The following is a 57,391-nucleotide window of genomic DNA, read 5'->3' on the forward strand; positions in this document are numbered from 1 at the left end:
CGCGAGCAGCGGCGCGACGTCGTCGGCCGCCACCCCCGCGCCCGTGACGGGGTACCAGATGCGCGTCGTCGGGTCGAGCAGGAACGCCTTGTCGGCGGTCGCCGCGTCGAGGTAGAGCGCGGTCCTCGCCGACCGGCCCAGGTTGAGGTCGTCCACGACCTGCGGGGCCGCGGAGTACGGGTTGTGCTGCCAGTAGTCGTCGGTCGGGTCGACGGCCTCGAACGTCCCCGTCAGCCGGACGGACGTCAGCGCGTCGAGCGCGTGCGCGTCGCCGACCGACCAGCCCAGCACGTCGGCAGCCTCGGCCGACACGACGACGTCGAGCACCTGCGGGCCGATGACGCTCACGGTCCCGTCCGCGTCGACGACGGCCGTGCCGTCCTCCGGTCGTGCGGGCGCGGGCGCCTCGACCGGCCCCGGCCACTCCCCCTCCACGAGCGTCACGTGGTCGGGGAGGTGCGGGTCGATCTTCAGCGCTCCCGACGGGAAGCGCACGTCGTTGCCCGGGATCTCCGGGAGGTCGCGCGCCTCGTCCTCGATGGTGAAGGCGGGGTCGCCCAGCGCCGTGCGCAGCGGCTCGGGCTGGTCGTCGCGCAGCGTCGTGAGCCCCTGGGTGAACGCGCCCCAGACCTGCTCCACCTCCGCGTCGAGCCCGGTGCTCCCGGGTGGGTCGGCCGGGCCGAGGTCCGGCCGCGACTGGCTCACGGTGATGACGTCGCGCTGCAACGGCGTGGACGTCGAGAGGACGTGCTCGACCTGCGCGGTGTTCGTCGCGGCCACCGCGCGCGGCCACGCCGTGACGACGAACGCGACGAGCAGCACCACGACGGCGAGGGCGACCGAGACGGCACGGTGGGCCGCGAACTGGCGCCACGTCAGGCGCGCGAGCCTCATCGGATCTCCTCCCGGTACTCGGCGTCGAGCGCCTGGGCGCGCACGCGCCCCGCGACGACGGCGGCGACCCCGGCGAGCCCGACGACCAGCACGCCCACGAGCAGGGCCGTGGGCGCGAGGGACGCCTCGAGCGGGACGGGCAGGACGTCCGCCGCGTCGCCGAGCGTGGCGCGCGCGAGCGGCGCGACGGTGAGGGTCGCGACGAGCCGTCCGGCAAGCACGCCCAGGACCACGGACGTCCCCGTGACGGCGACCAGCTCGAGGGCGCGTCCCCGGGACTGCGCGCCGGACGGCATGCCGAGCGCCCGCAGGACCATGACCTCCGCGCGGCGCGACCTCAGGAGCGCCAGCGCGACCGCCAGCACCCCGGCCAGGGCGAGCACCACGGCACCGGCGGCCGCGAGCCAGAAGGCGACGCGCACGGGCGCCGACACGTCCGGCCCCGCGTCGGCGCCGGCCACGGCGACGGTCGCGTCCGCCCCGCCGTCGTCGCGCGCGAGCGCCAGGGCCGCCGCGGCCAGGTCGTCGCGCTCCGCCGCGTCGCCGGACGCGCCGAGCCACACCTCGTCCGCGCGGGGCACCGCCTGCAGCACGCGCAGGAGGTGCTGCAGGAGCCCACCCTGGTCGGCGACGACGGCGGTCCGCTCCACCGCGCCGGGGATCACGTCGACGACGTGCGCGACGCGCACCGGGACGTCGACGCCGGACACCGTCAGGACGGACTCGTCTCCGGGCGCCAGCCCGTACCGTCCCGCGAGCGGCGCGGGCACGGTCACGGGGACGGGGACCGGGGCGTCGTCGCCGCCGGGCAGGAGCCGCAGCGTGAGCGGGAGCCCGTTCGTCGTGAGGGCGGCCGAGAAGCCCGCGGGCTGCGCCGGCTCGATCTCCGCGAGCCCGTCGCGCACGAGCGAGGTCACCGGTGCCCAGCCGCCGTCGAGCGCGACGTCCTGCTCGCCCGCGGGCGTGAGGGCGCGCGCGGCGTCGAGCGTGACCGAGGCCTCGCCGGCCATGCCCGGCGTCCCGAGGACGAGGTCGACCGCCGCGAGGCGCCAGGTCCCGGGGCCCGGCAGGTCCCCCGTGAGGGTGTGCGCCGCGGGCGTCGACGTCACGTCGGCCGCGACGTCGGGCGCGTAGGTGACGCTCAGCTCGCCGAGCGGCACCTGGTTGAGCGCGCCGGACCCGTCGACCACCCAGGCCACGGCGCGCAGCCCCCGGGCCTGGTGGACGTCGTACCAGTAGTAGGGCTGGTCGGGGGTGATCTCGACGGTGGGCGCGACCGATGCCGTGACGTCGAGCGCGAGGCGTTCCGTCCCGTCCGGGAGCGCGACGCCGAGGTCGGCGGACGGGTCGCGCAGACCCGCGGTGAGCGCCGCGGGGTCGACGGACGTGACCACGTCCCCCGCCGCGTCCGCGTCGAGCGCGAGGAGCGCGAGCGGGTCCTCCCCCAGCACGCCGGGCAGGTCGAGGACGCTCGACGCGCCCGAGGCGCCGTCGAGGGCCGCATAGTCCGCGACCAGCGGCGGGTTGCTCGTCCCGGCGACCGTCACGGCGCCCTCGGTGACCACGCGCACGTCGGCCCCGGTGCGCAGCTCCGCCACGGAGGTGCGCAGGGACCCGGTCGTGCCCGCGTACGCGCCCGCGAGGGTCCCCGACCCGGCGGCGAGGACGACGAGGACGACCGGGACCGCGACGACGACGAGCCGGCGCGCGAGCTGACGTGCCGCGAGGGGCACGGTGAGCCCGTCGCCCCGGGCGGCGAGACGCTCGGCCAGCGACCCGACCGGGCCGAGCACACCGGTGGCCACGATCGCGAGCGCGACGAGCACGGCGGCGGGGGCGAGGACCGCGAGGAGGTCCACCTGGGTCGACGCACCCGTCACGACGAGTGGCGAGCCGTAGCGCAGGAGCTGCCACAGGCAGAGCCCGGCGACGGCGAGCGAGAGCACGAGCGTGCCGGCGGCCGCCGCGACGCGCACGCGGCCCGAACGGTCGACCTGGCGCAGCCGTGCGACGGCACGCGCGTGCCACCACGCGACGCCCGTCACGAGCGCGGTCCCCACCACCGCGCCCGCAGCCGCCACGGCCCACGGGCCGGCGGTCCCCCGCCCTGCGGCCACGCTCGCGGTGAGGACGAGCTGGGCCGCTCCCCCGCCCAGGAGCCCGCCGAGGCCGACGACGACCGCCGCCTCCACCGCGGCCACGACCGTGAGCTGCCGCGTGGACGCGCCGCGCGCGACGAGCAGCCCGGTCTCGCCGGCTCGGGTCTGCGCGAGCAGCCGGGCGACCTGGACGAGGGCGACGACGCTCACCACCAGCAGGAGGAGGACCGGCACGAGGGTGACGGCGCTCGCCGCACGCAGCGCGCCCTGCGCCTCCGCGGCGGTCGCCCCGAGCTCCCCCGCGACCGTCAGGCCGCGCACGGCGACGGCGTCGTCGTCGCGCAGGCCTCCGCGCAGCGCGGTCGCCCCCGTGGCGATCTCCGCGAGGTCCGCGGGCTCGACGCGGGTGGCGTCCGGCACGACGGTCCAGCGGACGAAGGGGGTCGTGTCGAGCGCGTCGAGCGCCTCCGGCGTCACGACGAGCGGTCCGAGCACGGAGCCGTCCGCGCCCGCGACGGAGAGGGGGTCGTCGAACCAGCGGGGGTCGCCCGCGTCCGCGGGACGCCACGTGCCGACGACGGTCAGCTCCGTGCCGGGGTCTGCACCCGGGTCCGTCTCGGAGCGGTCCACGACGACGACGTCGCCGGTGACGACGCCGAGGGCGGCCGCGGCGTCGGCGTGCATCGCGGTCTCGTCCGGCGCGGTCGGCCAGGCACCGTCGAGCTCCGCGACATCGGGGAGCACGGGGTCGACCTCGAGGACGGTCCGCACGGGCTCCTCGACCGCGGCAGTCGCACCGTCCGGCGACGGCACGGCGAGCGGCAGTGGCTCCGTGCGCACGGTCCGGTCGACCTCGACGGGGACCCCGCGGAGGTCCTGCGCGACCACGTCGCGGACCCGGGCGTCCTGCGCCTGCTCGTCGGCCGCCACCCGGGTCTGGACCTGGACGGCGCGGGCCGTCGGCGTGGCGCCGGCGAGCGCATCCCGTGCGCCCGCCGTGGCCGACGCCTGGACGTAGCCGACCGTCGTCCCGACGGTCGCGACGATGATCGCCGCGAGCAACAGGATCGTCGTGAGCAGGCCCGTCTGCGCGCGGGAGCGTCGGCGCGCGAGCGCTCGTACTCTCACCTGCGGCACCCCTCCTCGGGTGGCGTCGTGCGGCGGGCCGGGCCGGCGCACGCGATGCGCCGGCCCGGGTCGTTCGTCAGCCGGGGAAGCCGCCCATGCCGCCGCCGCGGAGGGACGCGTTGCCCTCGGGGTTCGCCGTGGGCGTCAGCGGCTCGAACGGGGTCACCGGGTCCTGCAGCTCCGTCGCCCGCTCTCCGAGCGACACGAGGAGCGCGTGGCGCGCCTCACGACGACGCCGCTGCTCGCCCGGCTCGGGCACCGGTGCGGCCGCGAGAAGCCGCTTGGTGTACTCCTCGCGCGGGTCGTGCAGCACGTCGGCGCGCAGCCCCTGCTCGACGATCCTGCCGTCCTGCAGCACCACGACGCGGTGCGCGAGCAGGTCGATCACCGCGAGGTCGTGGCTCACGAACAGGCACGCGAACTGGTAGCGCTCCTGCAGGGTGGTGAACATCTGCAGGACGCTCGCCTGCACGGACACGTCGAGCGCCGACGTCGGCTCGTCCGCGACGAGCAGCTCGGGGTCGAGCGTCAGCGCGCGGGCGATGCTCACGCGCTGTCGCTGTCCGCCCGACAGCTCGTGCGGGTAGCGGTTGAACGCGCTGCGGGGCAGCTCGACGGCGTCGAGCAGCTCGTAGACGCGCGCCTGCTGCGCCTTCGCGTCGCCGACCTGGTGGACGACGAGCGGCTCCGCGATGCAGTCGCCGACCGGCATGCGCGGGTTGAGCGACGCGGCCGGGTCCTGGAACACCACGCCGATCCGCTTGCGCATGGCCTTGAGCTGCGCCTTGCTCATGCGACCGAAGTCGTCGCCGAAGATCGACACCGACCCGCTCGCCGCCGGGATGAGACCGAGCGCGCACCGCCCGATGGTCGACTTGCCCGAGCCGGACTCACCGACCAGACCGACGATCTCGCCCTGGCGCACCTGGAACGACACGTCGTCGACGGCGCGGAACGGCGGCTTGCCGAGGCGCTGGTACTCGATGACGAGGTTGCGCAGGTCCAGCGCGGGGGCCTCGGACGCGTCCGTGACGTGGTCGATGACGTCCTCGGTCGCGGTGCCGAACTGCCCCGGCCCCGAGCCCAGGTGCGGGACGGAGCCCAGCAGCCGCTTCGTGTACTCGTGCTGCGGGTGGTTGAGCACCTGCTCCGCGGTGCCCATCTCCACGAGGTCACCCTTGAGCATCACGGCGACGCGGTCGGCCATGTCGGCCACGACGCCCATGTTGTGCGTGATGAGGAGGATTCCCGTGTTGAGCTTGTCCTTGAGCGAGCGCAGCAGGTCGAGGATCTCGGCCTGGACCGTGACGTCGAGCGCCGTGGTCGGCTCGTCCGCGATGATCACCTTCGGGTCGCAGCTGATCGCGAGGGCGATGACCACGCGCTGGCGCTGACCGCCCGAGAGCTCGTGCGGGTACTGCTTGAGCCGGCGCTCGGGCTCGGGGATGCCGACCATGCGCAGCAGCTCGGCCGCGCGGGCGTCGGCCTGCTTGCCGAACGCGATCCCGTGGAGCTGGAGGGCCTCCGCGAGCTGGTCGCCGATCGTGAGCACCGGGTTGAGCGCCGTCATGGGCTCCTGGAACACCATGGCCACGTCGTTGCCGCGCATGCGCCGCAGGCCGCGCAGGTCGAGGTCGTTCACGACCTTGTCCCCGACACGGATGGTGCCAGCCACCGTGGCGTTCTTGGGCAGCAGGCCGAGAGCCGTCATGGACGTGACGGACTTGCCCGAGCCGGACTCGCCCACGAGGGCGACGACCTCCCCCGGCCGCACGTCGAGCGTGATGCCCTTGACCGCGTGGACCGTGCCGAACTCGGTGCCGAACCGGACGTCGAGGTCCTCGAAGGACAGCACGGCGTCCGGACGGAAGCCCGCAGTCTCCTCGGCGGAGATGTCGATGGTCGTCATCAGGCCTTGCTCCTGTTCTGGCGAGGGTCGAACGCGTCGCGCAGGCCGTCGCCGAGGAAGTTCACCGCGAGGGCGATCGCGAGGATCATGATGCCCGGCCACCAGAAGAGCCACGGACGGGTGGTGAAGGCCGTGTCGAACTCGTTGATCAGCAGACCGAGCGACGTGTCGGGAGCCTGCACGCCGAAGCCCAGGTAGGACAGCGACGTCTCGAGGAGGATCGCCGAGGCGATCGCCAGGGTCGCCGAGACGATGATGACGCCGATCGCGTTCGGGAGGATGTGCTTGGTGATGATCCGCGAGGGACCCGTGCCGATGGCGCGGGCCGCGGTGACGAACTCGCGCTCGCGCAACGAGAGCACCTCGCCGCGCACGAGCCGTGCGAGCCCGGTCCAGGTCACCGCACCGAGCACGAGCGCCAGTCCCCAGATCCCCCACGTGCTCGCCATCTTGCCGAGCACCGCAGCGAAGACGAGGAGCGGGATGATGATGAACAGGTCGGTGAGGCGCATGAGCAGCGCCTCGATCCAGCCGCGGTAGTAGCCGGCGAGAGCACCGATGAGCGTGCCGAGGAACGTGGAGATGATCCCGACGCCGAGCGCGATGATCAGCGACTGCTGCGTGCCGCGCATGACGAGCGCGAAGTAGTCACGACCGGTCTGGTCCTGACCGAACGGATGCAGCCACGACGGCCGCCCCCCGTCGATCGGCGTGCCGGTCGAGCTGTAGTCGAACTGCCACCAGCCGGGGATCGGGCCGATGCCGATCGACGTGAAGGAGACCACGACGATCACCACGAGCACGACGAGGGACGCCATCGCGCCCTTGTGCCGGAAGAACCGGCGGCGCACGAGCTGGCCCTGGCTGTAGGACTTGTCGTCCTGGGGGTCCGACCCGACGGCGATCGCCGTCGACTTCGACCCCTCGGCGTCGATCCCCTGCACCGTGGGGATCACCTCGAAGGACTGGTCGCCCCTCTGGGCGCGGTCGTCGTTACTCATCCCGGCCTCCGGGTGTCGCTGCGCGGGGCGTGCAGGTCGTGCGCCCGCTCGTCGGTGTCTGCGTGCCGGCCATGGTCGCCGGCCGATGCGTGGTTCGTGCCGTCGTCATCCCGCTCACCGCCGGATCCGCGGGTCGAGGTACGCGTAGGCGATGTCCGCGAGCATGTTCATGAAGATCGCCGCGATCGCGGTCAGGAGGAAGAACGCCATGACCGGGTTGGGGTCGACGTTGTCGAGTCCCGTCCTGAACAGCTCGCCCATGCCCTTCCACCCGAACACCGTCTCGGTGATGACCGCGCCACCGATGAGGCCGGCGAAGTCGAACGCGACGATCGTCGTGATGGGGATGAGCGCGTTGCGGAACGCGTGCTTCGTGATCACGGCACGCTCGGACAGGCCCTTGGAACGGGCCGTCCGCACGTAGTCCTGGCCCATGACCTCGAGCATCGACGAGCGCGTGTAGCGGCTGTACGACGCGACCGAGATCAGGGTGAGCAGGATCGTGGGGAGCAGGAGCTGCGCGCCCTTGTCGAGGAACGACTCCCAGAACCCACCGGTGAAGTTGGGCGTCTCGGAACCGATCGTCGAGATCGGGCGGGACTTGAGGCCGAGGAAGCTCGAGAAGTGCGCCATCGCGACGTCCGCGACGATGAGGACGCTCATGATGACGCCCGTGATCGTGGACGCGAACATCGCCTGGCGGCGGGAGTAGCCGCCCCACAGGTAGCCGACGAGCATCGACAGACCGATCGCGAGCACGAAGAGCCCGACGAGGACCAGCCAGCCGCTCGGCTCGACGAGGATCCCGGCGAAGGCGAAGTACGAGGCCACCCCGACGACGACGGTCGTGAGCGTCGCGTAGAGCACGCGCCGGTTGGCGAGTCCCGTCACGAGCGACGTGACGAGCACGGCCGCGCCTGCACCGAAGAGGGTGACGACGACCGGGCCCATGAACGGGTTGCGGTACCAGTCGATCGCGTTGAAGACGAACATCACGACGGTCGCGAAGACGAACGTCGCACCGGCGGTGAGCAACCGTCGTCTCGCGTCGCCGCCGAGGACCGCCTGCGCGACGAAGCCGAGCAGCGCCGCGATCAGGAGGATGACGGGTGGACTGACCAGTCCTTCGGCGATCCAGTCGTTGTAGCGGATCGCGCCGTACTCCTTGAGCAGCACGGCCGCCCAGAAGACGGGGAGCGAGAAGAAGAGGAAGGCGCCGAACGTCACGGAGTAGTCGAACCCGGAGTACTGGCGGATCGCCGTGAGGATGCCGAGCGCGACGCCGACGATGATCGCGAGGATCGTCGCGAGGACCACGAGGCGCAGCGTCGAGCTCGCGGCCTGGCCGAGCAGGACGCCGACGTCCCGGCCGGTTCGGTCGAGACCGAAGTCGCAGTTGAGCGTCACGCACTTGCTGACCCCGGTGAGCCAGTTCCAGTAGCGGACGAGATCGGGGTCGTCGAGGCCCATGAAGGCGCTTCGAGCGTCCATCTGTTGTTGAGCGTTGTCGGCGTTCGACTCGCGGAGATCCTTCAGGGGGTCGCCCGAGTTGATCACCATGATGTACAGGAGGAACGACGCGCTGAGGAGCACCAGGAACGAGATCCCGATGCGCCGCAGGATGAATCTGAGCACGGGTTTACCCTTCAAGCCTGGCGCCGGTCGGGCGCCTGCTCCGTGTGGGACAGCAGATCACTGTATGCCACCGGTGGACGTGTTCCGTCATCGCTCCGCCCGAGCACCCCTGTGGGGCAGGAGGAGGACCTCCTGCCCCACAGGGTGCTCGGTCGGAGCGAGCTCACGGAGCGTGTGCTACCGGGAGCGGGTCACGCTCAGCTGGCGCGGGCCCACTGCTCCGCGTTCCACACGACCGTGCTCTGCGTCGCGGTGTCGCGGACGTTCTGCAGGTTCGAGTTGAACGCCACGACGCCCGGGTGGGCGAACACGGGGATGCCGAACAGGGTGTCCCAGAGCTGCTTCTCGATGATCTTGGTCTGCTCGAGGTGAACCTCGGGGTCGACCGACGACGCGAGCGTGTCCCAGGCCTCGTCGACGACGGGGTCGCTGTACTCGCCGTAGTTCTGCGGCTGCCCCGTCGCGTAGATGTTCTGACCCGAGGCGATCTGGCCCGAGCCGGCCCACGCGAAGAGCGCGACCTCGTAGTCACCGTTCGGGAGCGTGTTGTCGAAGAAGTCGGCAGCGCCGACGTCCTGGACCTCGAAGCCGGCCTGGTCGCAGCTGGCCTTGATGAGGGCGACCTGGTCGGCGCGGCGCGGGTTCGGCGCCGAGTAGCCGATACGGACCGTGACGGGCGCCTGGACACCGGCCTCCGCGATCTTGGCCTTCGCCCCGTCGATGTCGACCTCGTCGAAGCGACCGTCGTACGCCGCCTCGACGACCTCGTCGTAGTTCTCCTGGAACGGGAAGACCTCGCGGAGGTTCATGACGGTCGCGTCCGGGTTGATCGGCGCGATGAGGTTGTCGATGATCTGCTGGCGCGGCACGCAGAGCGCGAACGCCTCGCGCAGGGGCAGGCTGTCGGCGAAGACGTTGCCCTCGCGGAAGTTGAAGTCGAGGTGCTCCCACGTGAGCGACGAGCCCGTGAGGACCGTGACGGAGTCGCCGATCGCCTCGAGCTGGCCGAGCGTGTCGACCGTCGCCTGCGGCTCGATGACGTCGAGGTCACCGTTCTGCAGCGCCTGGACGTGCGTGTCCGCGGCGGTGAAGCGGAACGTCAGCTCCTCGGTCGCGGGCGGCGTGCCCCAGTACTCGGGGTTCGCCGTGAGCGTCAGGGACTGGCCGGCGGTCCAGCCGTTCTCCTTGAACATGTACGGGCCGGACGACGGCACGAGGGCCGGGTCGGGCAGCTCGCCGGAGGCGGAGAGCCAGCCGGTGTTCCAGAACTCGGCGACGGGCGCGAGCGCCGCGTAGTCGCGGTCACGGACGGCGGAGACGAGCTCCTCCGTCGTCATGCCGGTCTGCTCGGCGGCGACGTGCGCCGGGAGCGGAGCGGCGACGAGGATCTCCCAGTCGGCGTAGACGGTCGGGTAGTCGAGCACGAACTCCTTGCCGTCCGCGTCGCCCTGCGGGCCCTCGGGCACGTACTCGCCGTACGTCAGGCCGGAGACGTGGTTGAACAGCGGGGCCTCGGGGTCGGCCTCGGTCGGGATCGCCTGCGCGGCCCAGTCGAGGACGAAGTCGGCCACGGTGATCGGCGTGCCGTCGGACCACGTCGCGTCGTCGGCGATGGTGTACGTGACCTGCAGCGGGTCCTCGTTCGTGACCTCGAACGTGCCGAACTCCTCGTCGTGGCAGATCGTGCCGTCGACGCCGAAGTAGAAGAACTGGCCCTGGATCCGCTCGGTGACGACGGAGTTGTACGTCGAGTACGTCTCCGGGGTCCACGAGTTGTAGCCCAGGAACTCGTCCTCGCCGACCGAGAACGAGACGTTGCCGTCAGCAGTCTCCGTGACGCCGGTGTCCTGCTTGCAGGGGTCGTCCGGGTCCACCTCGGCGGCCGCGGTGGTCTCCGTCGACTCCGCGTCGTCCTCGTTGCCTGCCGGGCTCGAGCACGCTGAGAACAGCAGTGCTCCCGTGGCTGCCACCGCGATGGCAGCGCTCGTGCGCCTGATCTTCAATGTTCCTCCTCCAAGGGATGGTGAGCACGGCCTCGGTCGTCATGTCGCCCTCGGCCGCCCCGCCGTCGCGCTGCCCGGATGTGTGCCGGTGCGCGCGGTCGGGTGACGCCCACCACGGTTTCGGGCAACGCTACCTACCAAGTTGCGCCAGTTCTCCCATGTGCCCGGTTGCGGAGGGCGATCGTTACCGAGTTGATACTGGGCGGTACGACGCCGCTGCACGGGGGAAATCGCAGGGAAACCGCCGCGAAACACCCGCCGACGTGCCGTGACGCGCATCACGTGTTCTCACGATGTGGCCGGGGGGCAAGACCGGTGCGCGACGCCCGCGGGCACTCAGTTCCCGAGCTCCGCGCCGCGACGCCGACGCGCGGCCTCGAGCTCCCCGACGTCCGAGATCCAGGGGCCGTGCGGCTCGAGGGCCGCGCAGCCGCCGCGCACGAACGTGCTCACGAGAGCCCGGTATCCGTCGAGCCCGTCGACCAGGCAGTACTCGACGCGATACTCCGGGTCCGCGCCGCCCGCACCCTCCGGCACGGTCGTGATTGGCGACGAACTCCCAGAACTCGACGGCCGGCACGCCGTCCTCGCCGAACGAGATTCCGTCTGCCTCGAGTCGTCGTCGCGTCTCTGCGTGCACGACGCCGCGCCGGCGCACGTCACGCTCCAGGAGGCGGAGAAGGGTCTCCCGCGACGTGTTCGGGTGCTTCGCCACCTCGACCCTGACGCCCCAGAACGTGTCCTGTGCCGACCGATCGAGAACTGCGGCGCTGGGGTGCCGACTCATCGCGGCCCTGCACGTTCCGCGGATGCCGTGGCCTGCTAGACGTCGATGACGTGGAGGCGTTCGCCCTGCACGCCGTAGAGGGCGATGACCTCGGCGGGCCGATCCTCGCGAGCGTTCGCGATCCAGTGCGGGGTCATCGTGTCGAACTCGGCAGCTTCACCGGCTTCGAGGACGGTGCGCTGATCGGACAGCGCAAGGACGACCGCGCCCTCGAGAACGTAGAACCACTCACGCCCGGGATGCGTGTGATATTTCAGGGGGCCTGCCTTGCCGCTCGGCGGGTAGATCACCTTGAAGCCCTGCAGCCCCCCTGCGTGGACGCCGAGGGGGACGAAGGTCAGGCCGTGCCTGCGGACGGGCTTGAGGTGGACTCTCGGGTCGCCGACCCGAGGAGCCGCGACGAGCTCGTCCAGGGGCAGTCCATAGACCCGCGCAAGAGGCAGGAGCTGTTCCAGGCTGGGGCGCACGAGACCCCGTTCCAGCCGGGAGATGGTGCTGGCCGAGATCCCGCTGCGCTCGGCGAGCTCGGCCAGGTTGAGCCCGAGCGTCTGACGGAACCCCCGCAGCCTCGGGCCGACCGCGCTGAGCACGTCGTCGTCGTCGTCCATGCGCCCCTCCTCTTCCTGACAGCTCTTCCTCACAACCACCGCCGTTGCACTTCTGCAAGATCGCTGGCGTTCTTGCAACCAGTGGTGCGAGTGTAGATCAGGTGACCCGGCGACGACAGGAGAAGTCATGACCACCGCTACACCCGCCCGCCCGGTGCCAGGTAGGCGCCCCGCACCGAACACTCGTCTCGTCGAGCTGACCTCCGAGCTCGCCCCGGGCGAGGCCCTGGACCTGGGGTGCGGCAACGGCGGCGATGCTCTCTGGCTCGCTCGGCGCGGCTGGACGGTGACCGCGCTCGACCTCTCCGCGACATCGGTGGACGGGTTGACGCGACGCGCCCAGGAGGCCGGCCTCGAGGATCGGATCACCGCGACCCGGACGGACCTCAACCAGTGGTCGCCTGCCGGCACGTTCGACCTCGTCAACGCCCACTACCTGCATGCCGTGTCCGCCCTGGACCGCACCGGGGTCTTCAGGAGCGCGGCCCACGCCCTGCGGCCAGGAGGACGTCTCCTGATCGTCGACCATGGCTCGACCGCTCCGTGGTCGTGGAATCGCGGCCCTGATGTCCGCTACCCGAGCCCGCGAGAGGTCAGCGCCGACATCGATCTCGACCCCTCGACCTGGCAGGTCCTCAGAGCCGACGCCCAGCAGCGCACGGCGACCGGCCCGGACGGGCGCACCGCCGAGGTCACCGACCACATCCTGATGATCCAGCGCGCCGAGCACTGACGCCGGAAGAAACGGACCCGCGAGGAGAGCCTCATGACCACAGCCCGACGGCGCTCACGACGTCGTGATGTTCCTCCGCCGAGAACCGGAAACACCGAAGCCGAAGTGCTCCGTGGATTCCTCGACTACCTCCGCGAATCCATCGCGACCAAGGTGGAGACCACCCCCGAGCCGGACGTGAGAACCGCCCAGGTGGTGTCGGGGACAAATCTCCTGGGGCTGATCAACCACCTCACCCACGTCGAGGAGTCCGTCTTCCTCGGCCGCAGGACCACCGACTGGCCGGCGACGTTCCGGTGCGCCGAGACGGACACGCTCGACGACGTGGTCGCCCGCTACCGCTCCGTGGCGGAGGAGGCCAACGCGGTGCTGGACACCTGTGACGACCTCTCCGGGCCCGTTCCCCACGCTGGTAGTGATCGTGCGGGCCGCAGCGCACGCTGGGCGCTGACGCACATGATCGAAGAGACCGGCCGCCACGCCGGGCACGTAGACATCCTCCGCGAGCTCATCGACGGGACCACCGGCAGATGAGGAGGAGCGGGGAAGAGATCGGCACATCACCGCTCACGTCGCAGACCAGTGACCATCGTCCGGTCAGCAGGTTGCCGCGCGATCTCCGAGGGGAAGCAACCATCCGCGCAGCGCACGGATCCACTCGTCGAAGGCATCGAGGTGCGCGTCGTGGCTGCCGGCTGCGAGATCGATCCGCTCCGTCGAAGGGCGTCGCCGGATCAGCTCCTCCTTGTCGGCGTCGCTGAAGGTTCCGCCCTTCGCGAAGATCGCGAGCGTCGGAACCTTCAACGCCTCCCACTCGTCCCAGCGCGGCTCGTGCACGGCCTCGATCGTGCGCTGCCTGACGTCGGCGTCGAAGCGCGGTCGCAGCCCGTCGTGGACCGCCTCGAGGTCGGCGCCCCACGCATCGCCGATCGCCTCCGATCCGAGGAAGGCGCGTGCCTCCTCCACGTCGGTGAACGGCAGCGGCCACGACGCGAAGAACTCGCCCAGCCCGACGGCCTCACCCGGGTCGTCACTGCCGACGACGTGCCCCTCGAGCATGACGAGACGCTCGACGAGATCCGGGCGCGCCGCAGCGGTGAGGAAGGCCGTGTGCGCCCCCGTCGACTGACCGACAAGAACGCACCGCTCCCCCGGCGCGTGCTGCTCCAGGACGTGTGCGACGTCGTCGACAAAGGCCTCGCGCGACAGGTCCGCCGGTCGCCGAGTGCTGAGACCGTGACCTCGCTGGTCCAGGAGAAAAACGGGGAAGGAGTCGGTGAGCGCATCTGCGGTGGGCAAGAGCTCCCGTGAGCTGCCGGCGAGCCCGTGCAGGAGAAGAAGGGGCGGCCCGTCACCACCACGATCGATGACGGAGAGCGCCACATCATCTCGGCGGACCGTCAGATGGAAGGCATCGGTCATGCAGTCACTTCCTTCGCCGCACGGACCAGCCCGGCCTTGCGCATCATCGATCAACGTCAGAAGTCCGAGTCGGCCAGGCCTATCTCTCGCCACCTTGCCGTCGCCTCGACTCTCGGCAGCCAGGCGAACTCGAAGACCCACCGGGGACCAGTCCGGGTGTAGCGGACCCGCCTGCCGAAGAGGCCTCGGCGCTCCCGTCGGATGCTTGGCCCGAAGTGGTCGAGCACGCCGGCTTCCAGCTCGCGAACGGTGTACCAGCCAGGTCCGTAGTCCTCGAAGGAGCGTTCCTTGGTTCCGTCGGTCCAGACAATGACGAACCACAACCATGGTGAAGTAGACGGGAACTTGATCTCGCCGACAACGCTGGCGAGATGACCTTTCACGACGCCGTCGATCGTCAGCGTGCCGACTCCATGGTCGTAGGCACGAAGCTGCGGATCGGGCAGGACGTACTCGGCGTCACCCGGCCACAGCCGGTCTCCACGGGCTCCACCCATGCCGGCGATTATGCACGTTCTCCGCGGCTGAGGCTGATCTGGAGCTAGACATTGAACCTGAACTCCACGACGTCGCCGTCGGCCATGACGTAGTCCTTGCCCTCGATGCGCGCCTTGCCCGCCGCGCGCGCCGCCTGGACCGACCCGGCCTCGACGAGGTCGTGGAACGAGACGACCTCGGCCTTGATGAAGCCGCGCTCGAAGTCCGTGTGGATGACTCCCGCCGCCTGCGGGGCGGTCCAGCCCGTGCGGATGGTCCACGCGCGCGACTCCTTGGGCCCGGCGGTGAGGTACGTCTGCAGCCCGAGGGTGCCGAAGCCGACGCGCGCGAGCTGGTCCAGCCCGGGCTCGTCCACGCCCGACTCCGCGAGCATCTCCTTCGCCTCGTCGGGCTCGAGCTCGACGAGCTCGGACTCGAACTTCGCGTCGAGGAAGATCGCCTGCGCGGGGGCGACGAGGGCGCGGAGCCGGTCCTGCATCGCGGTGTCGGCGAGGCCGGCGTCGTCCGTGTTGAAGACGAAGATGAACGGCTTCGCGGTGAGGAGCTGGAAGCTCGCGACGTCGGCGAGGTCGAGTCCCGCGTCCGCGGCGCCCTGGTACAGGGTGCGGCCGGCCTCGAGGATCTGCTGGGCCTTCTTCCCGGCGTCGACGAGCGCCGGGTCGCCCTTCTTGATCTTGGCCTCCTTCTCGAGGCGCGGGAGCGACTTCTCGAGCGTCTGGAGGTCGGCGAGGATCAGCTCGGTGCTGATGGTCTCCATGTCACCCTCGGCGTCGACGGACCCGTCCACGCGCACGACGTCCGGGTCGGAGAACACGCGGGTCACCTGGCAGATCGCGTCCGCCTCGCGGATGTTCGCGAGGAACTTGTTGCCGAGGCCCTCGCCCTCGCTCGCGCCCTTGACGATCCCCGCGATGTCGACGAACGACACGGTCGCCGGAAGGATCTTCTGGCTGCCGAAGATCTCCGCGAGCGTGTCGAGCCGCGGGTCCGGGAGCGGGACGACGCCGACGTTCGGGTCGATCGTCGCGAACGGGTAGTTCGCCGCGAGGACCTGGTTGCGCGTCAGGGCGTTGAAGAGGGTGGACTTGCCGACGTTGGGCAGGCCGACGATGCCGATAGTGAGAGCCACGGGCCACCATCCTACGGGTGAGGTGCCGCGGCACCCTCAGGGAGGAGCCGAGGCACCGGGCCGTCAGGCGTACGACAGGACGCGCTGGAGCAGCTCGGGCGCTCGCCGGTCGTAGACCTTCGCGCCCCACCGCACGCCGAGCACGAGCACGAGCACCCCGACCGCGAGCCCGACCACGAGCGTCACCCAGCCGAGCACCGCCTGGGGCAGGAGGACGGCGATGACCCCGGGAACGAGGAACGGCAGCGTCAGCGCCAGGGTGACCACCATGGCGACCGTCTGCGCGACGAGGGTCGCCATCGCGGCCCCCTGCGGGGACTTGAACGGACTGTCCCCCGGCTTCGGCACGGGGTAGAGCAGCCGCGCCGACGACGCGCTCGACACCCCGGCCGAGACGAGCAGGGTCCCGAGCGTCAGGCCGAGCAGGGCCGGGAGCGCGTCCCACCGGCCGGCGACCCACACCGAGACGAGGACGAACAGCACGGTCACCGGGGTACCGCCCACGAGGACCGGGATCGCGCGGCCCCACCGGTCCGCGCGGCCGCTCACCCCGGTCGACACGTGCAGCGCGAACGCGGTGTGGTCGTAGGCGATGTCCGCGGAGATCGCGAACCCGAGGATCCACGCGGTGATCGGGCCCAGGATGAGGAAGACGTCCGAGCCCGAGCCCCCGCCGAGGACGAGGAGCACGACCGGGATGAGCGGGACGACCGCGATCGAGCCCGAGTAGCGCGGGTCGCGCAGCCAGTACGTGGTCGTGCGCGCGGCCACCGCGCCGGTCGGCGTCGCCGGGAACCGCGAGAAGAAGCCGAGCCCCTTGGCCTTCCCGCCGGCGCCCGACGTCGGCGGGGTGACGAGGGCCCGCGCGAGCGAGCGGTCCCACACGACCCACGCGACCGCGAGGGTCGCCACGGTCACGGCGAGGCGGGCGAGCGCGAGGCCCCACGCGCCGTCGTGCACCGCCGCGGCCAGTCCCCACGGGGCGCCGAACGGCGTCCAGGCCGCGACGTCGGCGAGACGGGCGACGAGGTCGCGCACGGCGTCGCCGTCGACCGGACCCTCGCCCATCTGCGAGGCGAACCAGCCGAACGCCGGACCGACGAGCACGAGCGGCACGAAGGCCGCGATCGTCACGACCTCGCGGTACCGGCGGGACTCGAGCAGCGGCGCGAGGGCCGTCGTCGTGGCCCGGGAGCCGACGACGCACAGCGCGACCGCGAGCACCGCACCGACGAGCGCGGCCAGCAGCGCGAGCGGCGAGCGCCACCACGCGAGCGAGACGCCGAGGGCGGAGAGCGTCGTCGCGATGCCGGGGATCGACACGACGCCCGCGACCGCGAGACCGGCGAGCAGCCGGCGCTGCGGGATGCCGAACAGGACGAACCGCTGGGGGTCGAGCGTCGCGTCGACGCCGAACGCGAAGAGCGGCACGATCCACCACCCGAGCACGACCAGCGTGCCCAGGAGGATCGCCACCGCGCCCGCGAGCTCCGGGTCGTTCGTGCCGAGCGCGACCATCCCGACGACGACCATCCCCACGACGAACAGCCCGTAGAGCGACCCCAGCACGAACCCGATCGTCTGCCACGTGCTCCGCCGGAAGGCGTTGGCCAACAGCGTGAGCTTGAGCCTTACGAACTGCGCAACCATGCGAGCCCCTCCGAGGTCTGACGGCCGCCGACGAGCTCGACGAAGCGGTCCTCGAGGCTCTGCTCGCCACGCACCTCGTCGACGGTCCCGGCCGCGAGCACGTGCCCGCCCGCGACGACGGCGACGTGGTCGCACATGCGCTGCACGAGGTCCATCACGTGCGACGACACGACGACCGTGCCGCCGCTCGCGACGTAGCCCGCGAGGATGTCGCGGATGTTCGCCGCGGACACGGGGTCGACCGCCTCGAACGGCTCGTCGAGGACGAGCACACGCGGCGCGTGGATGAGGGCCGTCGCGAGCGCGACCTTCTTCGTCATGCCGGCCGAGTAGTCGACGACGAACGTGTTCGCGTCCTGCGCGAGGTCGAGCGTCGCGAGGAGGTCGGTCGTGCGCTCGGCCACGGTGTCGCGGTCCATGCCGCGCAGCAGGCCCGCGTAGGTGATGAGCTGGGCGCCCGTGAGGCGGTCGAAGAGCCGCACGCCGTCGGGCAGGATGCCGAGCTGGCGCTTGCCCGCGACGGGGTCGGCCCAGATGTCGGTGCCGTGGACGTGCGCGCTGCCGAAGTCCGGGCGCAGCAGTCCCGTGCCCATGGACAGCGTGGTCGTCTTGCCCGCGCCGTTCGGCCCGACGAGCCCGTAGAACGAGCCCGCAGGGACGTCGAGGTCGATGCCCGCGACGGCGATCTTCTCGCCGAACCGCTTCCACAGCCCGCGCAGGGAGAGCGCCGCGGACGGGTCCGGGGGCACGGCGGGCGCCTGGCCCGGCGCGTGGCCGGGGACCTGCGCCGCGGGCGGCTCGACCGGGCCGGCGGGCGGGGCGACCGGGCGCGCAGTCGGAGCCGGTGCGCCGGGGGCGGCAGGTGGTTCATGCATCGGATCGACCATGCCCGTCAACCTAGCCGAGACCGGTGCCTCGACTCCGTGCGCTTTGTCACGAGATGCCCGTCGGCTCGCCGAGCACGGCGAGCACCGCCCGTGTCGGTGCCGCGTGGGAGGGTGCGGCCATGGACTCGCCCACGCTCCTGTTCGCCGTCGGCCTCGTGCTCGGGCTCGTCGTCGGTGCGGTGCTCGTGCTCGTCGTGCGCCGCACGTCGCCCGACGGCGCCGCCGCCGAGGTCCGTCGTCTCACCGCGCTCCTCGGTCAGGCGCAGCAGGAGGCGGCGCGCGGGGCCGGACTCGCGGAGCGCCTGGACGCGGAGCGCTCGGGGTTCGAGCGCCAGGTCGCCGCGGAGCGCGAGGCGTTCGTGCGCCAGCTCGCGGCGGCCCAGCGCAGCGCGGACGAGCGCCTCGATCTCGCGCAGGCGTCGCACGAGCAGCAGGTCACGGAGCTCCAGCGCGCGGCGGAGCGCCGCGTGAACGAGGTCCAGGGCGATCACCGGCGGCTCGAGGCGCAGTTCGAGTCGCTGTCGCGGCGCGCGCTCGCCGCGACGTCGGAGCAGTTCCTCGTCCACGCGGAGGAGCGGCTGCGCCGCAGCCACGAGTCGGGGGTCGCCGAGCTCGCCAAGCGGGAGGAGGCGGTCCGCACGCTCGTCGAGCCGCTCGCGCGCTCCCTCGAGCGGATGCGCACCGAGGTCGCCACGGCGGAGCAGGCGCGGGCCGCGGGCCACGCAGCCCTGACGGAGCACCTGCGCCAGCTCTCCCAGGCGAGCGCGGACCTGCGCAGCGGGACCCAGGACCTCGTCACCGCGCTGCGCTCGTCCCAGACGCGCGGTGCCTGGGGGGAGCTCCAGCTGCGGCGCGTCGTCGAGGCGGCGGGGATGCTGTCGCGCGTCGACTTCACCGAGCAGGCGCACGTCGAGACGGAGGACGGCGCGCTGCGGCCCGACATGGTGGTGCATCTCGCCGGCGGGAAGAACGTCGTCGTCGACTCGAAGGTCGCGTTCCTCGGCTACCTCGAGGCGCAGCAGGCCACGGACCCCGCGGTGCGCGAGACACGGCTCGACGCGCACGTGCGGCACATGGTCAAGCACGTCGACGACCTCGCGTCGAAGCGCTACTGGTCGCAGTTCAGCCCGGCACCGGAGTTCGTCGTGATGTTCGTCCCGGCGGAGCCGTTCCTGGCCGCCGCCGTCGAGCGGCGCGGCGACCTCCTCGAGTACGCCATGCGGCGCAACGTCATCGTCGCGACGCCCATGACGCTCATGGCGCTCCTGCGGACGGTCGCGTACGCGTGGCAGCAGGACGCCGTGACCGACAACGCGCACGAGGTGCTGCGCGCGGGGAAGGAGCTGCACTCACGGCTCGTCACCACGGCGCGGCACGTGACCAAGCTGGGCCGATCGCTGAGCGCCGCGACGAAGGACTTCAACGTGTTCGTCGGGTCGCTCGAGACGCGCGTGCTCCCCCAGGCCCGGCGCCTGGTCGACCTGAACGTGGTCGACGAGTCGGAGCGGATCGGTCAGGTGCGCGTGGTGGACGACGTGCCGCGGCCGGTGACCCAGCCCGAGCTCGTGGCGGCGGCGTCCGACGCGGTGGTCGCGATCGACGACCGCCCAAGCGACGACGACGAGGACGGCGCGCGTCAGGCGTTCGCCTGAGCCGTCGGCGCCGGAACCTCAGACCGGCTGGACGGACAGCGAGCGTCGCCCGCCGCGGCCCGGACGGGCGCCGGGACCGGTGGCACCGAGGTCGGACCGCAGCTCGCGCGGCAGCGAGAACATGAGGTCCTCGGTCGCCGTCCGGACCTCCTGGACCTCGCCGAACCCGCGCTCGGCGAGGAACGCGAGCACGTCGTCGACCAGGATCTCGGGGACCGAGGCGCCGGACGTCACGCCGACGGAGGTCGCCCCCTCGAGCCAGGCCTCGTCGATCTCCCGGGCGCGGTCCACGCGGTAGGAGGCACGAGCGCCCGCCTGGAGCGCGACCTCGACCAGCCGCACGGAGTTCGACGAGTTCGCCGAGCCGACGACGATGACGACGTCCGCGTCCGGCGCGAGCTTCTTCACGGCGACCTGGCGGTTCTGCGTCGCGTAGCAGATGTCGTCGCTCGGCGGGTCCTGGAGCGTCGGGAACTTCTCTCGCAGGCGCCGCACCGTCTCCATCGTCTCGTCGACCGAGAGCGTGGTCTGCGAGATCCACACGACCTTGGACGGGTCGCGGACGACGACGTCGTCCACGGCGTCGGGCGAGTTGACGACCTGGACGTGGTCGGGGGCCTCGCCGGCGGTCCCCTCGACCTCCTCGTGGCCGTCGTGCCCGATGAGGAGGATGTCGTAGTCGTCCTTCGCGAACCGCACGGCCTCCTTGTGCACCTTCGTCACGAGGGGGCACGTCGCGTCGATCGTGTCGAGGTTGCGGGCCGCCGCGGCCTCCTTGACGGCGGGCGAGACGCCGTGCGCGGAGAACACGACGCGCGCGCCCTCGGGCACCTCGTCGGTCTCGTCCACGAAGACCGCGCCGCGCTCGCTCAGCGTCTCGACCACGAACTTGTTGTGGACGATCTCCTTGCGCACGTACACCGGCGCGCCGTAGTGCTCGAGCGCCTTCTCCACCGCGACGACGGCGCGGTCGACGCCCGCGCAGTAGCCGCGGGGCGCGGCCAGCAGCACGCGCTTCCCCGGAGCGGACGCGGCGCTGGCCGGCATCGCGGGGGCAGGGGCGGTCGCGGAGGCGGACGGCGTACTGGACGCCGTGGTGCGCGAGGTGGACGGGGTGGTGCTCACGCCCGCCAGTCTAGGTGACCACCCGGTGTCCGCCCGGGGCTGTGGCGGGCGGTGCGCCGAGGCTGCCCCTGCCCTGCACAGGACCGCCACACGCCGCCCTCCCGTGCCCCGACCGCGCACCGCACGAAGCACCGCGTCGGTGGCATGCGGCAGGCTGGACCCATGGTCGCCTCGCTCCCGCTCTCCGACGACGCCCCGTCGCCGGGTGCGCCCCGCGCCGCGGCGTGGCACGAGCTCCCCGCCCGGGCGCTCGACACGAGCGCGGAGCGCCCGTGGCCGGTCCGCCTCCTCGCGCGCAAGATCGAGCAGTACGTCGACCGCATGGCCCCCGTGTGGGTCGAGGGCCAGGTCGTCCAGCTCAACCGGCGTCCCGGCACCTCGACGGCGTTCCTCACGCTGCGCGACACGGACCAGGACATGTCGCTGCCCGTCTCGGCGGCCGTGCGCGTCCTCGACGGGAAGCCCGTCGAGGAGGGGGCGCACGTCGTCGTGCACGCGAAGCCGGTGTTCTGGTCGCGGCGCGGGACGCTGCAGCTCCAGGCGCGCGAGATCCGGCCCGTGGGCGTGGGCGAGCTGCTCGCGCGGATCGAGCACCTGCGGCGCGTCCTCGCGGCGGAGGGCCTGTTCGACGCCGCGCGCAAGGTCCCGCTCCCGTTCCTGCCCGGCGTGGTGGGCCTCGTGTGCGGGCGCGAGTCGAAGGCCGAGCACGACGTCGTCGTCAACGCGCGCGAGCGCTGGCCGCAGGTACGGTTCGAGATCCGCGAGGTCGCGGTCCAGGGCGCCCACGCCGTGCAGCAGGTCGGCGACGCGATCCGCGAGCTCGACGCACGGCCGGAGGTCGACGTGATCGTCGTCGCGCGCGGCGGTGGGTCGGTCGAGGACCTGCTCCCGTTCTCCAACGAGACGCTCGTCCGCACGGCGGCGGCCTGCCGGACGCCCCTGGTCAGCGCGATCGGCCACGAGACCGACGCCCCGCTGCTCGACCTCGTCGCCGACTACCGGGCCTCCACGCCGACCGACGCCGCGAAGCGCATCGTCCCGGACGTGTCCGAGGAGCGCGCGCGGGTCGGACAGGCACGGGCACGGATCCACGCCGCGATCGAGGGTCGCGTCGCGCGCGAGCAGGCGGGGCTCGACGCCGTGCGCTCGCGCCCCGTGCTCGCGTCGCCCGAGGTCATGCTCGTCGACCGGTCGGAGAGGGTCGCCGCCCTTCGCGAGCGCGGGCGCCGCGCGCTGGACACCCGGCTCGTGCGCGCCGCGGGAGAGGTCGGCCGGCTCGAGGGCCAGGTGCGCGCGCTCTCGCCCGCGTCGACGCTCGAGCGGGGGTACGCCGTCGTTCAGCGGGGCGACGGCCACGTGGTGCGCTCCCCCACCGACACCGCGGTCGGGGACGAGCTGCGCGTGCGGCTCGCCCACGGCGAGCTCGCCTCGCAGGTGCTGCGGACCGGCCGCGAGGCCGCGACATGAGACGCGCCAGGTCGTCCGGCCGGACACGGACGCCGTCCAGCCGGGCATGCCGCGCCCGATCCACGCTTCAACCACCGCCCACCGGGCGGACCAGGACCACGACACCGCACAGATGGGGTTCACTAGCGCCGTGACCGATTCCGACAACGCTGTCAGTCAGGACGTCTCCGGGCTCACGTACGAGGAGGCGCGGGACGAGCTCGTCCAGGTCGTCTCGCGCCTCGAGGCCGGGGGCGAGCCGCTCGAGGACTCGCTCGCGCTCTGGGAGCGCGGCGAGGCCCTCGCCGCCCGGTGCCAGCAGTGGCTCGACGGCGCGCGCGCCCGGCTCGACGCCGCGCGCGCCCGCGACGACGCGCCGACCGACGCCCCCGACGACGCGTCCGGCGTCGTCACCGACCGCACCTCCGGAGGAGACCGATGAGCGCGACGCCGGAGCACACCTCGCCGGGCAGCCCGACCTCCACCAACCCGCCCGGGGCGGGCGCGACCACGTCCGGCGTGACCGGCGTGACCGGCGCGACCGTCCAGCACGGCGGGCACGTGCTCGCCGTGGGCGAGGCGCTCATCGACGTGGTGCACCGTGCGGACGGCAGCGTCGACGAGCTGCCGGGCGGCAGCCTGGCCAACGTCGCGCTCACGCTCGGACGCCTGGGCCGCGAGGCGCGCCTCGTCACGTGGATCGGCGACGATGCGCACGGCACGGCGGTGCAGGACTGGCTCGGCGAGTCCGGCGTGACCCTCGCGCCGGGCAGCGCGGCTGCGGAGCGGACCAGCGTCGCGACGGCCTACCTCGACGCGCACGGGGCGGCGACCTACGACTTCGACCTCGAGTGGCAGGTGCCGCCGGGCACGACCGTCGACGCGGGCACGCTCGCCGTGCACACCGGCTCGATCGCCGCGGTGCTCGAGCCCGGCGCGACCGCGGTCCGCGAGCTCGTCGCCTCGGCGCGCTCGACGGCCACCGTCACGTACGACCCGAATGCCCGGCCCGCCCTCATGGGAGACCCGGCCGAGGCGCGGCTACGCATCGAGGCGCTCGTCGCGCTCGCCGACGTCGTCAAGGTCAGCGACGAGGACCTCGCCTGGCTCGCTCCCGGCACGGATCCCCTCACCGTCGCCCGGGACTGGCTCGCCCTCGGCCCGGCGGTGGTGGTCGTGACGCTCGGCGGCGAGGGCGCGGTCGCGGTCTCGGCGGCGGGCGAGCAGCGGGTCACGGCACCGCGGGTCGACGTCGTGGACACCGTCGGGGCCGGCGACTCCTTCATGGGGGCCCTGATCGACGGTCTCTGGGACGCGGACCTGCTCGGCGCGGACCGCCGAGAGGCGTTGCGCGCGATCGACAGCACCACCCTGGCCGGGCTGCTCGAGCGCTGCGTCGCGGTCGCCGCGATCACGGTCTCGCGCGCAGGCGCGAACCCGCCGCGGCGCGCGGAACTGTCCCCCGCCTGACCCTGCGGGCCGAGCGAGGCGCGTGGCGCGAGGCGCGGGTCAGACCTGCGCCTCCTGCTTCTGCGCGCGCTCGAGCGACCGCTTGCGGTCCTCGGCGTTCTCCTGCTCGATGCGCTCGGCCTCGGAGTCGTCGCGGGTGAGGTTCTCGCCCGTCTCGGGGTCGAAGACCATCATCTTCGTCGGGTCGAACCACAGGTCGGTCGTGTCGCCGTCGCGCACGCGCGACGCCGAGTCCAGCGCGACGACGAACTGCGAGCGCTGGCCCTCGCCGTCGAGCTCGCGGTCGAGCTCGTCGAGCTGGCCCTTGACCGACTCGTGCATCTCGAACGGGACGTACGCGTAGAGCTCGGCCCCGAGCCACTCGGTGACGTCGATCTGCGCCTCGAAGGTGTGGCCGCGGTCCTTCTTGGACGGGTCGACGAGCCGTGCGTCCTCGAAGTGCTCCGGGCGCAGGCCGACGATCACCAGCTCGCGGTCCCCCGCGGCGTCGCGCACGCTGTCGGGCAGGTCGAACTCACCGAACGGCAGCCGGATCCTGCCGTCCGAGACCTCGCCCGGCATGAAGTTCATCGGCGGCGTCCCGATGAAGCCGGCGACGAACAGGTTGACCGGCTGCTCGTACAGGCCGCGCGGGCTCGCCACCTGCTGCAGCACCCCGCGACGCAGCACCGCGACGCGGTCGCCGAGCGTCATGGCCTCGGTCTGGTCGTGCGTCACGTAGACGGTGGTCGTCCCGAGGCGCCGCTGCAGGCGCGCGATCTCCGTCCGCGTCTGGCCGCGGAGCTTCGCGTCGAGGTTGGACAGCGGCTCGTCGAAGAGGAACGCCTTCGCGTCGCGCACGATCGCGCGGCCCATCGCGACGCGCTGGCGCTGGCCGCCGGAGAGGTTGGCCGGCTTGCGGTCGAGGTGCTCGCGCAGGTCGAGCATGTCCGCCGCCCGCTCGACCTTGCCGCGGATCTCCTCCTCGGAGTGCTTGCCCTTGGCGAGCCGCAGCGGGAACGCGATGTTCTCGGCGACGGTGAGGTGCGGGTACAGCGCGTAGTTCTGGAAGACCATCGCGAGGTCGCGCTCGCGGGGGGCCTTCTCGTTGACCCGGACGCCGTCGATCTCGAGGTCGCCCGCCGTGATGTCCTCGAGGCCCACGATCATGCGGAGCACCGTGGACTTCCCGGACCCGGACGGCCCGACGAGGATGACGAACTCGCCGTCGGCGATGTCGAGGTCCACCTTGTCCACGGCGAGGAACCCGTCGCCGTAGCGCTTGACGATGTCCTTGAGGGTGATCGACGCCATCAGCTCTCCTCGGTGTGGGCGGGGTTGGTTGTCGTGAGCATGCTCATCCCTTCACAGCCCCCTGCGTCAGGCCGGAGACGATCTGCCGCTGGAACAGGATCACCAGGGCGACGACCGGGATCGTCACGACGACGGCGGCCGCGGAGATCGCGCCCGTCGGCTCCTCGAAGTACGACGCGCCCGTGAAGAACGCGAGCGCCGCGGGCACCGGCCGGGCCGCGCTCGTGGAGGTGAGCGAGATGCCGTACACGAAGTCGTTCCACGCGATGAAGAACGCGATGAGTGCCGTCGTGAAGACACCGGGGGCGGCGAGCGGGACGATCGCCTTGCGGAACGCCTGCCACTGCGTCGCACCGTCGACCTGCGCGGCCTGCTCGAGCTCCCACGGGATCTGGCGGAAGAAGGCGGCCAGGGTCCAGATGGAGATCGGGAGCGTGAGCGACAGGTACGGGATGATCAGGCCGATCCACGTGTCGTAGAGCCCGATGTTGCGCCACAGGTTGAACAGGGGCGTGACGATCGAGACGACGGGGAAGATCGACACGCCGAGCGCCGTCGTGAGGATGAGGCGCTTGCCCGGGAAGTCCAGGCGCGCGATCGCGTACGCACAAAGCGTCGCGAGCACGACCGCGATCACCGTCGCGATGAGCGAGATGCCGATGGAGTTGCGCAGCGCGGACAGGAAGAGTTCCTGCGCGGAGCCGTCGGGAGCGAGGATCTGCTCGTAGTTCTCCGTGCTCCAGGTCGGCGGCAGGAACGTGCCGGAGTTGATCTCCGCCGACGACTTGAAGCTCGTCATGAAGATCGACACGACCGGGAACAGGGCCCCGACGAGGACGACCACGGTGATGACGGCCCACCAGACGCGGGCCCGGGTGCTCAGCACGCTGCCCATCACTTCTCCCCTCTCGCGCCGGCGAGGTCGACCTTGAAGAGCTTGATCGCGACGAAGCAGATCCCGACCACGCACAGGAAGAGCAGCACCGAGATGGCCGAGCCCATGCCGATCTGGAGCTGACCGATCGACGTCCGGTAGGCCAGCAGCGAGAGCACCTCGGTGTTGTTCGCGCCGTTCGTCATGATGAACACGTTGTCGAAGATGCGGAACGCGTCGAGCGCGCGGAACAGCACGGCGACCATGATCGCCGCCTTCATGTTCGGCACGATGACGCGTGTGAAGCGCTGCCACGACGTGGCGCCGTCGACCTTCGCCGCTTCCTCGAGGTCCCCCGGCACCTGAGCAAGGCCGGCGAGGAGCAGCAGGGAGATGAAGGGTGTCGTCTTCCACACCTCGGACGCGATGATGACGAACAGGCTCGTGCCTGTGTTCGCGAACCAGTTGAGGTCGCTGTCGATGCCCGGTACCCACGAGAACCAGCTGTTCACGTAGCCCGAGGTGATGTCGAAGGCGTAGAACCAGGCGAAGGCCGAGACGACGGTGATGATGCCGTACGGCACGAGGATCGCCGTGCGCAGCAGGCCGCGCAGGCGCTTGATCGCACGGTGCATGACGAGCGCGAGGGCGAAGCCGAGGACGAGCTCGACGACCACGGAGACGACCATGATGAGGAACGTGACCAGGAAGTCGCGCCACCACACCCAGTCGGACAGGATGACCCCGTAGTTGGCCAGCCCGACGAACGTCCGGTCGTCGGGTGCCGTGAGCTTGTAGTTGAACAGGGAGTCGTAGACGGCCTGGAGGATCGGGTAGAGCGTGACCGCCAGCATGACGACGAACGCCGGCCCGGCGAGGTACCAGCCGAGGCGCGCCTCGGCCCGGCTGCGGTCGCTGCGCGCCGCCTTCGCCGCGCGTTCTCCGCCGGTCCCGTCGTCGATCTCGACGTCCCTCGCGCTTCCCGGGATGGTGGTGCTCACAGCAGTCGCTCCCCTCGCAGGACGGCGGTGATGAACTCGGAGGACTGCTGCGGCGTCGTCTCGGGGTCGACGTCGGACGGCGGATACCAGGTCTGCTGCAGCCCGGTCGACACCTCGTTGTAGAACGGCGTCTGCGGCCGCGGGGCCGCCTGGTCGAGCGAGTCCCGGATGACGTCGTACATGGGGAACGCCTCCTGCACCTCGGGATCCTCGTAGGCTTCGATGCTCGCGGCAGGGTTGCCGTTCGTGACGAAGTACTCCGCCTGGTTCTCGGGACTCACGATGCACTCCGTCGCCTGGTACGCGAGGTCGGGGTGCGCGCCGAACGCGCCGACGCCGAGGCTGATCCCGCCGTACGGCGGCCGGGCGTCCTCGCCCTCGACCGTCTGCGGGTACAGCGCCCAGCCGATGTCGTCGAGCAGCTCCTGGTCGAGCGATCCGCCCTCGACGGCGCCCTGGGTCGACGACCAGACGAACGGCCAGTTCACCATGAACGACCCGCGGTCCCCCTGGAAGAGCGTCAGCGACGCCGGCTCGTCCGCGCTCGGCAGGCCCGGCCCGCCCACGCCCGACGTCCCGATGTCGCCCATGATCCGGGCCGCCTCCGTCCCCGCCTCCGACTCGAGCCCGAGCTGGAGCTCCTCCGGCGGCGCCTCCGGGTTCTCGAGGATCTCGCCGCCCGCCCCGGCGACGAGGGCGTTGATCCACACCGTGAGCGACTCGGTCTTCGCGCCCTGCACGGCGAGCAGCGCGTCCTGGTCCTGCGCCGCCTCGATGATCTGGTCCCAGGTCACCGGCCCGCCCATGTCGAGCCCCGCCGCCTCCGCGACGGACTTGCGGTACCAGAGCAGCTGGGTGTTCGCCCAGAACGGGACCGCGACGAGCTCGTCCTTCCACGTGGACGCGTCGACTGCGCCCTGCACCACGTCCTGGGTCGTGGCGTCGGCGACGTCGTCGGGGACCGGGGCGAGGAAATCGGCCTCCGCGAACTCGGCGATGAACACCGGGTCGAGGCTCATGAGATCGATGGAGGAGTCCTTCGCGGCGAGGCGACGGGCCAGCTGCTCGCGCTGCGCCGGCGCGTCACGCGGCAGCAGCTCCGTCTCGATCCGGTAGGCGCCGTCGGCCTCCTCCGTGCACGACGCCGCGATCTCGGCCTGGCCCCCGGCGTCCGGGTTGATGTACCACGTGAGGACCGGTGGCCCGTCGTCGCCGGGCCCGCACGCCGCCAGCGGCGCGAGCACCGCCAGGGCGGTGAGGGCGGCGAGCGGTCGGGTGCGTCGGCGCACGTGGGGGTCCCTTCGTCGCAAGGTCGGGCTGTGGTCCGGCTCCACCTCATGGCTACACCCGAGCATCGCTGCTCGCCACGTGAACGCCCCCGACCTGCGTCGTCGTCGTGCGCCATCATGGGCGCATGAGCACCTCCGTGGACCAGCGATCCCTCACCCCCGCCGAGGCGTGGGCGACGCTGCGGGCCGGCAACGACCGGTTCGTCGCCGACGCGCCGTTGCACCCCTCGCAGGGTGCCGACCGACGCCGCGAGACGTCCGCGGCGCAGCACCCCCACACCGTCCTGTTCGGGTGCTCCGACTCCCGTGTCGCCGCGGAGATCGTCTTCGACCAGGGGCTCGGGGACATGTTCGTCGTGCGGACGGCGGGGCACGTCGTGGACACCACGGTGCTCGGCTCGATCGAGTACGGCGTGGACATCCTGTCCGCGCCGCTCGTCGTGGTCCTCGGACACGACTCGTGCGGCGCGGTGGCCGCCGCGGTGAACACCCTCACGACGGGAGCGCAGGCCGACGGCTTCGTCCGTGCCGTCGTCGACCGGGTCATCCCGTCGATCGCCAAGATCACGAGCGCGGGCGGCGGCTCCCTGGAGAGCATCGACCCCGACGTCCTGCGCCGCGAGCACGTGCGCAACACGGTCGACATGCTGCACTCCTACTCGGCCGGGCTGGCTGCCGCCGTCGCCGAGGGCCGCTGCGCGATCGTCGGCGTGGAGTACGACTTCACGGAGGGTCGCGCGCGCCTCGTGGACGTCGTGGGCGACGTCGGCGAGGTGCCGCACCCCGACGCCTGACCGCCGTCGGCCCGGTCCGCGCGGTGCGGCAGGATGGTCCCATGACTGCATCCCCCGAGGCCCTCGGCGGCGTCGCCGGCGACGCCACGACCGCGTACCGCATCGAGCACGACACGATGGGCGAGGTGCGCGTCCCCGCGCGCGCCCTCTACCGCGCGCAGACCCAGCGCGCGGTGGAGAACTTCCCCATCTCCGGGACCCCCCTCGAGCGAGGGCACATCGAGGCGCTCGCCCGCGTCAAGAAGGCCGCGGCGCGTGCGAACGCCGAGCTCGGCGTCCTCGACGAGGACGTCGCCGCCGCGATCGTCGCCGCCGCCGACGAGGTGGCCTCCGGCGCCCACGACGAGCACTTCCCCGTCGACGTCTTCCAGACCGGCTCCGGGACGTCGTCGAACATGAACACCAACGAGGTCCTCGCGACGCTCGCGACGCGCTCGCTCGGGCGCGACGTCCACCCGAACGACCACGTCAACGCGTCGCAGTCGTCCAACGACGTCTTCCCGACGTCGGTGCACGTCGCCGCGACGGCGGGCGTCGTGCGCGACCTCGTCCCCGCGCTCGAGCACCTCGCGGGCGAGCTCGGGGCGAAGGCCACCGAGTTCGCGACGGTGGTCAAGTCGGGCCGCACGCACCTCATGGACGCGACGCCCGTGACGCTCGGCCAGGAGTTCGGCGGGTACGCCGCGGCGGTCCGGTACGGGATCGAGCGGCTCCAGGCGGCGCTCCCCCGCGCCGCGGAGGTCCCGCTCGGCGGCACCGCCGTCGGCACGGGCATCAACACGCCGGCCGGGTTCCCGCAGCGCGTCATCGCCCTGCTCGTCGAGGACACCGGCCTGCCGCTCACCGAGGCGCGCGACCACTTCGAGGCCCAGTCCGCGCGCGACGGGCTCGTCGAGCTGTCGGGCGCGCTGCGCACGATCGCCGTGTCGCTCACGAAGATCTGCAACGACCTGCGCTGGATGGGCTCCGGCCCCAACACAGGCCTCGGCGAGATCTTCATCCCCGACCTGCAGCCGGGCAGCTCGATCATGCCGGGCAAGGTCAACCCCGTCGTCCCCGAGGCCGTGCTCATGGTCGCGGCGCGCGTGATCGGCAACGACGCGACCGTCGCGTGGGCCGGGGCGTCGGGCAGCTTCGAGCTCAACGTGCAGATCCCCGTCATCGCGCAGGGCGTCCTCGAGTCGGTCCGTCTCCTCGCGAACGCGTCCCGGGTCCTCGCTGACCGGACCGTCGTGGGCATCACCGCCAACGTCGAGAAGGCGCGCGCGTTCGCCGAGTCGTCGCCCTCGATCGTCACGCCGCTCAACCGCGTCATCGGGTACGAGGCCGCGGCGAAGGTCGCGAAGCACTCCGTGAAGGAGGGCCTCACCGTGCGTCAGGCCGTCGTCGACCTCGGCTTCGTCGAGCGCGGCGAGGTCACCGAGGCGCAGCTCGACGAGGCGCTGGACGTGCTGTCGATGACGCGTCCGCCGCAGGGCTGACCTTCCGTCGAGAACGTCTCTGCCTGACCCTGGGTGGCCGGGTGGGGTGGGGGCGCCGGTCTACCATCCGCGGGCTCGTTCCTCGCCCGCTCCCGCCAGACCCGCCACGACCGGCGCCCCCACCCCACCCGACCTTTTGCACGTCACCACGTGTCGAGGGTCGGGTGGGCGGACCTCAGCCGGTGGCTCAGCCGAGGTGTGCGGGCTGGTGGTCGCCGGTCGGGAGGAGGCGGTCCTTCGGGCCGCGAACCAGGGCAAACGCGAGGACCGCGCCGAGCGCCATCGTGATCGCTGCGGCGACGAAGACCGCCGAGTAGCCGTCGACGAGGTCCGCCGGGGTGGGGGCGCCCGCCGTCGGCAGGGCGCTCGCGTAGATCGTCGTGAAGACCGAGAGGCCGATCGAGCCGCCGATCTGCATCGCCGCGTTGACGGTCGCGCTCGCGGCGCCGGCGTCGTGCGGGGCGACGCCCGCGAGCGCGACGTTCTGGAGCGGGACGAGGACGAGCGCGAGGCCGACGCCGAGCACGAGCTGCGACGGCAGGATCTCCGCGGCGTAGGAGCCGTCGACGGTGACCCGGCTGAGCAGGAGCAGACCTGCCGCGGCGACGAGCGGGCCGGCGATCATGAGCGGTCGCGGGCCGACGCGAGGCAGCAGGACCGCGGTGACGACCGGCGCGAGGACCAGGATGACGAGCGTCATCGGCACGGAGCCCAGGCCCGCGCGCAGCGGCGGGAGACCCATGACGACCTGCAGGTGGAACGACAGGTAGAGCAGGGCGCCGATCATGAGCGTGCCCACGATCGCCTGGAGGAGGAAGGCCCCCGCCCGGACGCGGTCGCGCACGATGCGCAGCGGGAGCAGCGGCTGGGCCACGCGCGACTCGACCAGGACGAAGAGGGCGAGCAGCGCGACACCGCCGACGAGGCACGCGACGGTTTCCGGCGCGGTCCAGCTGTGCTCCGCGAGCGTGAGGCCGTAGACGAGCGCGCCGAGCCCGAGCACGACGACGATCGTCCCGAGCACGTCGTAGCGGTTGTCTCCCTCTGCCCGGCTCTCCGCCACCAGGAGCTTGCCGGCCACGAAGGCGACGACCACGACGGGGACGTTGACCCACAGGCACCAGCGCCAGTCCGCGAGCTCGGTGAGCGCACCCCCGAGCACGAGCCCGACGGCGGCGCCGACACCCGCGATCGCGCCGAAGACGGCGAACGCCGTGTTGCGCTCCTTGCCGCTCGGGAAGGAGACGGTGAGCAGCGCGAGCGCGGCCGGGGCGAGCAGCGCCGCGAACGCGCCCTGGAGCCCGCGCGCGGCGATCAGCTCGACGCCGTCGCGTGCGAAGCCGGCCAGCAGCGACGCGACGCCGAACCCGACCATGCCGAGCAGGAAGGTGCGCTTGCGGCCCCAGTAGTCGGCGATCCGGCCGCCGAGCAGGAGGAGCGCGCCGAACGCGAGCGCGTACGCCGTGACGACCCACTGGCGCTGGGAGTCGGAGAGGCCGAGCTCGGCCTGCGCCTGCGGGAGCGCGATGCTGACGATCGTCCCGTCGAGGACGACGAGGAGCTGCGTCGCGGCGAGGACGACGAGGACCCACCACCGCCTGGCCGAACGGTCGGGCGGGCCGTCGGCGGGCGGCATCGTCGGAGTGGTCGCGACAGCGGGCGCGTGCGTCCGTCCGGAGTCGGAGGCGGGCTCGTCGAGGCGTGCCGGGGCAGGGCGTGAGGACATGGGGCGACCTTCTGCGGCGGGAGGGGAGATCATGGGGTTTCCAGCCCGGACCCGGTCGTCACGCGCTCTGCGCGGAGACCCGGCCGCTCCAACCGCGGGGTCGGACAGACGGACAACTCTAGCCCGCCGTGCGCTTCCCTCGCCCGTCCCTGCCCGGGTGACGTCGCTCACGACTACCCGTCGCTCCCGGAGTCGCGTTCTCGGAGTGCCGTGAGGTAGAGCCCTGGTCGACGACCAGGGCTCTACCTCACGAGGTCAGACCTCGATGGACTCGAGCATCTCCGTGACGAGAGCGGCCACGGGCGAGCGCTCGGAGCGCGTGAGCGTCACGTGCGCGAACAGCGGGTGGCCCTTGAGCGCCTCGATGACCGCGGCGACGCCGTCGTGCCGCCCGACCCGCAGGTTGTCGCGCTGCGCGACGTCGTGGGTGAGCACGACGCGCGACGACTGCCCGATGCGCGAGAGCACGGTCAGGAGCACGTTGCGCTCGAGCGACTGGGCCTCGTCGACGATGACGAACGCGTCGTGCAGGGACCTGCCGCGGATGTGCGTGAGCGGCAGGACCTCGAGCATGTCGCGCTCGATCACCTCGTCGAGGACCTGCGGGGAGACGAGCGCGCCGAGGGTGTCGTACACCGCCTGCGCCCAGGGGTTCATCTTCTCGGCCTCGGATCCCGGCAGGTACCCGAGCTCTTGGCCGCCCACGGCGTAGAGGGGTCGGAACACCATGACCTTGCGGTGCTTGCGGCGCTCCATGACGGCCTCGAGCCCGGCGCACAGCGCGAGCGCCGACTTGCCCGTCCCCGCGCGACCGCCGAGGGAGAGGATCCCGACGCTGTCGTCGAGGAGCAGGTCGATCGCGACCCGCTGCTCCGCGGAACGTCCGTGCAGCCCGAACAGGTCCCGGTCGCCGCGCACGAGCTGCACGTGCTTGTCGGCCGTGACCCGGCCGAGCGCGGACCCGCGCGGCGAGTGCACCACGAGCCCCGTGTGGCAGTGCAGGGCTCCGGCCGCCTCCACCACAGCGGGATCCAGGCTCGCGATCTCGACGGACTCGTGCTCCCACAGGGTGGCCGTCTCCTCGTCCGTGAACGAGATCTCGCTCATGCCGGTCCACCCCGAGTCGACCGCGAGCTCGTGCCGGTACTCCTCCGCGCGCAGCCCGACGGCCGACGCCTTGACGCGCATCGGCAGGTCCTTCGACACGACCGTCACGTCGTGACCCTCGGCCGCGAGGTTCGCCGCGACGGACAGGATGCGCGTGTCGTTGTCGCCCAGGCGGAACCCGGCCGGCAGGACCGTGGGGTCCGTGTGGTTGAGCTCGACGCGCAACGTGCCGCCCACGTCGCCGACCGGGATCGGCGCGTCGAGGCGACCGTGCTTCACGCGCAGCTCGTCGAGCATGCGCAGCGCGCTGCGCGCGAAGTACCCGAGCTCGGCGTGGTGCCGCTTGGCCTCGAGCTCCGTGATGACGACGACCGGGAGGACGACGTCGTGCTCGGCGAACCGCCCGATGGCGCGCGGGTCGCTCAGGAGGACCGAGGTGTCGACGACGAACGTCCGTAGTCCGTCGCCGTCCGGGGCAGGACCGGGGGTGGGTGAGGTGTGGACCACGAGGGCTCCCCTCCGGCGCACGTGCGCCGTTCTCTCTCTGGGCGAGGCAGGCGACCGGCCGATGTGCTGACGTGCCAGGAGTGGCACAGCTCAGCAGCGCCGGTGCCGGCCCTCCTGAGCGGAGCATGAACCCCATCGGCTGGCCTCCCGGAGGACGGCGATGGTGCCGTCCGTCCCTCGCGAAACTACGCCCGTGTGATTCCGATCACCAGCCCTGCGCCCTCGTGTCGCCGAGGTTTAACCCGGCGTTCACGTCGAGCACGTCCGGTGCCGAGAGGACCGTCCCGGTAGCGTCGGGCGCATGGGCCTCCCCGACCTGCACGATCTCGACGCGACCGCGCTCGCGCGGGCGCTCCGGGCCGGCGACGTCTCGCCGACCGAGGTGCTCGCCGCCACCCTCGAGGCCGCCGAGCGGACGGGCGCGGCGCTCGGCGCCTTCGCGGCGCTGGCGCCCGAGCTCTCGCGCACGCAGGCCGAGGCGGCCGAGGCCGCGCTCGTCGCGGCACGCCGTGACGGGACCGCCGACGACCCCGACGCGCTCCCCCCGTTCCTCGGGGTCCCGTGCCCGGTGAAGGACCTCACGATGGTCGCCGGGGTGCCGATGCGCGCCGGGTCGGCGGCCCTCGACCCGTTCACGCCCGCGGTCGACGACGGCGTCGTGACGCTCCTGCGTGCGGCGGGCACCGTGCTGGTCGGCAAGACCTCGACGCCCGAGCTCGGGCTGCCCTGCTACACCGAGCCCGACGTCGGCCCGCCCGCCCGTACGCCGTGGGACCTCGCCCGGTCGGCCGGCGGGTCGAGCGGCGGTGCCGCCGCGGCGGTCGCGGGGCGCGTCGTGGCCGTCGCGCACGGCAGCGACGGCGGCGGTTCGTTGCGCATCCCCGCGAGCGCGTGCGGCCTCGTCGGGCTCAAGCCCTCGCGCGGCCGGGTGAGCCCCGGCCCGTCCGGGGTCGACGGCGCGGGGCTCGCCACGCACGGGGTCCTCACCCGGTCCGTCCGGGACACGGCGGCGTTCCTCGACGTGCTCGCGCGCCCGTGGCCGGGCGACACGTTCACCGGTGGCGACGTCGCGCCGTCGGGCACGCGCTCGCGCGAGCTCCTTGCCGGCGCGGACGGCCCGCCGCGGTCGTTCGCCGCGGCGCTCGCCGTGCCCGTCCGGCACGGGTCGCACGGAAGGCCTCTGCGCGTCGGCCTGCTCCTCGACCCCGTGATCGCCGCCGACGCCGCGGTGCACCCGGCGTGCGCAGGTGCGGCCCGCTCGGCCGCGGCGACGCTTGCCGCCGCCGGGCACGAGGTGGTCGAGGTCGCTCCCCCGTTCCCCGCCGAGCGCTGGGACGCGTTCGCGGCCCTGTGGTCCGTCGGCGCGCTCCAGGCGCCCGTGCCGCCGGACCGCGAGGACCGCCTCGTGCCGCTCACGCGGTGGCTGCGCGAGCGCGGACGCGCGGTCACGGGGCTGGAGCACGCGACGGCGCTCGCCGGGGTGCAGGCCCTCGCGCGCGAGGTCGCCGCGGCGTGGGCCGACGTCGACGTCGTCGTGTCGCCGACGCTCGCCCAGCCGCCGGCGCTCGTGGGCTCCCAGCGGCTCGACGACGACCCGGCCGCCGACTTCGCCGCGCAGACCGCGTTCACGCCGTGGACGAGCGTCTTCAACCTCACGGGCCGCCCGGCGATCTCGCTGCCGATCGGCGAGGCCCGCGTCTCGGACCCCGACGGCGCGACGCGCGCCGTCCCCGTCGGCGTCATGCTCGGCGCCGCCCACGGCGACGACGCGCTGCTGCTGTGCCTCGCCGCGCTGCTGGAGCAGGCGGCGCCCTGGTCCGACCGCCGTCCCCCGGAGGTGCCATGAGCTACGCCGCGCTGCTGTTCGCCGTGAACGTCGGCGGACGCAAGGTCCCGTCGACGCGCCTGCGCGCCCTGGCCGGCGAGCTCGGGTTCGCGTCGCCCCGCACGATCGTCAACAGCGGCAACCTCGTGGTCGCGCCCGGCAGTTCCGGTGTGCGGTCGGCCGACGACGTCGCGCGCCTCGTCCACGACGGCGTGGCCGAGGAGTTCGGCGCCGACGCGGCCGTCGTCGTGCTGACCACCGCACAGCTCGAACGGATCGTCGCGGACGTCCCGTGGCCGAAGGCCGCGCGCGAGGACCCGTCGCACCTGCTCGTGCTCGTCGGGCAGGAGCCGGTGGACGCCGCGGGGGTCGCGCGGCTGGACCTGTCGCACGCGGGGCGTGAGAGCCTCGCCGTCGCGCACGGCGTCCTCTACGCACGGTTTCCCGACGGCATCGGCCGCTCGCCGCTCACGACGACCGTGCTCTCGCGCGCCGCCGGCACACCGGTGACGGGCCGGAACTGGAACACCGTCACGCGGCTGCTCGAGCTCGCGCGCGAGGTCGACGACGACGGGGCACCCCGTCACGAAGGCACGTAGGATCGGACGCGGTGTGCCGGGAAGTCTGGTCGGCGACGGCCGGGGACCCCTCCGGCCGTTCTCGTGCTAGCCGACCCCTGGAGCACCATGATCTCTCCCGCCCCGACCACCCCGACCCGCGGTACCCGCGTGCGCCGCTGGGCCAGCCGCGAGACGACGGGGGGCGCGCTCCTCATCGGCGCCGCCCTCGTCGCGCTGATCTGGGCGAACTCGCCGTGGAGAGAGGCCTACCAGACGCTGTCCGACACCGTGGTCGGACCCTCCTCCCCGCTGCACCTCGACCTCACGCTCGAGACCTGGGCGGCCGACGGTCTGCTCGCGATCTTCTTCTTCGTCGTCGGCGTCGAGCTCAAGCAGGAGTTCGTGGCCGGGAGCCTGCGCAACCCGAAGCAGGCCGGGGTGCCGATGCTCGCCGCCGTCGGCGGCATGGCGGTGCCGGCACTGATCTTCGTCGTCGTGCTGCTCGTGACCGGCGACCGGAGCGCGCTGCACGGGTGGGCCATCCCGACGGCGACCGACATCGCCTTCGCGCTCGGCGTGCTCGCCGTGTTCGGCCGCGGCCTGCCCGTCGCGATCCGCACGTTCCTCCTCACGCTCGCCGTCGTGGACGACCTGCTCGCGATCGTCATCATCGCGATCTTCTACACCGAGGAGCTGAAGTGGGGCTATCTCGGCCTCGCGCTGCTCGCCGTCGCGGTGTTCGCGGTCCTCGTGCGCGCCCGGCGCACGCACTGGTGGCTCCTGCTCCCCGTCGCCGCGGTCGCCTGGGCGTTCATGCACGAGTCGGGCGTCCACGCGACGATCGCCGGCGTGCTCCTCGGCTTCACGGTGCCGGCGCTCGTCGTGCACGGGGAGACGCAGTCGCGCACCCACCGGTTCGAGCACACGATGCGGCCGATCTCCCAGGGCATCGCCCTGCCCGTGTTCGCGTTCTTCGCCGCGGGCGTCTCGATCGTCGGCGGCGAGACTCCGGTCGGTGAGGTCCTCACGCAGCCCGTCGTGCTCGCCATCGTCCTCGGGCTCGTGGTCGGCAAGGTCGTCGGCGTCCTCGGGGTCACGGCGCTCGTCACGCGCTTCACACCGCTGCGGCTCGCGGCCGGGATCGGCGTGCGCGACCTGCTGCCCGTCGGTCTCCTCGCCGGCATCGGGTTCACGGTGTCGCTCCTCGTCGCCGAGCTCTCGTTCCCCGACGCCGAGCACACCGACGGTGCGAAGATCGCGATCCTCGCGGCGTCGACCATCGCCGCCGTGCTCGCCGCGTTCTCGCTGCGGTGGGACGCACGCAAGGCGCGCTCCGACGACATGAACCGCGACGACCTGCCCGACGAGGTCACCGAGCTCATCGGCGACGAGAAGGACCGGCTCGAGCACTGACGGCCCGGCGCGCGACGAGCGCGCGGCGCACCGGTCGCCCGGACACCGTCCGGCGCGGGATGATCGACCCACGAAGATCCCGCGCGGCGCGGTCGCCGCGCGGCCGGTGCGCCGTCGTCCACCACCCCCGGGCGGCGGCCGTGACGAGGAGGTCGCGCCATGAGCCTGACGAGCCCACCCGTTCCCCCGCCCGCTCCGGGCCGCACCCACCCGGACCGGCGACCCGGGCTCGACAAGGTCGTCGCGTCGGCGGCCGAGGCGGTGGCCGACGTGCCCGACGGCGCGTCGCTCGCCGTCGGCGGGTTCGGCCTGTGCGGCAACCCGATCGCGCTCATCGAGGCGCTGCTCGCGCAGGGCACGCGCGACCTGTGGGTCGTGAGCAACAACTGCGGCGTCGACGACTGGGGGCTCGGCGTGCTGCTCGGCGCGGGCCGCATCCGGAGGATGACGAGCTCGTACGTCGGCGAGAACAAGGAGTTCGAGCGCCAGTTCCTCTCGGGCGAGCTCGAGCTCGAGCTCACGCCGCAGGGCACGCTGGCCGAGAAGCTGCGGGCCGGCGGCGCAGGGATCGCCGGGTTCTGGACCCGCACGGGCGTCGGCACCCAGGTCGCCGAGGGCGGCCTGCCCCAGCGGTACGACGGCGCGGGCGGCGTCGCGCAGGCGAGCGCGCCCAAGGAGGTGCGGACGTTCGGTGTGGGCCCGCGCGGCCGGGACGGCTCGTTCGCCGACGAGGCGGAGTTCGTGCTCGAGGACGCGATCACCACCGACTTCGCGCTGGTCCACGCGCTGCGCGGGGACCGGCACGGCAACCTCGTGTTCCACCGCTCGGCGCGCAACTTCTCCCCGCTCGCCGCGATGGCCGGCCGCGTGTGCGTCGCGCAGGTCGAGGAGCTCGTCGAGCCCGGCGAGATCGACCCCGACGCCGTGCACCTGCCCGGCGTGTTCGTGCACCGGGTCGTCGAGGTCGGGCCCGACGCACCCAAGCGCATCGAGCGCCGCACGGTCCGCACCGCCGCGCAGACCGACCGGCCCGCGCCCGCGGCGTCGGGCACCACTCCCGCCGTCCCCACAGCGAAGGAGGGCTGAGACATGCCGCTCACCCGTGACGAGATGGCCGCGCGCGCCGCGCGCGAGCTCCAGGACGGCTGGTACGTCAATCTCGGCATCGGTCTGCCGACCCTCGTGCCGAGCTACGTCCCGGCCGACAAGCACCTCGTGCTGCAGTCCGAGAACGGGATCCTCGGCGTGGGGCCCTACCCGACCGAGGACGCGGTCGACCCCGACCTCATCAACGCCGGCAAGGAGACCGTCACCGTCCTGCCGGGCGCGGCGTTCTTCGACTCCGCGCTGAGCTTCGGCATGATCCGCGGCGGCAAGATCGACGCGGCGATCCTCGGCGGCATGCAGGTCTCCGAGGGCGGCGATCTCGCGAACTGGATGATCCCGGGGAAGATGGTCAAGGGTCCGGGCGGCGCGATGGACCTCGTGCACGGCGCCGCCCGCGTCATCGTGCTCATGGAGCACGTCGCGCGCGACGGGTCGCCCAAGATCCTGCGGTCGTGCTCCCTCCCGCTGACCGGGCGGGGCGTCGTGCACCGGGTCGTCACCGACCTGGCCGTGCTCGACGTGACGCCGGACGGTCTCGTGCTGCGCGAGACCGCACCCGGCGTGAGCGTCGACGACGTGCGCGCGGCGACCGAGCCGGAGCTCGTCGTAGCGCTCGACGACGCACCGCTCGCCACGTCGTGACCGCACGCGCCCGGGGTAGCGTGGGAAGCAGCGGCGCCACACCCCCGGCGCCCGCGCAGACAGCGCCGTCCGCACCCCAGGAGGTCCAGCAGTGAGCACCACGTCCCGCTCCCACGACGTCACCCCCGCCGCCCGGCCCGATGTCACCCCCGCCGCCCGCCCGGACGACGTCGTCATCGTCTCCGCCGCCCGCACGCCCCAGGGGCGGCTCAAGGGCTCGCTCGCGGCGCTGACCGCCGTCGAGCTCGGCGCCGTCGCCGCGCGCGCCGCGATCGAGCGCTGTGGGCTCGGCGCGGAGGCCGTCGACGCCGTGGTCTTCGGGCAGGTGCTCCAGGCGGGCGCCGGCCAGAACCCGGCGCGGCAGACCGCGGCCGCCGCGGGCGTCGGCTGGGAGGTCCCCGCGGTGACCGTCAACAAGGTGTGCCTGTCCGGGCTCACGGCGGTGATCGACGGGACGCGGCTGATCCGGTCCGGCGAGGCCGAGGTCGTGCTCGTCGGCGGCCAGGAGTCCATGACGAACACGCCGCACCTCCTGCCGGGCTCCCGGGCCGGGTTCGCGTTCGGCGACGCGACGCTCGTCGACGCCGTCGCGCGCGACGGCCTGACCGACGCGTTCGACCGCGCGTCGATGGGCGTCTCGACCGAGCGCACCAACACCGGGGACGTGTTCGTCTCCCGGGAGGAGCAGGACGCCGTCGCCGCCGCCTCGCACCAGCGGGCGGCCGCCGCGGCCAAGGACGGCCTGCTCGACGCCGAGCTCGCCCCCGTGAGCGTCCCGCAGCGCCGGGGCGAGCCCGTCGAGGTCCGCGACGACGAGGGCGTGCGCCCCGACACGACCGTCGAGGGCCTCGCGCGACTCCGCCCGGCGTTCGACACCGAGGGCACCATCACCGCGGGCAACGCGTCGCAGATCTCCGACGGCGCCGCGGCGCTCGTCCTCACGACACGCGCCCGGGCCGAGTCCGCCGGCGCGACCGTGCTCGCGACCGTGCGCACGTGGGGACAGGTCGCCGGACCCGACACGTCCCTGCACTCGCAGCCCGCCCGCGCGATCCGGCAGGCGCTCGACCGGGCGGGCTGGTCGGTCGACGACCTCGACCTCGTGGAGATCAACGAGGCGTTCGCCACGGTGGTCGCCGTCTCGACGCGCGTGCTCGGCGTCGACCCCGAGATCGTCAACGTGCACGGCGGCGGGATCTCGCTCGGCCACCCCATCGGCGCGTCGGGCGCGCGGCTCGCGGTCCACGCGGCGCACGAGCTGGCGCGCCGTGGCGGCGGACGGGCCGCCGTCGGGCTGTGCGGTGGCGGTGGGCAGGGAGAGGCGTTGCTGCTCGAGGCGTAGCTCTTGCTCGGTGTCGGTCACCTCGGGTGGAGGGGTGGGTGGGGGCGCCGCGTCTACCATCCGCCGCTCGTTCCTCGCGGCTCCCGCCAGTCCCACCACGACGCGGCACCCCCACCCACCCCTCCCGGCGTCGTCTCACCCTGGTCTCGGTTCGGCGGGTCGATCGTCGCTCGCGCGCCTACGCTCTCGGGGTGCAGCCCACCCTGACGGAGATCCGTGTCCCTGAGCCCGTCGAGGACGTGCCCCGGCGGCACGGGGTGTGGGGGCGGTGGGTGCGGCGGTTCTCCGCGACCGGGCTCGCGCTCGCCCTGCTGTGGTTCTGCGTGTCGTTCACGCCGTCGCTCATCCCGCGCGCCTGGTACTACCAGGCGGTGATCTCCGGCGTGAGCGCGATCGGCGGGTACGGGGTCGGGGCGCTCGTCGAGTGGTTCGCGGTGAAGGTCGGGCTGCGGATCCGGTGGACCGCGCGCGCGAGCCGCGTCGCGTGGTGGGTGCTCGCCGGGGCCACGATCGTCGCCGTCCCGCTGTCGCTCGTCCTCGGGGCTCGGCGGCAGATCGAGCTGCGGCACCTGTTCGGCATGGCGGAGGACGTGCCCGGTCGTGAGGTCGTGACGCTCCTCCTCGCCGTGGCCCTCGCGCTGCTCGTCCTCCAGGCCGCGCGGGGGCTGCGCCGGCTCGCGCACTGGTTGAGCCTGCTCGTCGACAACGTCGTCCCGGCGGCCGTCGCGCGGTTCGTGAGCGGACTGGTCGTCGCGGTCGTCCTCGTGCTCGTCGTCAACGGCGTGATCTGGTCGGGCGTGCTCAGTGCGATGAACTCGATCTTCGCGACGGCGAACGACGAGATCGACCCGCGGCTCACACCGCCGACCCGGCCCGAGCGGTCCGGGTCCGAGGCGTCCCCCGAGTCGTGGGACTCGCTCGGCGCCGAGGGCCGCAAGTTCGTCGTCTCCGGGCCGACCCTCGACGAGCTGCGCGCCTTCGCGCAGGCGGGCGACGTCGTCGACCCCGCGGACGTGCGCGAGCCGGTCCACGCGTACGCGGGACTCGACGCCGACGGCGACCTCGACGCGACGGCGGCACGCGTCGTCGACGAGCTCGACCGGACCGATGCGTGGGACAGGTCCGTCCTCGTCGTCGCGACGACCACGGGGACCGGCTGGGTCGACCCGGCCATGACCGAGGCGCTCGAGCTCATGCACGGCGGTGACACCGCGATCGCGAGCATGCAGTACTCGTACCTGCCGAGCTGGATCAGCTTCGTCGGCGACCGGTCCACGCCGCCTGCCGCGGGCAAGGCGCTGTTCGAGGCGGTGTACGACCGGTGGTCCGAGCTGCCCGAGGACGACCGTCCCCGCCTCCTCACGTTCGGCATCTCCCTCGGGTCGTTCGGTATGCAGGGCGCGTTCAGCGGCGTCCAGGACCTCGAGGCCAGGACCGACGGCGCGATGTTCACCGGGACGCCCGGGTTCACGCCGCTGTGGCGCGAGGTCACCGACGCGCGGGACGCCGGGTCGCTCGAGTACGCGCCCGTGCTCGACGGCGGCCGGCAGGTCCGCTGGGGCGACCCGGTCCGCACCGGGGTCGCGGACGTGTGGGGACCGGGACCGCGGTGGGAGGAACCACGCGTCGTCTACCTGCAGCACGCGTCCGACGGCGTCACGTGGTGGTCGCCCGAGACGCTGTGGTCGGAGCCCGACTGGCTGCGCGAGCCGCGCGGACCGGACGTCCTCGGCGACGTCAACTGGTACCCCTTCGTCACGTTCTGGCAGCTCACGGGCGACCTGTTCGTCGCGGCGGCGTCCGACATCCCGCCCGGGCACGGGCACGTCTACAAGCTCGAGTACGCCGACGGTTTCGCGGCCCTGCACGCGCCGGACGGATGGACGGACGCCGACACCGCGCGCCTCAAGGCCGCGATGGACGCTCCCGTCCAGGGCGGGTCGATCGGCTGAGGACGACGAGCGCCACGGCGACGACGACGCCGACCGCGCTGACCGCGGCGGCGACCCAGAACGCCGCGGCGAACGGCCGACCCGGGTCGGCGCTCGTGGACCCCGCGGCCAGCAGCGCCGCGACGACGGGCGCCGCGGCGGCCGAGCCGACGGTGCGGATGACGCTGTTGAGACCCGTCGCCGCCCCGATCTCCTCGGGCGGCGACCACGCGACGACGAGTTGCGCGCAGATCGCGTACCCGATGCCGTTGCCGAGCCCCAGGACGGAGAACGCGACGACCACTGCCCACGGCACCGTCGGCCACAGCGCCAGCCCGACGGAGCCCGCCAGCATGACCGCGACCGCGACGCCGGACGTGGCGGGAGCTCCCACGCGCGCCACGAGGACGGGCGTGAACCGGCCGCCGAGGAAGACCAGGATCGCGCTCGGCAGCATCGCGAGGCCCGACGCCGTCACGTCCAACCCGTGCCCGTACCCGGTGCTCGTCGGAGCCTGCATGAGCACCGGCAGCGCGACGTAGCAGACGTACGGCACGAAGCCGACGGCCACCGTCAGGACGCTGACCAGCGCGAGCGGGCTGTGCCGGAACGTGCGGACGTCCACGAGCGGTGCGTCCCGGCGCAGCTCGACGAGCACGAGCAGGGCGAGCAGCGCGACGCCGGCCACGCCCACCACGACCGTGGGCGGCGACGCCCAGCCCCACGAACCACCCTGGGAGACGGCGAGCAGGACCCCGACGAGACCACCGGCGAGGAGCACGATCCCGGGCCAGTCGGTCCGACGACGCACCACGGGCGCGGTCGCCGTCGGGACCCACGCGAGCACCAGCCCGGCGGCCACCACCACGAGCACCGCGGCCAGCACGAACATCCACCGCCAGGACAGCGCCTCGACGATCACGCCGCCGAGGACGAGCGCGGCGCCCGCACCGAGCCCGATCATCCCCGAGATCCACCCGAACGCCGCGGCGACCCGGGGCGCGGGCAGCAGGTGCCGGGCGAGGGCGAGCGCGAGCGGGAACGTCGCCGTGCTGACGCCCTGGACGACGCGCGCCCCGAGGAGCACCCCGAGGTTCGGCGCGGCGGCTGCGGCGAGCGTGGCGAGCGCGAAGACGCCGAGGGTGCCGAGCAGGACGCGCCGGTGACCGAACCGGTCGCCGAGGTTGCCGACCACCGGTGCGAGCACGGCCCCGGCGAGGAGGAAGGCGGTGAGGATCCAGCCCGTCCCCTGGGGTCCGGCGTCGAGCTCTCGCCCGAGCGTCGGCAGGGCCGGCACCACGAGGGTCTGCATGAGCGAGAAGGCGAGCACGACGACGCTGAGAGCCGCCGTGACGAGGCCCGGACGCTGTAGGCCTGCTGTCTCGGGCGGTGCGCTGGGCGCGGTAGTGGTGAGGCCGGTGGTCACGGGAGGAGCTCGCTCTCGTCAGCGGTAGATCGGAACGGAACATTCGTTCCGATAGCCCATCGTACCGCGCACCCCACTACGGTGATCGCATGCCCGACGACGCCCCCGACCGCCCCGCTCTGTCCGGCCGCCTGCGAGAGGCCCGGGCCAACGACACGGCGATCCTCGCCGCCGCGCGGGAGGTCTTCTCGGCCCAGGGGCACGGCGCCTCGGTCGCGGACGTCGCGCAGCGCGCCGGGGTCGGGGTGGGCTCCGTGTACCGGCGCTACCCCACCAAGGAGTCACTGGTCGAGGCGCTCCACGTGTCGGGGGTCCGGGACCTCGCCGACGTCGCGACGTCGATCGCCGACGCTCGGGACGCCGGCCGGGACGACGTGCCGGACGACGGGGCGGACGGCAGGCCGGACGGGACGGGAGCGGAGCGTGACCACGGCGCCGTCGCCGAGCTCCTCGCGCGGCACATCACCGAGGCGTCCGGGCCGCTCCTGCGCCCACCGGGGGCGCAGAGCCCCATCCCGCCGGAGCTCGCCGCCGCGTCGGACCACCTGCGCGCCGGGCTGGACCGGCTCGTGGCGCACGACCGGACCGCACGCCGCGTGCCCGACGGATTCACCGCCGCCGACGTCATGCAGCTCCTCGTGCACCTCCGCCCACCGCTGCCGTTTCCCCGCGAGCAGTCCGACGCGCTGCACCTGCGCTACCTCGCGCTCGTGCTGCGTGGCCTGCGCGAGCAGGCGGCCGACGGCGTCGCGCTCGCGGACGGCCCCGACTGGGACGAGTGGGTCGGCGCCTGGCACGACTGAGAAGCGACGTGCAGGGGCGCCGGTCCCGGAAGTCGGTCAGTCCCGGACGATGTCAGTCCGGGACGATGGTCAGTCCCGGACGATGTCAGTCCGGGACGATGGTCAGTCCGGGACCGGTGGTCAGTCCCGGACGACCGAGGTCCCCTCGCCGCCGTCGTCGACCGTCGGGGCGTCGCCGCTCTCGTACGAGACGCGCACACCGTTGCCGCTGACCTGCACCGTCGCCACGCTGCCGACCTCGACCCGTGCGCCGTGACCGGAGACGGCGAGGGCCTCGACATGGCCGTCGACGTCCACGCGCGCGTCGTTCCCGGAGATCTCGAGGCTCTCGAGGTCGCTCGCCTCGACGTCCACCTCGGTCCCGTGGCCCGTGAGGACGACGGTCGAGCACCCGCCCACGACGTCGACGTCCGCGCCGTCCGCGCTGATCTCGACCGCGCCGCCGGCACAGTCGACGCGGGCGTCCCGGGCTCCGTGCTCGGCGAACACCTGACGGTCCGTCGCGTCGTCGGCCGTCCCGGCGCCCGCGGTCCCGTCGTCCGCGGAGCCGTCGTCCGCGGCGCCACCGTCCACGTCTCCGTCCGCGTCCGCGTCCGCCGTCACGGTCTCGGTGACCGTCTCCGGGTCCTCGGGGTCTCCGCCGCAGGCGGTGAGGCCCAGGACCAGGACGACGGGCACGGCGAGGAGGGCGAGGCGACGCGGGGTCATGCTCTCCATCGTCGAGAAGGTCTGTTGACCGGGCAACCGGGGACTGCTCCCGCGGACGGTGACCTCGAGCACGCTACGCGGGCGCGTGCCGCTCGAGGAAGCTGAACACCTCGGTCTGGTCGACCCCCGGGAACGCACCCGCGGGCATCGCCGCGAGCATCGACGCGTGCGGTCGCGCGCTCGGCCACGCCTGCCCGGACCACCGGTCGGAGAGCGCGTCGGGCGGGCGGCGGCAGCACGCGCCGTCGGGACAGCGGGAGACGAGGCGCTCGGTCGTGTCGCGCCCGAGGAACCACTTCACGTGCGCGAACGGCACCCCGACGCTCACGGAGAACTCGCCGTCCGCGGAGCCCTGGACGCGGGACGTGCACCAGTACGTGCCGCTCGGGGTGTCGGTGTACTGGCTGAACGGGCTGAGCCGGTCCTCGACCGCGAACACCGTGCGCGCGGTCCAGCTGCGGCACACGTACTGGCCCTCGACCGCGCCGAGCGGGTCCGCCGGGAAGCGGACGCCGTCGTTCTCGTACGCCTTGTGGATGACGCCGGACTCGTGGACCTTCATGAAGTGCACCGGGATGCCCAGGTGCTTGGACGCCAGGTTCGTGAACCTGTGCGCCGCGGTCTCGTACGAGACCGCGAACGCGTCGCGCAGGTCTTCGATGGAGATCTCGCGCGCGTCCTTCGCGGTCCGCAGCGCCTTGACGGCGTGACGCTCGGGCAGCAGCAGCGCCGCCGCGAGGTAGTTCGCCTCGACGCGCTGGCGCAGGAACTCGCGGTAGTCTCCCGGCTCCGCGTGGCCCAGGACGTGGGGCGCCAGCGCCTGCAGCAGCGCCGACGTCGCGTTGGACCGGCCGCGCATCCCGTTGCTCGGCAGGTAGACCCGGCGGTGCCGCAGGTCGAGCACGGAGCGCGTCGAGTGCGGAAGATCGCCCACGTAGTGCAGCGTGAAGCCCAGGTGGGACGCGATCTCGGCCGCCACGCGCTGCGGCAGCGGACCGCCGGCGTGGCCGACGCCGTCGAGCAGCTCCGCCGCCGCGTCCTCCAGCTCGGGGAAGTAGTTGTCCTGCGCGCGCATCGTGGCGCGCAGCTCGGCGTTGGCGCGGCGCGCCTCCTCGGGCGTCGCCGCGCGCTCGGTGTGCAGGCGTTCGAGCTCGCGCCGGAGCGCGACGATCGTCTCCAGCGCGTCCGTGGGCAGCGACTTGCCGACGCGCACCGGCCGCAGCCCGAGCGCGTCGAAGAGCGGGCCCCGCTGCGCGCGCTCGAGCTCGATCTCCAGCGCGTCGCGCCGTGACGGCGGCTCGGCGGAGAGCAGGTCGTCGAGGCTCGCGCCGAGCGCGCGCGCCACCGCCTGGAGCTGCGCGAACCGCGGCTCGCGCCGGCCGTTCTCGAGCAGGGACACCTGCGACGGTGCGCGGCCGATCGCCGCGCCGAGCTCGTCGAGCGTCATGCCGCGCTCGGTCCGCAGGTGGCGGATTCGTCGGCCGATCGTCAACGCGTCGGGCTCGCTCTCGAGCGGGATCTCCGCATGTTCCGCGATTCCCGCGGGTCGCGTCGTCGGGATAGCCATGACTGAGAGTGACACATGCCACTCCTTGTGCGCAACGGAAGAAGGTCGATTCTTTCGCCCGATCTGGCTTGAGAACGGCCATCTGGAGGCACGAAGGTCGAAACACGGCCTCACCGCGAGGTCGTCGATCGATCCGCACAACCGTCGGGCGAGCACCCGCCTCACCGACGACTCACTCTCAGGAGGCACCTGTGAACAGGCCCACCATCGTCAGCCGCCGGTCCGCGACCGAGTACGTCGGCGGTCCCCGCGCGCTCGGCACCGTCCGCACGGCCGACGGCGCGGCGGGCGTCCCGGCGGGCGGGTCACCGGAGCAGGCCGGACACGACCTCGCGGGCGCCGGCAGCCACACCGTCCGCCCCGGCGACCAGACGCAGACCGCCGCCGACCTGGCCCGCTCGTGGGCCGAGGACCCCCGCTGGGACGGGATCGCCCGCGACTACACCACGCAGGACGTCGTCGCGCTGCGCGGCTTGGTGCGCGAGGAGCACACGCTCGCCCGACGCGGCGCGGAGCGGCTCTGGGAGCAGCTCCACACCGAGGAGTGGGTCGCCGCGCTCGGCGCGTACACGGGCAACCAGGCCGTGCAGCAGGTGCGTGCCGGACTGCAGGCCATCTACCTGTCCGGGTGGCAGGTCGCGGCCGACGCCAACCTGTCGGGCCAGACGTACCCCGACCAGTCGCTCTACCCGGCGAACTCCGTGCCCGCCGTCGTGCGCCGCATCAACAACGCGCTGCTGCGCGCGGACCAGGTCGAGAGGGCGGAGCGGGCCCGGACCGGTGAGACCGACGAGCCGGGCCGGGACTGGCTCGCCCCGATCGTGGCCGACGCGGAAGCCGGCTTCGGCGGTCCGCTCAACGCCTACGAGCTCATGCACGCGATGATCGCGGCCGGTGCCGCGGGCGTGCACTGGGAGGACCAGCTCGCGTCGGAGAAGAAGTGCGGCCACCTGGGCGGCAAGGTGCTCGTGCCGACGTCGCAGCACGTGCGCACGCTCAACGCGGCCCGGCTCGCCGCCGACGTCGCGGGCGTGCCGTCGGTGATCGTCGCGCGGACCGACTCGCTCGCCGCGGACCTGCTCACGTCCGACGTCGACGAGCGCGACCAGCCCTTCCTCACGGGCGAGCGCACGGCCGAGGGCTTCTACCGCGTGCGGCCGGGCGAGGACGCGGTGCTCGCACGCGGCCTCGCGTACGCGCCGTACGCCGACCTGCTCTGGGTCGAGACGGGCACGCCCGACCTCGGGCTCGCCCGGCGCTTCGCCGAGGCGGTCCACGCCGAGCACCCCGGCAAGAAGCTCGCGTACAACTGCTCGCCGTCGTTCAACTGGCGCAAGCACCTCGACGACGCGCAGATCGCGAGCTTCCAGAAGGAGCTCGCCGCGATGGGCTACGCGTTCCAGTTCATCACCCTCGCCGGCTTCCACGCCGTCTCGCACTCCATGTTCGAGCTCGCGCGCGGCTACAAGGACCGTGCCATGAGCGCCTACGTCGAGCTGCAGGAGGCCGAGCTCGCCTCCGAGGCCGACGGCTACACCGCCACCCGCCACCAGCGGGAGGTCGGCACCGGCTACTTCGACCGGGTCGCCACGGCTCTCAACCCCGACGCCGCCACCCTCGCGCTCGCCGGGTCCACCGAGACCGCCCAGTTCCACTAAGCCCCTCCCCTCCGCGAGATAGAACGCGCGGCATCGAGATAGAGCTCGCGGAGCTCTACCTCGGCGCCTGCGGTTCTATCTCGAGGGGCACGACCTTCGGAGCACGCCATGACCACCACGTCCACCACCTCTCCCCCGCGCACGTCCGGCCCGCTGCCCGACGGCGGTCCGCACCCGGGCGGCCCGGCCCGCCCCGCGTCGTCGGGCACCGCGCAGCGCGCGCCCCAGGGCACGCTGCGCGTGACCGGCACGCTCGGCGAGCGGTACCGCGAGATCCTCACGCCCGAGGCGCTCGACTTCCTCACCGCGCTGCACGACCGGTTCGTGGCCCGGCGCCACGGCCTGCTCATGGACCGCCAGCAGCGCCGGCAGGACGTCGCCGACGGGATCGACCCCGACTTCCGCGCCGAGACCCGGCCGGTCCGCGACGACCCGTCGTGGCGCGTCGCCGGCTCCACCGGGGCGCCCGGCCTGGCGGACCGGCGCGTCGAGATCACCGGTCCCACCGACCCGAAGATGGCGATCAACGCGCTGAACTCGGGCGCGAACGTGTGGCTCGCGGACGCCGAGGACGCGTCCTCGCCCACGTGGCGCAACGTGATCGAGGGCCAGCTCGCGCTGCACGACGCGATCCGCGGCACGCTCGAGCACATGGTCGTCGGCGCGGGCGCCGAGAGGAAGGAGTACCGCCTGCGCTCGACGACGCTCACCGACCTCCCGACCATCGTCTTCCGCCCGCGCGGGTGGCACCTCATCGAGAAGCACCTGCGGTACGTCGACCGGGCCGGGGTGAGCGTCTCGGCGTCGGCGTCGCTCGTGGACTTCGGTCTGTACTTCTTCCACAACGCCCACGAGCTCGTCGAGCGGGGGCGCGGCCCGTACCTCTACCTGCCGAAGCTCGAGGGGTACCGCGAGGCGCGGCTGTGGAACGACGTCTTCGAGCTCGCCCAGGAGTGGGTCGGGATCGAGCAGGGGACGATCCGGGCCACGGTGCTGATCGAGACGCTACCCGCGGCGTTCGAGATGGAGGAGATCCTCTACGAGCTCCGCGACCACTGCGCCGGGCTCAACGCCGGCCGCTGGGACTACCTGTTCTCCGTGATCAAGGCGTTCCGCACCCGCGGCGACCAGTACGTGCTCCCCGACCGCGCGCAGGTCACCATGACGGCCCCGTTCATGCGCGCGTACACGGAGCTGCTGGTGTCGACGTGCCACCGGCGCGGGGCGCACGCGATCGGCGGCATGAGCGCGTTCATCCCCGACCGCCGTCGTCCGGACGTCACGGAGCGCGCGATCGAGCAGGTGCGGGCCGACAAGCGGCGCGAGGCGACGGACGGGTTCGACGGCACGTGGGTCGCGCACCCGGATCTCCTCGACGCCGCCCGCGGAGAGTTCGACGCGGTGCTCGGCGACCGGCCGAACCAGGTCTCGCGGCAGCGCGACGACGTGCGCGTGGGTCAGCACGAGCTGCTCGACATCGGCTCGGCGCGGCGCGCGGGCGCCACCGTGACCGCCGCCGGTCTGCGCGCGAACGTGTCGGTCGGCGTGCGCTACGTCGAGTCGTGGCTGCGCGGCGTCGGCGCGGCGGCCATCGACCACCTCATGGAGGACGCCGCGACGGCCGAGATCTCGCGCTCGCAGGTGTGGCAGTGGATCGCCTCCGCGACGCGGACGGAGAACGGCGTGCCGATCACGCGCGAGCGCGTCGAGGCGCTGCTCGCCGAGATCGTCGACGACCTGCCCCGCACGCCCGGCAACCGGGTCGACGACGCGGCCGCCGTCTTCCGGGCGGTGGCCCTCGCCGAGGACTTCCCGACGTTCCTCACCATCGGGGCGTACTCGCAGTTCCTCGTCGGCTCGGACGTCGACCTGCCGCACCCCGCCTGACCGCGCCTGACCTCGCGTGACCTCGCCCAGCGTCGGGGCCGACCGCCGTCGGGACCGTCCGGACACCCGGACGGTCCCGGCGTCGTCGTCGTCCGCCGTCGCCGGTCACGCGTCGACCTGCGTCACGCGTCGCCCTCGTCGGATTCCTCGGACGTCGCCCGGTTCGCGTCGAGGGCACGCTCGATGTCCAGCACGATCGCCCCGGCGGCGAGGTAGTCGTCACCCGGACCGTCGGCCCGCTGGCGCGCCAGCGCAGCCCGCAGCTCGCGGACGGCGAGCAGCGCCGGCTCCCGGTCCGCGTCGGGGCCCTCGCGGACCACGACCGCCAGCGCCCCGAGCGCCTCGGCCACGGGGTGGCGCAGCTCGGCGCCGAGCACCCGACGGTCCACGTCGAGGTCGTCCCGCTCCCCCTCCGTGAGGACGCGCACGAGGTCCGTGACGACGGCCGTCGTCACGGACAGCCGCTCGGACCTGGCCTCCTGGTCCTCGACGCGCCCCCGTTGGCGTCGCGCCCGGACGTTGAGCCGCTGCGCCTCGCGCGCCTCGTCCGCGGCGCGTCGCGCACCCTCGACCGCCGGGGCGACGCCCCGCCGCCGCTCCTCCCACTCCTCCGGCCGCGGAGCCCTGTCGCCGTGCAGGCCGTCGGCCAGCGCGTCGAGCTGATCGGCGAGGACGTCCCTGAGCTCGTCGAGCGCGGCCTCCGACGGCGCGAGCGGCAGCGGCGGTGCGACGAGGTTCACGAGCACGCCGACACCCGCACCGGCGACCACGAGGCCGATGTACGCGACGACGAACTCCGACTGGTCCCGCGCGCCGCCGATGACGAGGACGAAGAGCGCCGACGTCACCGTCCACGACCCCATGTCGCCGAGGACACGCCACCCCGCGAGCAGGCTCGCGACGACGATCACGACCGCGACCGTCAACGAGTCGGTCGGCAGCACGAGGTCGAGGACGCCCGCGACCGCCGCACCGACGACGATGGCGAGGGTCGCCCGCACCGACTGGCTCACGGACCGCGCCGCGGTCGAGGAGGTCGCGACGACGGCGCCGAGCGGGGCGTAGTAGCGGTAGTCGGCGAACGGGTCGGGGAAGGCGAGGCCGATCAGCCAGGCCACCCACCACGCCAGCCCGGCCGCGATGCCGGAGCGCAGCGCGACCGCCCACACCGGGTGCACGGCCATCCAGCGCACGGTGCGCGACGCGCGTCGGCGCACGACGACCCGGGTACCAGGGGGAGACGTCTCGGACATGCCGCCATCCTCGGCCGAGGACGGCTCGCTCGCCTGGTCGGCCCGGTCCGTCCGTGCCAGAGTCGTCGCCATGCGACACGCCTCGGGGCCCCGGTGAGCCGCCCCCGCCCGCTGCGGGCGGCCCACGCGTGGTGGCAGGGTGTGCGCCCCGCGCGTGGGACGTTCGGGTCGTCCGCGAGCGCCGGCGTGCCCGGTGCGGTCGGCGGCGTCCCGGACGGCATGGCCGCCGCGACGCTCGTCGGCGTCAGCCCGATCCACGGGCTGTACGCGACGGCCGTCGGCCGGATCGCGGGCGGGCTCACCGTGGACTCGCAGCGCATGATCGTCACCACGACGAGCGCGGCCGCCCTCGCCGCCGGGTCGGCGGTCGCCACGGTGGACCCCGACGACCGGCTGGGAGCGCTCGTCCTCATGACGACGCTCGCCGGCGTGCTCATGGTCCTCGCGGGCGTGGCTCGGCTGGGGCGGCTGACCGGGTTCGTCTCCCACTCGGTCATGACGGGGTTCCTCACCGGCGTCGCCGTGAACATCCTCCTCGGGCAGCTCGCCGCCCTCACCGGTGCGGACCCGACGTCGTCCCTGGCCGTCGGCGACGCCTACCAGGTGGTCACGGCGCCCGGCACCTGGGACTGGCCCACGGTCGCCGTCGGGACGAGCGCGGTCCTCCTGCTCCTCCTGCTCGCCCGCACGCGGATCGCCCCGTTCGCGGCCGTCGTGGCGCTCGTCGTCACCGCCGTCGGGGTGTGGGCCCTGCGGGCCGGCTCCGTCGAGCTGGTCGCGGACTCCGGGGCGATCCCCGTCGGCCTGCCCGCGCCGGCCGTTCCCCAGCTCGGCCTGCTCTCCGCGGACGTCGTCGTCGGGGCGTTCGCCGTCGCCGCGATCGTGCTCGTCCAGGGTGCGGGCGTCGCCGAGTCCGTGCCGAACCCGGGCGGCCGGCGCGCCGACTCCGACCGGAACTTCGTCGGCCAGGGCGTCGCGAACATCGTCGTCGGCGTGTTCCGCGGCATCCCCGTCGGCGGGTCCGTGGGCCAGACGGCGGTCTCCACCGCCGCGGGGGCGCGCGACCGCTGGGCGGGGGTCATGTCGGGCGTGTGGGTGCTCGTCGTCCTCGTCGCGCTGTCCGGGCCGGTCGGTGCCGTGCCCTCGGCGACGCTCGCGGCGGTCCTCGTGGTCGCGTCCGCGGGATCGATCCGCCTGTCGGCGATGGCGACGGCGTGGCGGACCGGCAGCCAGTCGCAGATCGCCATGGCGACGACGTTCCTCGCGACGCTCCTGCTGCCGGTCGCGGCCGCCGTCGGGATCGGCGCCGCGCTGTCGATCCTGCTCCAGGCCAACCGCGAGTCGCAGGACCTGCGGATCGTGCGGCTCGTGCGGCAGGACGACGGCCACGTCCGCGAGGAGCCCGCGCCGCGGCGTCTGCCCGGCCAGGAGGTGACGGTGCTCGACGTGCACGGCAGCCTCTTCTACGCCGGCGCGCGCTCGCTCGAGGCTGCGCTGCCCGACCCGTCCGGCGCGCGCGAGGCTGTGGTGGTGCTCCGCCTGCGCGGCCGCGTCAGCCTCGGGGCCACCGCGTTCACGGTGCTCGCGTCCTACGCCGACCGGTTGGGCGCGCACGGGGGTCGCCTGTTCGTCAGCGGGGTGGACCCGGCGCTCGCGGACCTGTTCCGCCACGTCATCGACCTGCGCGAGCACGAGCGCATCGCCGTGTTCCCCGCCCGACCGGTGATCGGCGAGTCGACCGCCGAGGCGCGCCGGCACGCGGAGGCGTGGCTGGTCCACGGCGTCGAGACGCAGGAGATCCCCGTCGTCCGGGGCCCCGGGCCGCTGCGGCGCCTGTGGTCCTGGGCACGGCGCGGCGGGCGTCGGGGCTGAGCGTCAGATGAGCGCGCGCACGAGCTCCGGTCGCTCGGCGGCGAACCAGGCCTCGTTCTCCCGGATGCGGTCCCCGACGCCGTCGTCCCACATGCGCTGCCACCCGCCGCCGCGCGTCGCGGCGGCGTGCCGCATCGCGTACCAGCTGCGCGCGAACCGCTGGGCGAGCACGTCGAGGAGCCCGAGCCGGTCGGACCGGTCGAGGCCGTACGCCTCGGCGAGGAGCCGCATGCGGCGCCCGGCGTCGAGGTCCCGGGTGACGTCGGGACGCGCGTGCGGAGGGCTGATCGGCGCCCAGTAGAGGAGGGTGGTCGCGACGTCCAGCAACCGGGTCGTGGGCGCCGCGAGGTCGAAGTCGATCACGCCGACCAGGCGGTGCGGCCCCTGCGGGTCCTCGCCCGCCGGGAGGAACAGCGCGTTCTCGACCGTCACGTCGTTGTGCCCGACGACGTCCGGTGCGTCGAACACGTCCGGCACCTCGGGGAACTGGGCCCGCTCGGGCCACGCGACCCCGTCGGGGAGGACCACGTCCGTCGACACGTCGTGCAGGGCCCGCTGCCACTCGCCGAGCTGTCCGAGGATCTCCTCGTCGGTCGCCCAGGCGTGCGGCGGGCGGCCGCCCATCTGTCCCGGCAGGAACGTCACGACCTCGCGGCCGTCGTCGTCGATGCCGAGGAACCGCGGCGCGCGGTCGAACCCGACGCGCTCGAGATGCAGCAGGTACGCCTCGACGGCGGGGCTGTGCGGGCCGCGCGGGCGGCGCACCGTGTCACCGCGACGCACGAGGCCGTCGGACACGTCGCCCCCGAGGAGCGGTACCTCGACCTCGTCGGTCGTGCGGTCGACGAACCGGGTGGCTTCACTCATACCGGACACCCTCGCACGGGGGACCCGCCGCGGGCCAGGGTCTAATGCCACCTCGCCTCACGTCCCTCGGGAGCAACTGGACGCTCGCGCCGAACGGCAGCCATGCCGACGCAGGCACGTCGTTGCTCGCGCGACCATGGACGGGCCAGGCTGTGGACGACGGCCGTCACGACCGTTCTCACGCGGCCCTGTGGACGCACGTCGAGGACGGCTTCGCCGCCACCACCCTGTGGTGATGACGACACCCCGAGCCTCGATCCGTCCCGGTGACCGACTGCCCGACGACGACGCCCTCCTCGCGTGGATCGAGTTCCTCCATCAGGACGCCGACGCGGTCCGCTTCAGCCTCTGGATCACGTTCCTCGACGCCGAGGACCGCCCTTTGCGGGCGATCGTCCCGGTCGATGACGTCCCGCCCTCACCCGACTACCAGATCGTCGAGAACCTTGTGTGCGTCGTGCGCGACGTGCTCGCGGAGCAGGCACCTGGTGGAAGCACGGTGCTCATGCTCGAGCGCCAGGGTTCCGACTCTGTCACGACGGCGGACGGCCGGTGGTTCGCCGCCCTGCACGACGCTGCCGTGCGCCGGGGTGTCCGGCTGCGCGGCGTGTTCCTCGCGACCGGACGGCGAGTGCGGGCACTGACTCCGGACGATGTCCCGGCGCGGTGACGCTCGTCCCTCGCCGAGGGCCACCGTCCAGGACGCGTGACCGCTAGTCGGCGTCGTCGACGAGCACGGGCGGCGCCTCGCCGGATGCCGTGACGCCCTGCCGGGAACCTCGCCCGCGCGCGACGCGGCGCAGGCCCGACAGGACCGCGGCGGTGGCGGCCGTCGGCGGTGCCCCTCGACGCATTGCGGCGTACACCTGACGTGTCCTCGGGCTCTTGAGCGCGCGGACGTCGACGGCGTACCGGCGATCGACGGCGAGCCCGGGCAGGAGCGCGACGGAGAGCCCGGCCTCGACGTGAGCGAGCAGGAGCTCGTAGCTCGGGAGGCGCGCCACGACGCGCGGCTCGAACCCTGCGTCGCGGCACGCGCTGCCGAGAAGCGTCGACAGGTAGGTGCCCGCCAGGTCCGCCGACCAGCGCGCGTCGGCGAGGCCCGCGAGGTCGACCGGGTCGGACGAGGCCTGTGGCAGCGCGTCGGCGACGCCGTCCTGCGACGGCGCACCGGCGATACCGTCCCTCGACGTCGCGGCCGGGGTCACGAGCACGACCGGTTCCTCGAGCAGGGGCACGGTCGCGACGTCGGGACCGGCGAGCGGGGCGCCGTCGAGCAGGTCGGCCGTCACGGCCAGGTCGACGTCCGCGCGTCGCAGCGCAGGGCCGCTCTCGCGCGGGTCCAGCTCGACGACGTCGATCTCGACACCCGGGTGCTCCGTCGCGAGCCGGAGCGCGAGCGGGATCACGAGCTGCCGCACCGCGCTCGAGAACGCGGCGACGCGCACGACCCCGGCCGGCTGACCGTCGGGGTGTGCGAGCTCCGCCTCCGCGAGCGCCATCTGGTCGAGGATGACCCGCGCGTGCCGAGCGAGAGAGCGTCCCGCGGGAGTGAGCCGCACGCGCCGTCCGGTTCGCTCGAGGAGACGTGCACCGGTCTCGGCCTCGAGCGCGGCGAGCTGCGCCGAGACCGCGGACGGGCTCAGGTGCAACGAGGCGCCGACAGCGCGCACGGTGCCGAGGCTGTCGAGCCGCGCGAGGATCTGGAGCCGGGCGGCGTTGAGCACGGTTCCCTCCTGCTGCTCGGTGAGCGCTCGCAACGCTGTGCGATTCTTCCGCACAGACTGTACGAGAAGTCGCGCTGTACGCGCACAGCGGGTCGTCCCTAGGCTCGGCACATGACCGCGCCCGTCCCGCCCCTCTCCGTCGCCTCGGGCGAGTCCGCGGAGGCCGTCGCCCGTTTCTGGGCCGACGCCGACACGCACCTCGTGCGGTACGGCGGGCCGTTCACGCCCGAGGTCGTCGAGAGCGCCTCGGGCAGCTTCGTGACCACCGCGGAGGGTCGCCGGATCCTCGACTTCACGTCGGGCCAGATGAGCGCGATCCTCGGGCACAGCCACCCCGCTGTCGTGGAGACGGTGCGTCGCCAGATCGGCACGCTCGACCATCTCTTCAGCGGGATGCTCTCGCGGCCCGTCGTCGACCTCGCGCGGCGCCTCGCGGACACGCTCCCCGACCCGTTGGAGAAGGTCCTGCTCCTCACGACCGGTGCGGAGTCGAACGAGGCCGCGATCCGGATGGCCAAGCTCGTCACGGGCGGGCACGAGATCGTCTCGCTCGCGGGGTCGTGGCACGGGATGACGCACGCCGCGGCCGCCGCGACGAACAGCGCCGGACGCCGCGGCTACGGGCCGACGGCGCCGGGGAACCTGGTCATCCCGG

The 57,391-nt window shown here is 73.2% G+C and carries 48 protein-coding genes and 1 pseudogene (2 of these 49 only partly in view); 22 read left to right on the forward strand and 27 right to left on the reverse strand.

Features of this window, described 5'->3' with window-relative positions:
* The 9 genes and pseudogenes from AC4H2G_RS14215 to AC4H2G_RS14255 form a co-directional block, all read right to left on the reverse strand.
* Positions 1-894, reverse strand: partial view of an FtsX-like permease family protein gene (locus AC4H2G_RS14215; RefSeq protein WP_494366371.1) — the start only. 1,935 nt of this gene lie to the left of the window's left edge; the window shows 894 of its 2,829 coding nt (coding positions 1-894); the start codon lies at positions 892-894; its stop codon lies beyond the left edge, outside the window.
* Positions 891-4,121, reverse strand: a complete 3,231-nt coding sequence (locus tag AC4H2G_RS14220; protein ID WP_494366372.1) for a hypothetical protein — start codon at positions 4,119-4,121, stop codon at positions 891-893. The genes AC4H2G_RS14215 and AC4H2G_RS14220 overlap by 4 nt, the downstream gene beginning before the upstream one ends.
* Positions 4,122-4,197: 76 nt before the next feature.
* A complete protein-coding gene (locus AC4H2G_RS14225; protein WP_494366373.1) occupies positions 4,198-6,030 on the reverse strand; it encodes an ABC transporter ATP-binding protein in 1,833 nt (610 codons plus the stop codon).
* Positions 6,030-7,031, reverse strand: a complete 1,002-nt coding sequence (locus AC4H2G_RS14230; RefSeq protein WP_494366374.1) for an ABC transporter permease — start codon at positions 7,029-7,031, stop codon at positions 6,030-6,032. Before AC4H2G_RS14230 ends, AC4H2G_RS14225 begins: the two co-directional genes overlap by 1 nt.
* 114 nt (positions 7,032-7,145) lie before the next feature.
* A complete protein-coding gene (locus AC4H2G_RS14235) occupies positions 7,146-8,666 on the reverse strand; it encodes an ABC transporter permease (protein ID WP_494366375.1) in 1,521 nt (506 codons plus the stop codon).
* A gap of 197 nt (positions 8,667-8,863) precedes the next feature.
* Complete coding sequence (locus AC4H2G_RS14240) at positions 8,864-10,669, reverse strand: ABC transporter family substrate-binding protein (RefSeq protein ID WP_494366376.1); 1,806 nt, start codon at positions 10,667-10,669, stop codon at positions 8,864-8,866.
* A 336-nt stretch (positions 10,670-11,005) separates the two neighbouring features.
* Positions 11,006-11,332: a DUF6357 family protein gene (locus AC4H2G_RS14245; protein WP_494366377.1), complete on the reverse strand. Its 327-nt coding sequence runs from the start codon at positions 11,330-11,332 to the stop codon at positions 11,006-11,008.
* Positions 11,333-11,339: 7 nt separating this feature from the next.
* Positions 11,340-11,456, reverse strand: a pseudogene (locus AC4H2G_RS14250) (hypothetical protein); the annotation flags it as partial.
* A 35-nt stretch (positions 11,457-11,491) separates the two neighbouring features.
* Complete coding sequence (locus tag AC4H2G_RS14255) at positions 11,492-12,064, reverse strand: helix-turn-helix domain-containing protein (protein WP_494366378.1); 573 nt, start codon at positions 12,062-12,064, stop codon at positions 11,492-11,494.
* 127 nt (positions 12,065-12,191) lie between these two features.
* Between AC4H2G_RS14255 and AC4H2G_RS14260 the strand changes: the two genes are divergently transcribed.
* Both AC4H2G_RS14260 and AC4H2G_RS14265 read left to right on the forward strand, forming a co-directional pair.
* Entirely contained in the window at positions 12,192-12,797 is a 606-nt protein-coding gene (locus AC4H2G_RS14260; protein ID WP_494366379.1) for an SAM-dependent methyltransferase, read from the forward strand.
* Positions 12,798-12,830: 33 nt separating this feature from the next.
* Complete coding sequence (locus AC4H2G_RS14265) at positions 12,831-13,331, forward strand: DinB family protein (protein WP_494366380.1); 501 nt, start codon at positions 12,831-12,833, stop codon at positions 13,329-13,331.
* A gap of 63 nt (positions 13,332-13,394) precedes the next feature.
* Here AC4H2G_RS14265 and AC4H2G_RS14270 read toward each other — a convergent pair whose 3' ends face one another.
* From AC4H2G_RS14270 to AC4H2G_RS14290, 5 genes are all read right to left on the reverse strand, one after another.
* Positions 13,395-14,273, reverse strand: coding sequence for an alpha/beta fold hydrolase (locus tag AC4H2G_RS14270; RefSeq protein WP_494366381.1), 879 nt, complete (start codon positions 14,271-14,273; stop codon positions 13,395-13,397).
* Positions 14,274-14,275: 2 nt separating this feature from the next.
* Positions 14,276-14,716, reverse strand: coding sequence for a hypothetical protein (locus AC4H2G_RS14275; RefSeq protein ID WP_494366382.1), 441 nt, complete (start codon positions 14,714-14,716; stop codon positions 14,276-14,278).
* A 44-nt stretch (positions 14,717-14,760) separates the two neighbouring features.
* Positions 14,761-15,846, reverse strand: a complete 1,086-nt coding sequence (ychF, locus tag AC4H2G_RS14280; RefSeq protein ID WP_494366383.1) for a redox-regulated ATPase YchF — start codon at positions 15,844-15,846, stop codon at positions 14,761-14,763.
* A 63-nt stretch (positions 15,847-15,909) separates the two neighbouring features.
* Positions 15,910-17,496, reverse strand: a complete 1,587-nt coding sequence (locus AC4H2G_RS14285; protein ID WP_494366384.1) for a hypothetical protein — start codon at positions 17,494-17,496, stop codon at positions 15,910-15,912.
* Positions 17,478-18,371 (reverse strand): ABC transporter ATP-binding protein, encoded by an 894-nt coding sequence (locus AC4H2G_RS14290; protein WP_494366385.1) that lies wholly within the window; start codon positions 18,369-18,371, stop codon positions 17,478-17,480. Before AC4H2G_RS14290 ends, AC4H2G_RS14285 begins: the two co-directional genes overlap by 19 nt.
* A 131-nt stretch (positions 18,372-18,502) precedes the next feature.
* Between AC4H2G_RS14290 and AC4H2G_RS14295 the strand changes: the two genes are divergently transcribed.
* Positions 18,503-20,035, forward strand: a complete 1,533-nt coding sequence (locus AC4H2G_RS14295) for a DNA recombination protein RmuC (protein ID WP_494366386.1) — start codon at positions 18,503-18,505, stop codon at positions 20,033-20,035.
* Between the two features lie 18 nt (positions 20,036-20,053).
* Here the strand turns inward: AC4H2G_RS14295 and AC4H2G_RS14300 are convergent, their stop codons facing one another.
* Entirely contained in the window at positions 20,054-21,082 is a 1,029-nt protein-coding gene (locus AC4H2G_RS14300; protein WP_494366465.1) for a 4-hydroxy-3-methylbut-2-enyl diphosphate reductase, read from the reverse strand.
* A gap of 240 nt (positions 21,083-21,322) precedes the next feature.
* On the opposite strand from AC4H2G_RS14300, the gene xseA reads away from it, so the two are divergent.
* From xseA to AC4H2G_RS14315, 3 genes are all read left to right on the forward strand, one after another.
* The gene (gene xseA, locus AC4H2G_RS14305) at positions 21,323-22,627 is read left to right on the forward strand and encodes an exodeoxyribonuclease VII large subunit (RefSeq protein ID WP_494366387.1); all 1,305 of its coding nucleotides are present in this window, start codon (positions 21,323-21,325) and stop codon (positions 22,625-22,627) included.
* 112 nt (positions 22,628-22,739) lie between these two features.
* Positions 22,740-23,048: an exodeoxyribonuclease VII small subunit gene (locus AC4H2G_RS14310; protein WP_494366388.1), complete on the forward strand. Its 309-nt coding sequence runs from the start codon at positions 22,740-22,742 to the stop codon at positions 23,046-23,048.
* Entirely contained in the window at positions 23,045-24,076 is a 1,032-nt protein-coding gene (locus AC4H2G_RS14315) for a carbohydrate kinase family protein (protein ID WP_494366389.1), read from the forward strand. Before AC4H2G_RS14310 ends, AC4H2G_RS14315 begins: the two co-directional genes overlap by 4 nt.
* A gap of 39 nt (positions 24,077-24,115) precedes the next feature.
* Here AC4H2G_RS14315 and AC4H2G_RS14320 read toward each other — a convergent pair whose 3' ends face one another.
* The 4 genes from AC4H2G_RS14320 to AC4H2G_RS14335 are packed head-to-tail and all read right to left on the reverse strand — an operon-like array spanning position 24,116 to position 28,533.
* Positions 24,116-25,369, reverse strand: a complete 1,254-nt coding sequence (locus AC4H2G_RS14320; RefSeq protein WP_494366390.1) for an ABC transporter ATP-binding protein — start codon at positions 25,367-25,369, stop codon at positions 24,116-24,118.
* A 43-nt stretch (positions 25,370-25,412) separates the two neighbouring features.
* Positions 25,413-26,264: a carbohydrate ABC transporter permease gene (locus tag AC4H2G_RS14325; protein WP_494366391.1), complete on the reverse strand. Its 852-nt coding sequence runs from the start codon at positions 26,262-26,264 to the stop codon at positions 25,413-25,415.
* Entirely contained in the window at positions 26,264-27,205 is a 942-nt protein-coding gene (locus AC4H2G_RS14330) for a carbohydrate ABC transporter permease (protein ID WP_494366466.1), read from the reverse strand. The genes AC4H2G_RS14325 and AC4H2G_RS14330 overlap by 1 nt, the downstream gene beginning before the upstream one ends.
* Positions 27,206-27,240: 35 nt before the next feature.
* On the reverse strand, positions 27,241-28,533 hold the full coding sequence (locus AC4H2G_RS14335; protein WP_494366392.1) for an extracellular solute-binding protein: 1,293 nt from the start codon (positions 28,531-28,533) through the stop codon (positions 27,241-27,243).
* Between the two features lie 125 nt (positions 28,534-28,658).
* Between AC4H2G_RS14335 and AC4H2G_RS14340 the strand changes: the two genes are divergently transcribed.
* Both AC4H2G_RS14340 and AC4H2G_RS14345 read left to right on the forward strand, forming a co-directional pair.
* Complete coding sequence (locus AC4H2G_RS14340; protein ID WP_494366393.1) at positions 28,659-29,327, forward strand: carbonic anhydrase; 669 nt, start codon at positions 28,659-28,661, stop codon at positions 29,325-29,327.
* Positions 29,328-29,368: 41 nt separating this feature from the next.
* The gene (locus tag AC4H2G_RS14345; RefSeq protein ID WP_494366394.1) at positions 29,369-30,808 is read left to right on the forward strand and encodes a class II fumarate hydratase; all 1,440 of its coding nucleotides are present in this window, start codon (positions 29,369-29,371) and stop codon (positions 30,806-30,808) included.
* A gap of 187 nt (positions 30,809-30,995) precedes the next feature.
* Here the strand turns inward: AC4H2G_RS14345 and AC4H2G_RS14350 are convergent, their stop codons facing one another.
* Both AC4H2G_RS14350 and phoH2 read right to left on the reverse strand, forming a co-directional pair.
* A complete protein-coding gene (locus AC4H2G_RS14350) occupies positions 30,996-32,534 on the reverse strand; it encodes an MFS transporter (protein ID WP_494366395.1) in 1,539 nt (512 codons plus the stop codon).
* A 255-nt stretch (positions 32,535-32,789) separates the two neighbouring features.
* The gene (phoH2, locus tag AC4H2G_RS14355; protein WP_494366396.1) at positions 32,790-34,148 is read right to left on the reverse strand and encodes an RNA 5'-3' helicase PhoH2; all 1,359 of its coding nucleotides are present in this window, start codon (positions 34,146-34,148) and stop codon (positions 32,790-32,792) included.
* A gap of 301 nt (positions 34,149-34,449) precedes the next feature.
* On the opposite strand from phoH2, the gene AC4H2G_RS14360 reads away from it, so the two are divergent.
* From AC4H2G_RS14360 to AC4H2G_RS14390, 7 genes are all read left to right on the forward strand, one after another.
* Entirely contained in the window at positions 34,450-35,994 is a 1,545-nt protein-coding gene (locus AC4H2G_RS14360; RefSeq protein ID WP_494366397.1) for an amidase, read from the forward strand.
* A complete protein-coding gene (locus AC4H2G_RS14365; protein ID WP_494366398.1) occupies positions 35,991-36,572 on the forward strand; it encodes a DUF1697 domain-containing protein in 582 nt (193 codons plus the stop codon). Before AC4H2G_RS14360 ends, AC4H2G_RS14365 begins: the two co-directional genes overlap by 4 nt.
* Positions 36,573-36,659: 87 nt before the next feature.
* Entirely contained in the window at positions 36,660-37,946 is a 1,287-nt protein-coding gene (nhaA, locus tag AC4H2G_RS14370) for a Na+/H+ antiporter NhaA (protein WP_494366399.1), read from the forward strand.
* 159 nt (positions 37,947-38,105) lie between these two features.
* Positions 38,106-39,032 carry a CoA transferase subunit A gene (locus AC4H2G_RS14375; protein ID WP_494366400.1) on the forward strand — a complete coding sequence of 309 codons (927 nt, stop codon included), beginning with the start codon at positions 38,106-38,108 and terminating at the stop codon, positions 39,030-39,032.
* 3 nt (positions 39,033-39,035) lie between these two features.
* Complete coding sequence (locus AC4H2G_RS14380; protein WP_494366401.1) at positions 39,036-39,695, forward strand: CoA transferase subunit B; 660 nt, start codon at positions 39,036-39,038, stop codon at positions 39,693-39,695.
* Positions 39,696-39,870: 175 nt separating this feature from the next.
* Positions 39,871-41,037: an acetyl-CoA C-acyltransferase gene (locus tag AC4H2G_RS14385; RefSeq protein ID WP_494366467.1), complete on the forward strand. Its 1,167-nt coding sequence runs from the start codon at positions 39,871-39,873 to the stop codon at positions 41,035-41,037.
* Between the two features lie 191 nt (positions 41,038-41,228).
* A complete protein-coding gene (locus tag AC4H2G_RS14390) occupies positions 41,229-42,989 on the forward strand; it encodes an alpha/beta hydrolase (protein ID WP_494366402.1) in 1,761 nt (586 codons plus the stop codon).
* Here the strand turns inward: AC4H2G_RS14390 and AC4H2G_RS14395 are convergent.
* Positions 42,943-44,394: an MFS transporter gene (locus tag AC4H2G_RS14395; RefSeq protein WP_494366403.1), complete on the reverse strand. Its 1,452-nt coding sequence runs from the start codon at positions 44,392-44,394 to the stop codon at positions 42,943-42,945. The two genes, AC4H2G_RS14390 and AC4H2G_RS14395, sit on opposite strands and share 47 nt — an antisense overlap.
* A gap of 89 nt (positions 44,395-44,483) precedes the next feature.
* Between AC4H2G_RS14395 and AC4H2G_RS14400 the strand changes: the two genes are divergently transcribed.
* A complete protein-coding gene (locus tag AC4H2G_RS14400) occupies positions 44,484-45,197 on the forward strand; it encodes a TetR/AcrR family transcriptional regulator (RefSeq protein WP_494366404.1) in 714 nt (237 codons plus the stop codon).
* A gap of 120 nt (positions 45,198-45,317) precedes the next feature.
* Here the strand turns inward: AC4H2G_RS14400 and AC4H2G_RS14405 are convergent, their stop codons facing one another.
* Both AC4H2G_RS14405 and AC4H2G_RS14410 read right to left on the reverse strand, forming a co-directional pair.
* Entirely contained in the window at positions 45,318-45,905 is a 588-nt protein-coding gene (locus AC4H2G_RS14405) for a DUF3060 domain-containing protein (RefSeq protein ID WP_494366405.1), read from the reverse strand.
* 73 nt (positions 45,906-45,978) lie between these two features.
* On the reverse strand, positions 45,979-47,472 hold the full coding sequence (locus tag AC4H2G_RS14410; RefSeq protein WP_494366406.1) for a helix-turn-helix domain-containing protein: 1,494 nt from the start codon (positions 47,470-47,472) through the stop codon (positions 45,979-45,981).
* A 191-nt stretch (positions 47,473-47,663) separates the two neighbouring features.
* Here AC4H2G_RS14410 and aceA point away from each other — a divergent pair, with 191 nt between their 5' ends.
* Positions 47,664-49,130, forward strand: coding sequence for an isocitrate lyase (gene aceA, locus AC4H2G_RS14415; protein ID WP_494366407.1), 1,467 nt, complete (start codon positions 47,664-47,666; stop codon positions 49,128-49,130).
* A 108-nt stretch (positions 49,131-49,238) separates the two neighbouring features.
* A complete protein-coding gene (gene aceB, locus AC4H2G_RS14420) occupies positions 49,239-51,017 on the forward strand; it encodes a malate synthase A (RefSeq protein WP_494366408.1) in 1,779 nt (592 codons plus the stop codon).
* Between the two features lie 122 nt (positions 51,018-51,139).
* Here the strand turns inward: aceB and AC4H2G_RS14425 are convergent, their stop codons facing one another.
* Positions 51,140-52,270 carry an FUSC family protein gene (locus AC4H2G_RS14425; protein ID WP_494366409.1) on the reverse strand — a complete coding sequence of 377 codons (1,131 nt, stop codon included), beginning with the start codon at positions 52,268-52,270 and terminating at the stop codon, positions 51,140-51,142.
* A gap of 93 nt (positions 52,271-52,363) precedes the next feature.
* On the opposite strand from AC4H2G_RS14425, the gene AC4H2G_RS14430 reads away from it, so the two are divergent.
* On the forward strand, positions 52,364-54,142 hold the full coding sequence (locus AC4H2G_RS14430; protein WP_494366410.1) for a SulP family inorganic anion transporter: 1,779 nt from the start codon (positions 52,364-52,366) through the stop codon (positions 54,140-54,142).
* A gap of 3 nt (positions 54,143-54,145) precedes the next feature.
* Here the strand turns inward: AC4H2G_RS14430 and AC4H2G_RS14435 are convergent, their stop codons facing one another.
* Positions 54,146-55,009, reverse strand: a complete 864-nt coding sequence (locus tag AC4H2G_RS14435; RefSeq protein ID WP_494366411.1) for an aminoglycoside phosphotransferase family protein — start codon at positions 55,007-55,009, stop codon at positions 54,146-54,148.
* Between the two features lie 44 nt (positions 55,010-55,053).
* Between AC4H2G_RS14435 and AC4H2G_RS14440 the strand changes: the two genes are divergently transcribed.
* Together AC4H2G_RS14440 and AC4H2G_RS14445 are read left to right on the forward strand one after the other, a co-directional pair.
* Complete coding sequence (locus AC4H2G_RS14440) at positions 55,054-55,245, forward strand: hypothetical protein (RefSeq protein ID WP_494366412.1); 192 nt, start codon at positions 55,054-55,056, stop codon at positions 55,243-55,245.
* Entirely contained in the window at positions 55,245-55,679 is a 435-nt protein-coding gene (locus AC4H2G_RS14445; protein WP_494366413.1) for a hypothetical protein, read from the forward strand. The genes AC4H2G_RS14440 and AC4H2G_RS14445 overlap by 1 nt, the downstream gene beginning before the upstream one ends.
* Before the next feature lie 43 nt (positions 55,680-55,722).
* On the opposite strand, the gene AC4H2G_RS14450 is transcribed toward AC4H2G_RS14445, so the two are convergent.
* Positions 55,723-56,769, reverse strand: a complete 1,047-nt coding sequence (locus AC4H2G_RS14450; protein ID WP_494366414.1) for a LysR family transcriptional regulator — start codon at positions 56,767-56,769, stop codon at positions 55,723-55,725.
* 78 nt (positions 56,770-56,847) lie between these two features.
* Between AC4H2G_RS14450 and AC4H2G_RS14455 the strand changes: the two genes are divergently transcribed.
* On the forward strand, positions 56,848-57,391 hold the start of the coding sequence (locus tag AC4H2G_RS14455) for an aspartate aminotransferase family protein (protein ID WP_494366415.1). It continues 833 nt past the right edge of the window; 544 of the gene's 1,377 nt are visible here — the first part of the coding sequence; its start codon is at positions 56,848-56,850; its stop codon lies off the right edge, out of view.

Source organism: Cellulosimicrobium sp. BMG9.23 (assembly GCF_059159985.1).

Bases quoted from the DNA above. Each gene is read 5' to 3' on its own strand.
- AC4H2G_RS14425 (WP_494366409.1), bottom strand. From the start codon at position 52,270: ATGTCCGAGACGTCTCCCCCTGGTACCCGGGTCGTCGTGCGCCGACGC.
- AC4H2G_RS14440 (WP_494366412.1), top strand. From the start codon at position 55,054: ATGCCACCTCGCCTCACGTCCCTCGGGAGCAACTGGACGCTCGCGCCG.
- AC4H2G_RS14360 (WP_494366397.1), top strand. From the start codon at position 34,450: ATGGGCCTCCCCGACCTGCACGATCTCGACGCGACCGCGCTCGCGCGG.
- aceB (WP_494366408.1), top strand. From the start codon at position 49,239: ATGACCACCACGTCCACCACCTCTCCCCCGCGCACGTCCGGCCCGCTG.
- AC4H2G_RS14255 (WP_494366378.1), bottom strand. From the start codon at position 12,064: ATGGACGACGACGACGACGTGCTCAGCGCGGTCGGCCCGAGGCTGCGG.
- AC4H2G_RS14290 (WP_494366385.1), bottom strand. From the start codon at position 18,371: ATGCATGAACCACCTGCCGCCCCCGGCGCACCGGCTCCGACTGCGCGC.
- AC4H2G_RS14260 (WP_494366379.1), top strand. From the start codon at position 12,192: ATGACCACCGCTACACCCGCCCGCCCGGTGCCAGGTAGGCGCCCCGCA.
- xseA (WP_494366387.1), top strand. From the start codon at position 21,323: ATGGTCGCCTCGCTCCCGCTCTCCGACGACGCCCCGTCGCCGGGTGCG.
- AC4H2G_RS14295 (WP_494366386.1), top strand. From the start codon at position 18,503: ATGGACTCGCCCACGCTCCTGTTCGCCGTCGGCCTCGTGCTCGGGCTC.
- AC4H2G_RS14410 (WP_494366406.1), bottom strand. From the start codon at position 47,472: ATGGCTATCCCGACGACGCGACCCGCGGGAATCGCGGAACATGCGGAG.
- AC4H2G_RS14265 (WP_494366380.1), top strand. From the start codon at position 12,831: ATGACCACAGCCCGACGGCGCTCACGACGTCGTGATGTTCCTCCGCCG.
- AC4H2G_RS14405 (WP_494366405.1), bottom strand. From the start codon at position 45,905: ATGACCCCGCGTCGCCTCGCCCTCCTCGCCGTGCCCGTCGTCCTGGTC.
- AC4H2G_RS14300 (WP_494366465.1), bottom strand. From the start codon at position 21,082: ATGCCGGCCAGCGCCGCGTCCGCTCCGGGGAAGCGCGTGCTGCTGGCC.
- AC4H2G_RS14325 (WP_494366391.1), bottom strand. From the start codon at position 26,264: ATGGGCAGCGTGCTGAGCACCCGGGCCCGCGTCTGGTGGGCCGTCATC.
- AC4H2G_RS14365 (WP_494366398.1), top strand. From the start codon at position 35,991: ATGAGCTACGCCGCGCTGCTGTTCGCCGTGAACGTCGGCGGACGCAAG.
- AC4H2G_RS14345 (WP_494366394.1), top strand. From the start codon at position 29,369: ATGACTGCATCCCCCGAGGCCCTCGGCGGCGTCGCCGGCGACGCCACG.
- AC4H2G_RS14435 (WP_494366411.1), bottom strand. From the start codon at position 55,009: ATGAGTGAAGCCACCCGGTTCGTCGACCGCACGACCGACGAGGTCGAG.
- AC4H2G_RS14275 (WP_494366382.1), bottom strand. From the start codon at position 14,716: ATGGGTGGAGCCCGTGGAGACCGGCTGTGGCCGGGTGACGCCGAGTAC.
- AC4H2G_RS14310 (WP_494366388.1), top strand. From the start codon at position 22,740: ATGGGGTTCACTAGCGCCGTGACCGATTCCGACAACGCTGTCAGTCAG.
- nhaA (WP_494366399.1), top strand. From the start codon at position 36,660: ATGATCTCTCCCGCCCCGACCACCCCGACCCGCGGTACCCGCGTGCGC.
- AC4H2G_RS14320 (WP_494366390.1), bottom strand. From the start codon at position 25,369: ATGGCGTCGATCACCCTCAAGGACATCGTCAAGCGCTACGGCGACGGG.
- AC4H2G_RS14380 (WP_494366401.1), top strand. From the start codon at position 39,036: ATGCCGCTCACCCGTGACGAGATGGCCGCGCGCGCCGCGCGCGAGCTC.
- AC4H2G_RS14375 (WP_494366400.1), top strand. From the start codon at position 38,106: ATGAGCCTGACGAGCCCACCCGTTCCCCCGCCCGCTCCGGGCCGCACC.
- AC4H2G_RS14340 (WP_494366393.1), top strand. From the start codon at position 28,659: ATGAGCACCTCCGTGGACCAGCGATCCCTCACCCCCGCCGAGGCGTGG.
- AC4H2G_RS14230 (WP_494366374.1), bottom strand. From the start codon at position 7,031: ATGAGTAACGACGACCGCGCCCAGAGGGGCGACCAGTCCTTCGAGGTG.
- AC4H2G_RS14315 (WP_494366389.1), top strand. From the start codon at position 23,045: ATGAGCGCGACGCCGGAGCACACCTCGCCGGGCAGCCCGACCTCCACC.
- AC4H2G_RS14225 (WP_494366373.1), bottom strand. From the start codon at position 6,030: ATGACGACCATCGACATCTCCGCCGAGGAGACTGCGGGCTTCCGTCCG.
- AC4H2G_RS14400 (WP_494366404.1), top strand. From the start codon at position 44,484: ATGCCCGACGACGCCCCCGACCGCCCCGCTCTGTCCGGCCGCCTGCGA.
- AC4H2G_RS14285 (WP_494366384.1), bottom strand. From the start codon at position 17,496: ATGGTTGCGCAGTTCGTAAGGCTCAAGCTCACGCTGTTGGCCAACGCC.
- AC4H2G_RS14350 (WP_494366395.1), bottom strand. From the start codon at position 32,534: ATGTCCTCACGCCCTGCCCCGGCACGCCTCGACGAGCCCGCCTCCGAC.
- AC4H2G_RS14445 (WP_494366413.1), top strand. From the start codon at position 55,245: ATGACGACACCCCGAGCCTCGATCCGTCCCGGTGACCGACTGCCCGAC.